Raw genomic sequence first — 57,671 nt, forward strand, 5'->3', positions numbered from 1 at the left:
TTCCAGGAGCTGTTCAGCAGCCTGGACTTCACAAGGATGTTCGCCAACTCCGTGATCGTGGCCCTGGCCGTCACCGCCGGGAACCTGATCTTCTGCTCGATGCTCGGCTACGCCCTGGCCAAGCTCGAGTTCCGCGGGCAGCGGGCCGTGTTCACCGTGGTCATCGCGACCCTCATGGTGCCGGGCCTGGTCACCTTCGTGCCGCTGTACGTGCTGGTGGCCAACATGAAGCTGACCGGCTCCCTGCTCGGACTGATCCTGCCGTTCCTCGCCACACCCTTCGGCGTGTTCCTGATGCGGCAGTTCATCTCCACCCTGCCCGACGAGCTCATCGACGCCGCCCGCGTCGACGGCTGCCGTGAGCTGGCCATCTTCTGGAAGATCATCCTCCCGCTGACCAAACCCGCCCTTGCGACCCTGGGGATCATCACCTTCCTCGGCTCCTGGAACAACTTCCTGTGGCCGCTGGTCGTGGCCCAGAACGAAAGCCAGTACACCCTCCCCGTCGGCCTCGCCCTGGCCAGCAGCGGACAGGACTTCACCCGCTTCGGCATCCTCCTTGCCGGAGCCGTCGTCGTCCTGCTCCCGGTAACCATCGTCTTCCTGCTCTTCCAGCGTCACTTCATCGCCGGCATTGCCACCACCGGCCTGAAGTGACCCCAGCTCCGGCGCTCTTACCCGGCCCCCACGCGCCGGTTCCGCACCACCCCCGTCATGCACGCGAGCCGCCGTGCATGGCCGTCATGCCCGCAAGGAGCCGCACCATGAGAAGCACCACCCGGCAATGGCGCCGGACCTCCCTGGCAGCCATCGCGACCCTGATCGCCACGCTCCCCGTCCTCCCGCCAGCCACACCGGCCTCCGCCGGCACCGCCCTCGGGAAGGCGTCGGTCTGGCTCACCAACCCGTCCGCCAAGACGTACCTGTCCCAGCAGTCCCCGGTGACCTGGAAGACCGGACCCGCACCCTCCGGCTCCTCCGGCTCGACGATCACCGTGGACACCACCCGCAAGTACCAGCCCATGACAGGCTTCGGAGCGTCCTTCACCGACTCCTCCGCCTGGCTGGTCGGCACCAAGCTCGACTCGACCCAGCGTGGCGCGCTGATGCGCGACCTGTTCAGCCGCCGCGACGGCATCGGCCTGAGCATCCTGCGCCAGCCCATGGGCGCCAGCGACTTCACCGTCAGCGGCAACTACTCCTACGACGACATGCCCGCCGGCCAGAGTGACCCCACGCTGTCGAACTTCTCGATCGACCACGACCGGGCATACACCATCCCCCTGCTGAAGCAGGCCCGAGCGCTCAATCCGAAGCTGACGGTCATGGCCACCCCCTGGAGCCCGCCGGGGTGGATGAAGACCAGCGACTCGATGAACGGCGGCAGGCTCAAGCCGAACGCCTACCAGCCGTACGCCGACTACTTCACCAAGTACCTCAAGGCGTACGAGGCGGCCGGCGTGCCGGTGCGCTACATCACCCCGCAGAACGAGCCGCTGCACGAGCCGTCCACGTACCCCGGCATGTATCTGCCCGCCGACGAGGCGAAGACCTTCATCACCCGCAACCTCGCCCCGACCCTGCGCAAACAGGGGCTGTCCACGCGCATCCTGGGCTACGACCACAACTGGGACGTCACCGGCTACCCCGAATCCTTCTACGCCGACCCGGCGGCCGCCCGGAACGTCACCGGCACCGCCTGGCACTGCTACGCCGCAGCCGAACTGGTCGTGAACCAGACCGTCGTCCACAACAACTACCCGGGCAAGCCCGCCTTCCAGACCGAGTGCTCCGGCGGCACCTGGGAGGGCGACGAGCAGGGCGGCTTCGCCGGCGCCATGGACAACGTCATCAACGGCCCCCGCAACTGGGCCCAGAGCGTCGTCCGCTGGAACATCGCCCTGGACACCGACGGCGGCCCCAGGAACAACGGATGCCAGGGCTGCCGCCCGGTCGTGGCGGTCTCGCAGAGCGCCGACGGCACATGGTCGTACACACCGACGGCCGACTACTGGGGGCTTGCCCAGGCCAGCAAGTTCGTCCAGCCCGGCGCGCGCCGGGTCGCCTCCAGCACCCTCGGCAAGGGCAATGTCGAGGACGTCGCGTTCACCAACCCCGACGGCACCACCGCCCTGGTCACCTACAACTCCGGCACCCAGGACCGCACGTTCACCGTCCGCTGGGGCAAGCGCCACTTCACCTACACCCTGGCCGCCGGAGCAGCCGCGACCTTCACCTGGAACGGCACCCAGCAGGGCAGCACCGATCCGGCTGCCATCGGCTCCGTCGACCTCCCCTTCCGCAACCCCGACGGCAGCCAGGCCCTGATCTCCTACGACAGCAGCCTGCTCACCCGGCAGCCTCAGATACGCGTCGGCGACCAGTGGCTCGGCTACACCCTGCCCACCGGCGCCTCCCTCACCCCGCCCACCGGCGAGGTGGCCCTGCCCCGCGACAGCTGGCAGGCATCGGCCTCCGCGAGCAGCTCGGACGACCCGCCCACCAAGGCCATCGACGGTGACACAGCCACCCGCTGGAGCGCCGGCCACGGCATGCAACCGGGCGACTGGTTCCAGCTCGACCTCGGCTCCGCCCAGACGTTCAACAAGATCGTCCTGGACGCCAGCGCCTCCTCCGGCGACTTCGCCCGCCAGTACGAGGTGTACACCTCCGACGACGGCACCACCTGGGGCAAGCCGATCGCCACCGGCCCCGGCAGCACCGTGACCCGGATCCTGCTGCCCACCACCACCGCCCGCTACATCCGCGTCGTCAACAAGTCCGACTCCGGCAGCTGGTGGTCCATCCACGACGTCTCCGTCCTCGCTCCCGACGGCAAGCTCACCTCGAACGCCGGTGTGACCAAGGGCGTTCAGCGCAAGAGCGCTCAGCTGCCGGACGGCACCGGGCTGTCGGTGGCGTACAACTCAGGCAGCGGCACCGCGGCGTTCGACATCCGGTGGGGCGGCACAACGTACAGCTACCGACTGCCTGCCGGCGCCGCCGTGATCTTCACCACGCGGTCGGCCTGAACCCATACCCCCCCCAAGGAGGTGGCGTTTCGATGAATCAGTACGGCGAGGCCGTGGGTGACACAGGAGTGAGGCCGGATACCTCACGCCGCAGGTCGGCCTGGGGCCGTTTCACGGCCGTGGCGGCTGCCGCGGTATCGAAGGTGACCAGCCCGGGCGACCGGGCCGGACACGGCACCCGAGGCCGCAACCGGGCCGCGCAGGACACGGTGCCGTCGGCGACCGTCCATCCGCATGCCCGCTCACGCATGACCAGGAGGACAGCGTCCGTCGGGCTGGCTATCGCCTGCCTGCTCTTGGGCACGGCGGCAGTGCCGGCGTCCCCCGCACCCGAGCCAGGTCAGGCCGGTGGCGGCGACGGCTGGGTATTGAGCACGACCGACACATCGAAGAACTACTCCCCGACGTTCATCGGCAACGGCTACCTCGCCGCGCGCGTGCCCGCGGCGGGTCACGGATACAGCAGCACACCCATCGTCACCCAGTCCCAGCTCGCCGGCTTCTACGCCCGTCTGCCCAGCAGGTTCGAGGACCGGGCCAGCCTGCCGAGCTGGGCCACGCTCGGCTTCGGCCGCGGCGGTGACCTCTACGGGATCGGGCGCTGGTCCTGCGCGTTCAACCAGCTGTGTCCGGCGATGTACGGGCAGATCTCCGGCGGCGCGTTCGTGGAGAGGTCCCATCCCGGCTCGGTCGCCGGCGGCTACCTGGCCGGCCTGAACAATGGCGGCAACCCGACGGTCGGCGGCGCCGGCGTCATCCCGATTCGTGACGCACCCGCCGGAAAGGCGACGCTGGCCGTCCGGTACGCCAACGGGAGCGGCGACCCGCAGACCATCCACCTCGGCGTCAACGGCACGCTCCAGCAACTGACCCTGCCCAGCACGGGCGGCTGGGACGACTGGGCGACGCTGACCGTGCCGGTGACGCTGACGGCGGGCGCGAACACGCTCAAGATCACCGTCGAGGAGGGTGACACGGCCCGGGTCAACGTCGACTACCTCACGGTGTACCCGGACGGCGCACAGCCACCCACCGACATGGCCTCCGCCACCATCGGCACCACCAGCAAGTACCGGCAGTCGCTGGACCTGCGTACCGGCGTGCTGAGCACGTCGTTCGACTGGACCTCCCCGGCGGGCGACACGACCAGCTTCGACTACGAGGTCAACGCCAACCGTGCGGACGGCCATCTGGGCACGGTGAGCGTGCGGGCAGTCCCGCACTGGAGCGGAACCGCCACCGTCGTGGACCAGTTCGACGGCCAGGGACTGAAATACGCCTCGACCAGGAACGCGCGCGTCGACGGCAGGACAGCGACGCTGTCACAGACCGTCGTGAGCGACGGGAACCTGGTCACCGCCGGACTGAACTCCGTACTCCGCGTCAACGACAGAGCCGTGCCGACCAAGGCGATGGCCGTACCCGACGACGGCACCGCCGGGCAGAGCGCGACCATCCCGGTCCGCGCCGGTCAGCCGCTACGGATCACCAAGTACGTGGGCGTGGCCTCCAGCGTCGACACCGACCGGTCGCTTCGGTCCGCGACCCCGCAGCAGGCCGCTGCGAAGACCGCGGCCCGAGCATCCGCGTACGGTTACCGACAAGCGCTCGCCCGCAACAGCAAGGCATGGTCCCGCCTGTGGCAGTCGAGCATCTCGATCCCCGGTGACAGCGCCATGACCGCGCAGATCCGCGCGTCCATGTTCTACCTGCTCGCAAGCACGCGCGCCGGCGTCGACTGGAGCATCAGCCCGGCCGGACTGTCCTCGGACGGCTACGGCGGCCACGTGTTCTGGGACACGGAGACCTGGATGTACCCGGCCCTGCTCGCCCAGCACCCCGACATAGCACGCGGCGCGAACACCTACCGGCAGAAACTGCTGGCCGCCGCCAGGGCCGCAGCGAAGGAACTGTCCACTCCCGCCCACCCCATCAAGGGCGCGAAGTTCCCGTGGCAGAGCGCGCTGACCGGCAAGGAGGAGACCCCGCCGCCCTGGAACGAGGGCAACACCGAGATCCACATCAACTCCGACATCGCCCTGGCCCAGTGGCAGTACTACCAGGCGAGCGGCGACGAGCGGTGGCTGCGGGACAAGGCGTGGCCGGTGCTGAAGGACATCGCCGACTACTGGGCCACGCGCGCCGAGCCCGACCCGGCCGGCGGATACGACATCAACGACGTCATGGGCCCCGACGAGTACCACGACTACGTCGACAACAGCGTGACCACCAACGCCGGCGCCCAGGCATCGCTGCGTATCGCCGTCAGCGCCGCCCGCATCCTCGGCCGGCCCGCCGACCCGGCATGGAGCAAGGTCGCCGACGGCCTGAAGATCCCGGTGGACACGACACTCAACATCCACCCCGAGTTCGAGGGCTACAACGGGCAGACCGTCAAGCAGGCCGACGTCACCCTGCTGCAATACCCCTGGGCTGTCCCGATGCCGCCCAGCCTGGCCCAGAACGACCTCGACTACTACCAGGCACGCACCGACCCGAACGGCCCGTCTATGACGGACGCGATCGCCACCATCGCCACCGCAGCCCTCGGATCTCCGGGCTGCCAGACCTACACCTACATGCGGAACAGCGTGGACCCCTACCAGGCCGCACCGTTCAACCAGTGGTACGAGACCCGCAATGGCGGAGCCTTCAACTTCACCACCGGCCAGGGAGGCTACCTACAGGAGTTCCTCTACGGCTTCACCGGGATGCGCTGGGGAACCGACACGATCACCATCGACCCCTTCCTGCCGCCGCAGCTCCCGGGCGTCGACATCACCGGGGTGAAATGGCAGGGGCGCACCTTCGACCTGTCTGTCGGCCAGCAGACCACGAAGCTGACCCTGCGCTCCGGCCCGCCGCTTCCCGTCCGAGTCGGCCTTGGCAGCGATGACGTGCGCAAGGTCAAGCCCGGCACAGCGCTGAAGGTGCCCACACGGCACCCGGCCGGCGACGCGACGAACTGCAAACCGTAAACACGCCGGGCGCCGACCGCAGTCGTCCGCGATCGTCGTAACCACGGCACGGCCTGCACGGCACAGCGGTCGGCCAGCCCGAACCGTCACTGACCGTGCCCCCCTCAGCCGGATGCATCCGCTGCTCCGGCCGAGGGTGCCCCGAACGGCCACCGCCTCCGTCACCAGCGGAGGTGGTGGCCGTGCCCCGTTCGGCTCGTTCCTGGTGGAGCTGGGCGTCTGCGAGCGTCCTGTTGTGCCGGATCACCCGGCACGCCGTCGGCGGCCCTGCAACTGCTGCACCATATCCGCGAACACGCCGCACTCCGAGACCAGCGCGGTGGCCCGTTCCAGCACGTGCCGATCCCCGCGGGAGCGGATCAGCCGGATGACTGCGGTGCGGATGGCGTCGTACTCCGAGTCCTCGACGACGTGCTCCGAGGCGGTAATGACGTCGGCCTTCACCGTCCTTCGCTCGCCCTGGTGCTCCCCGGCGACGAACACAGCGCGCTGCTGCTTGGCCTGCCGGTACGTGGCGTTGAAGGCGTCCATGCCCGTCTCATCGGGGATGAGGTAAAGGTGCAAGGGGCCGGCAGCAGCTGCATGAGGAGCGGCGCTACCGGTGGTGCGGCGGGCCGGACGGGTGTGGTGGCGGGGGCCCTTGGTTCGTCGTTATGCGCCGATGGGACCACGGAACGTGGGGGAGCGGAGTAGTAGGAGGATGGCGAGGGTGATGGCAAGAACCAGTGACATCGAGAAGGCGGCCGGTGTACTGCGCGCCGGGGGCCTGGTGGCTCTCCCGACCGAGACCGTCTACGGTCTGGGCGCCAACGCCGAGGATCCCGCCGCGGTCGCGCGCATCTTCCAGGTCAAGGGGCGCCCGCCCTCCCACCCCCTGATCGTCCACATCGGCGGCGCGGAGCACCTGGACGACTGGGCCGAGGACGTGCCCGCAACCGCGCGCCTGTTGGCCGAACGCTTCTGGCCGGGGCCCCTGACGCTGGTCCTGCGGCGCGGTTGCCGGGTGCCCCTCGAAGCGACTGGCGGGCTGGAGACTGTGGCCGTGCGGGTGCCCGACCACCCCGTGGCACTCGCGCTGCTGTCGGCCTTCGGGGGCGGTGTCGCAGCCCCGTCCGCCAACCGCTTCGGCTCGGTCAGCCCCACAACGGCCGACCACGTCCGTGCGGAGCTTGGTGCTGCCGTCGACTTCGGGCTGGACGGCGGGCCCTGCGAGGTCGGTGTCGAGTCGACCATCGTCGACGCCACGGGCGATGTTCCGAGCGTTCTTCGGCCCGGTGGGGTGACGCGCGAGGAGCTTGAAGCGGTGCTGGGTTGCCCGCTTGCGGTCCCTTCGACGAGCCGCGTTCGGGTGCCGGGTCAGCATCCGTCCCACTACGCGCCGCGGGCGCGGGTCGTCCTCGTCGAGCCCGAGAAGGTCGTCGCCGAAGCGGAGCTCACGCAGGAGCTGGGGCACCAGGTGGGAGTTTTCCCTCCCCCCTCCCTCGCCGATGCCCCGGTGAAGGCGCACGCCGTGGTGGCGGTTCCCGGTTCGATGGCCGCCTACGCGCGCGGGCTGTATGGGTTCCTGCGCGAGCTCGACCAGCGTGGGTGCGACCTCATCGTCGCCTCGTTGCCGGTGGAGGACGGGTTGGGACTGGCGATCGCAAACCGGCTCCGCCGCGCCGCTGGGCCCCGGCCCTCTTGAAATGACCAGTACCGACGCCGTTCGGTGGTCCTGCCACAGCGCCCACCGGGTGCGCGCCGACCCCGAATTGCGCACGGTCCTGCCGCACCCGCACGCCGACTTGGAGCGGTAGCCGCACCCCCCGGCGGAACCCTCGGCCTGACACCGCAGTACGCGGCCATGAGCGGGCCACGGACGCCTCGACCTACCCGGAAATCTCTTTGTTTCGCGCACGTGCTGTCGGCGCCGGGCGTCGGCTGACGAATCGTCTCGATTGACGATCGGGTTTGAACACAGGGGCCGATGTGTTGGGAGGGGCGGAAGGATAGGCGGGTGCTGTCCCGGGTCGTGGGGTCTGACTCATGATTTCTCTGACCGAGGTGTCCTGGTGTCACAGTGTCGGCCGTTGGGCCGGGGACGGTGCGTTGTCGGTGCCGGGCTGGCGGGGCGTGTCCCGATAGGGGCCTGCCGATGGTTGTGGCGTCCTCACGATTCTGACCGCCCGAGGCGGCCCGGTACCGGCAACGCGACATGACATCGGACCGGAAGGGGAACGGGCATGTCCAGATCGACCGTGCCCAGTACGTCGGCTGCTCCGAAGACCCGCCGTCGCCGCCCTTCGGGGGAGGTGGTGTTGGGAGTGGACACGCACCGTGATGCCCATATGGCTGCGGTGCTCTCCTTGACGGGGGCTGTGCTTGCCACCGACGAGTTCCCGGCCACCGCGGCTGGATACCGTGAGCTGCTGAAGTGGGCCAGGAAGTTGGGCGTGGTGGGGCGGGCCGGGGTGGAGGGGACCGGCTCCTACGGGGCGTCCCTGTCGCGCTATCTGCTGGCCCAGGGCATAGACGTGTTTGACGTGAACCGGATGGACCGCGCAGATCGCCGCCGGCGCGGCAAATCGGATCCGCTCGATGCCCAGAACGCGGCCAGGGCCGTATTGAGCGGGCGGACGTGCGCGCGGGCCAAAGCGGGCGACGGTCCGGTGCAGATCGCGAGAATGTACAAACTCACGAAGGCGTCGGCCGTCAAAGCCCGTACGCAGGCCATCAATCAGCTCAAGGCCGTCCTCGTCACTGCTGACCCCGTCTTGCGGGAAGAGCTGGCCGGACTGGGCAATGCCGAACTTTTCCGTACCTGTGCGCGGTTCACCGACGTGAGTGGTCACGGGGAGGTCGGTGAGGAGTCGGTGCTGCAGGCCACGCGGATCACGCTGGGTCCGCTGGCTGATCGGATCGGCCAGCTCTCCGAGCAGATCCGGGAGGTGGACGCTCGTATGGCCCGGCTTGTGGAAGGTCATGCCCCGCAGTTGCTCGAGGTGGTGGGGATCGGTCCGGACACGGCCGTCACTTTGCTGATCACGGTGGGGGACAACCCGGAGCGGTTGGACAGCGAGGCGTCCTTCGCCGCGCTGTGCGGCGTCAGCCCCGTCGAGCGTTCCTCGGGACGCCGGCAGTTCCGTCGCCTCAACCGCGGCGGCGACCGTCAGGCCAACGCCGCGCTCCACCGCATCGTCTTCACCCGCCTGCGGGTCGACCCGCGCACCCAGGACTACTACGAGCGCCGCATCAAGGAGGGCAAGACCCGACGCGAAATCGTCCGGTGCCTCAAACGCTACGCGGCCCGGGAGGTCTTCCACCTGGTCAAACAGCCACAACCAGCACCCCGCTCATAGGGGCTGTCGTGACAGATGAGAGGCTCAGACGGGTGAGCGAGACACCACCGAACACCCTGCAATACCGCTTTGACGGGCCAGAAGAGGCTCCCGTCCTGATCTTGGGTCCCTCACTGGGTACCACATGGCACATGTGGGACCGCCAGATCCCCGAGCTGATCAAGCAGTGGCGCGTCTTCCGGTTCGACATGCCGGGACACGGCGGCGCTCCCGCGTACCCGGCGGGCTCGGTCACCGACCTCACCACACGGCTGCTGACGACCCTCGAAGGGCTCGGCGTGCAGCGCTTCGGCTACGCGGGCTGCGCCCTCGGCGGCGCGGTCGGCATCGAGCTGGCCCTGCGCCACCCCGAGCGGCTGGCCTCCCTCGCGCTGATCGCCGCCTCGCCACGCTTCGGCACGGCCGACGAGTTCCGGCAGAGAGGCGTGATCGTCCGCACGAACGGCCTCGACCCCATCGCCCGTACCGCGCCCGAGCGCTGGTTCACCGGCGGGTTCGCCGCCGCGCAGCCCGCGATCACCGAGTGGGCCGTGCAGATGGTGCGCACCACCGATCCCGGCTGCTACATCGCCGCCTGCGAGGCGCTCGCCTCGTTCGACGTCCGGGCCGAGCTCGGGCGGGTCGGCGTGCCGACGCTGGTCCTCGTCGGATCGGACGACCAGGTCACCGGCCCGGCCGAGGCCCGCACCCTGGTCGCCGGCATCCCGGACGCCCGCCTCGCCGTCGTCCCCGGCGCCTCCCACCTGGTGCCGGTGGAGCAGCCCGCGGCCGTCACCGACCTGCTGGTGCGGCACTTCTCGACCGCCTGGCAGCCCGCCTTCGAGACCTCCACCGGCCAGACCGCCCTGCCCGCGGCCGCCGTCAAGCCGGTCCTGTCCGCCGCCCCTGCCCAGCCCGTCCAGACCGGGCCCGTCGCCGAGATCGCCTCGGTCGTACCGCCGCAGCCCCAGGGACGGCCCGACCCCTACGACGCCGGGCTCAAGGTCCGCCGCGAGGTGCTGGGCGACGCGCACGTCGACCGGGCGCTGGCGCAGGCCGACGAGTTCTCCGGGGACTTCCAGGAGTTCATCACCCGCTACGCCTGGGGCGAGATCTGGGACCGCCCCGGCCTCGACCGGCGCACCCGCAGCTGCATCACCCTCACCGCCCTGGTCGCCGGCGGCCACCTCGACGAACTGGCCTTCCACACCAGAGCCGCCCTGCGCAACGGCCTCACCCCGGGCGAGATCAAGGAGGTGCTGCTCCAGGCGGCCGTCTACTGCGGCGTACCGGCGGCGAACAGCGCGTTCAAGGTGGCCCAGCAGGTCATCCGTGAGGAGACCACGCCCCAGGAGTGAGCCCGCGGGGGAGCGCGGAGGCAGGATGGATTCATGAAGCTCACGAAGAAGTCGCACGCCTGCGTCCGCCTCGAGAAGGACGGCCGCACCCTCGTCCTCGACCCGGGCGGGTTCAGCGAGGAGGACGCCGCGCTCGGTGCGGACGCGATCCTCGTCACCCATGAGCACCCCGACCACTTCGACGAGTTCCGGCTGCGTGCCGCGATGGAGAACAACCCGGCGGCCGAGATCTGGACCCTGAAGGCGGTCGCGGAGAAGATCTCGTCCGCCTTCCCCGGCCGCGTCCACACCGTCGGCCACGGCGACACCTTCACGGCCGCCGGCTTCGACGTCCAGGTCCACGGCGAGCTCCACGCGGTGATCCACCCGGACATTCCGCGGATCACCAACGTCGGCTACCTCGTCGACGGCGGCAAGGTCTTCCACCCCGGCGACGCCTTCACCGTCCCCGGCCACCGGGTCGAGACGCTGATGCTCCCGGTGATGGCCCCCTGGAGCAAGATCTCGGAGGTCATCGACTACGTCCGCGAGGTCAGGCCGCAGCGCGCCTACGACATCCACGACGCCTACCTCACCGATCTCGCCCGCCCGATCTACGACCGCCAGATCGGGCAGCTCGGCGGCTCGGAGCACCTGCGGCTGACACCGGGAGACTCCGCCGAGGTCTGAGGCTCCAGGGGACCGGGCCGCGATGTCAGACCCGCCGGGTAGGTTGTGGGACATGCGCATCGCGACCTGGAACGTGAACTCGATCACCGCCCGCCTGCCGAGGCTCCTGGCCTGGCTGGAGAGCAGCGGCACGGACGTGCTGTGCCTCCAGGAGGCCAAGGTCACCGAGGACCAGTTCCCGACGGAGCAACTGCGCGAGCTGGGCTACGAGTCGGCGGTCCACGCGACCGGCCGGTGGAACGGCGTGGCGGTGCTCTCCCGCGTCGGCATCGAGGACGTCGTCAAGGGCCTGCCCGGCGACCCCGGCTTCGACGGCTCGGTGGAGCCCCGCGCCATCTCGGCGACGTGCGGCCCGCTCCGCGTCTGGTCGGTCTACGTGCCGAACGGCCGTGAGGTGGACCATCCCCACTACGCCTACAAGCTCCAGTGGTTCGAGGCCCTCAAGGCCGCCGTCGCCGGAGACGCGTCCGGCAGCCGCCCCTTCGCGGTGATGGGCGACTACAACGTGGCACCGACGGACGACGACGTCTTCGACCGCGCGGCCTTCGAGGGCGCCACCCACGTCACTCCCGCCGAGCGCGCCGCCCTGGCCTCCCTGCGCGAGGCGGGCCTGTCCGACGTGGTCCCGCGGCCCCTCAAGTACGAGCACCCGTTCACGTACTGGGACTACCGCCAGCTCTGTTTCCCGAAGAACCGCGGCATGCGCATCGACCTGGTGTACGCCAACCAGCCGTTCACGAAGGTGGTCAAGGACGCGTACGTGGACCGCGAGGAGCGCAAGGGCAAGGGCGCGTCGGACCACGCGCCGGTCGTGGTGGACCTGGATGTCTAGAAGCTAGAGCAGCCGCAGGTCGACCGAGTCCGCCAGGGCGGCGAGACCCGCGTCGCCCGGATGCAGATGGTCCCCGCTGTCGTACGCGGGCAGGATCCGGGACGGCCGCTGCGGATCCCGGACCACCGCGTCGAAGTCGAGCACGCCGTCGAAGACCTCGCCGTCCCGGATCCACTCGTTCACCGCGACCCGCTCGGCGTCGACGGCGGCCGTGCAGCGCGCCTCGCCCTCGCAGGGCAGGATCGTCGCCGCGAGCATCCTGACGCCCCGGGCGTGCCCGCGTGCCGCCAGCTCCCGCAGCCCCGCGATCACCTGCTCCGCCGACGTGCCCCAGCGCACGTCGTTGACGCCTTCGAAGACGACCGCCGTCCGGGCCGACGTCTGGGCGAGGACGTCGCGGTCGAACCGGTGCAGGGCGCTCACCCCGGCCGCGTCCGTGGACACCCCGTCGCCGGGATACCGGTCGGTGACCACACGGTTGCCCGAGATGCCCTGGTTCAGCACGCCGTAGCGCGGAACCGTGGTCTGCTTCAGCAGTCGGCCGGCCAGCACGTCCGGCCACCGCCGGTTCGCGTCCACCGTGGACTTGTCGCCGTCGGTGATCGAGTCCCCGAGCAGCACCACGGACCCGGGCCCGCCGCTCACGTCGACCCCGGCGAGCAGCGGCCAGCTGGTGATGACCGAGCTGTACGCGTCCGCGGAGCCGTCCGCCGCGTGGTCGCCCGGCCCGCTGACGTACGACCGCTGCTGCGCGAGCCGGTGCACGGGCGCCGCCGCCACCGTGCCGGGCAGATGGAAGCTCACCAGCAGGTTGGCGTCCGCCGGGACGGCGAAGCCCAGCGGATCGCTGTACGCCTGGGCCCCGGCCGGGATCTCCACGCTTCCCGCACCGCCGAAGGACAGCGGCACCGGTGTCCCGCGTGCCGCCGCGCCCGACGCCTGCACGGCGACCGTCGCGCTGCCGATCCGTACCGGCGCCGCCGCGAAGGTGTTGTCGAACCGCACCCGCACCCGGGGCCCGCCGGCCGACGTGTGCACCACGAGCCGCAGCGTCCGGTCCGTCCAGGGGCCCACGGCGGTGTAGCCGGAGGTCGACGTCGTCCAGCTGCCCGTCCAGCCCTGCGTCGCGGTCCGTACCGACACCGCGAAGACGTGCAGCCCGGCCGCGTGCGGCAGCCGGACCGAGGCGACCGGGCGCCCCGGCGCCAGCGGCACCGTCACGACGTACAGGCGGGCCTGCTCGGCGAGTTGTCCGCCGGGCGTGTTGATGTGGGGCAGGGCCACCGCCTTCGTCGCGAGCGGCCCGGTGCGCCAGTCGGGCGCGGTCAGCCGGTATCCGGAGCGGCTGCCGTTCCCGTACGTGATCACACCCGGGCCGCCCACCTCGGTGCCGGCGGTGCCCGCAACCAGGAAGGCGAGGGCGTCCCCGCGCCCTGTGACGCGTACGTCCTGGCCGGCCGCGCGGACGTTGTCCGGCTCGCCGGGCTGCCGCCGCGGCCAGGTCAGCCGGGCCCCCTGGACGGTGAGGCCGCGGCCGGGCGTCCAGCCCGCGGCCGCGAGGTCCCGCGCCGACAGCGAGGCACCGGCACCGTCGAAGTCGGCCTGCGTGGGCCGGCCGTCGTCGCTGACGGCGATGTTGTCGAACAGCCGCTCAAGCGGCACCGGCGCGGACCGGCGCTCCTCGACGGCCTGTGCCGGGACCGCCGGCATCAGGGACCCGCACAGGGCCAGGACGATCAGGACCCCCTGGACACATCGGCGCACGGCCGACTCCTCCCGCTCATCGACACACGACGCAACAAGACGAAACGCAGGGACGGGACAGAAGACACGGCGAAGGCCGAGACACACGACGCACGGTGAAACTAGGGAGACATCAGGGGCGCGTCAACGAGGCCTACGCGAACTCGACGTGAACGTGTCAGGAATCGGCGGGCCCGCGCGCCTGTGGTGCGTACGGCGGTGCGAATGACACGCTGGACGTATGAACATCCCTTTCCTGGGCAACCGGCGCCGGAAGCTCGGGGTTCCCGATCCGGCAGGCATCGCGGAACTCCTTGCCGAGTGTGAACTGCTCCGCTCCCAGGCGTACCGGGCGGGTGTCCGGCTGGACGACTCGGCGGCCTCGCTGGAGGCGCTGGACCAGCTCGTGCCACGCTGGCGGGACGACGAGGAGGCCCTGGCCTGGCTCGGCAACGACGCCGGGCTCTACCTGGGCACCGTCATCGTGCGTACCGTACCCGGAGCGGCCTGGGAGATCCGGTCCGACGGACAGCCCGTCGTGCGGCTCGCCTCCGGCCGGGAGTTCGACGTCGTGGACTCCGGTCACGAATGGGCCGCGAACGGCGTGCCCGAGCTGTCCCAGCTGTACGCGGAAGTCGCGGAGGCGTGAGACTGGTCCTCAGAAGCTGTGGCCCAATGGCCGCCGTAAATACGGCTAATGATCGAAAAGTGCGTGTCGCCCTTCAAGTCTGATCTTGCCTGGATACGTTGCGGCAACCACCACACAGCTGAGAGTGAGTAGGGCTGAGCATGGCCGTCGATCCGCTGATCGAGCTGCGTGACGTCAACAAGCACTTCGGGGAGCTGCATGTCCTCCAGGACATCGACCTCACCGTCGGCAGGGGGGAGGTGGTGGTGGTCATCGGCCCGTCGGGGTCGGGAAAGTCGACACTGTGCCGGGCGATCAACCGCCTGGAGACCATCGAGTCCGGGACGATCGTCCTCGACGGGCAGCCGCTGCCGGAGGAGGGCAAGCCCCTCGCGCGGCTGCGCGCCGATGTCGGGATGGTCTTCCAGGCATTCAATCTCTTCGCCCACAAGACCGTCCTGCAGAACCTCTCCCTGGGCCAGGTCAAGGTGCGCGGGCGCAAGAAGGAGGACGCCGACAGGCGCTCCCGTGAACTGCTCGACCGGGTCGGCGTCGCCGACCAGGCGGACAAGTACCCGGCGCAGCTCTCCGGCGGCCAGCAGCAGCGCGTGGCCATCGCCCGCGCCCTGGCCATGGAGCCCAAGGCGATGCTCTTCGACGAGCCGACCTCGGCCCTCGACCCGGAGATGATCAACGAGGTGCTGGAGGTCATGAAGCAACTGGCCCGCGACGGCATGACCATGATCGTCGTCACGCACGAGATGGGCTTCGCCCGCTCGGCCGCCAACCGCGTCGTCTTCATGGCCGACGGCCGGATCGTCGAGGACCGCACCCCCGACGAGTTCTTCACCAACCCCACCAGCGACCGCGCCAAGGACTTCCTCTCCAAGATCCTCAAGCACTGAACGGGCGGGCACCGGACGGCTCGTCGCATCGGACCTCGACTACGATGTGCCCTTCATCCCTGTCGGAGAGGGGGACTTCGCCGAATTCCGCCGATCCCGCCGGGGATGAGCAGACCGCCCGCCCGCTCCGCGGGCCACTCCCGCCGGGTGCGGCCCCCACGGCCCTGTCGGCCACGGGGGCGGCGGTTCACATCGGCCAGGCCCGTCCGGCGGCAGCCGGAGATCACTGCTCGCGCAGCGGAACCGACACGTACGACGGGTCGTTCGCCGGCGAGGAGAAGGTCAGCTGCGCGCCGGACGGGTTGTGCTCGATGTAGAGCGGGTCGACCGTGTCGACGACCAGGGCGAGGCGGTGCCCGGCCGGGACGTCGTAGGCCGTGGAGTACAGCTCCAGGTCGACGCCGAACGGCTTTCCGGGCGTGCGCCCGTGGAAGGTGTACGGCGCGTTGGCGACCAGCTTGCCGAGGCCGAGCGGCCCCACGTCGTACAGGTAGGCGACGAGGGTGCCGCTCTCCTTGGTCGGGGTGACGGTCGTGTGCAACTTGGCCGTCCCGCGTACCTGTTGGGCCGTGGCGTACTTCTCCGACTGCCACACGGCGGCCCAACGGCGGGGGAGCAGCGGGATGGAGGCGACCGGGGGCAACTGGGCCACCTGGTCGAGGATGCTGGACAGGAAGACGACTCCGCCGTCGGCCCCCGAGTTCACGTTCGTACGGATGGTGGTCGTGCCCGCGAGGCCGATCTTCCGGTTCGTCGCGGCGACCGACTTCCAGTCCGGGTAGCCCTCGTAGCCGCCCGTGGAGCGGGACTTGAGTTGGACGGGCTGTTCCCGGTCGATGCCGTTGTCCTCGCCCCTGAGGTAGTGGTCGAACCAGCGCTCGGTGTCCTTCCACACGTCGTTGGGCAGCCCGAACAGGCCGGTCAGCTCGGCGGTGGCGTGGTCGCCTGGGCGCATTTCCAGCCGCTTCGGGCCGGTCAGCTTCTCGTAGAAGTCGGCGTACTGGTTGGGCGGGAAGATCGTGTCGCCCCAGGCGTTGGCGAGCATGATCGCCGCGCCGTTCTTGTTGATCTGGTCGACGTAGGTCGCAGCGGAACGTTTCTTCCCCCAGGCGATGAGGTCCGGCTCCTTCGCCAGGTTGGAGGCGTAGAAGTCGTCGAAGACCTGCCGGAGTTCGGCGCTCTGCCGGCCCGTTACCAGGCTCGCTCCGTCCAGCAGGGCGGCGGCCTGGACGTGCTGGGTGCGCTCGGAGTAGATCGAGTCGATCAGGTCGGCCCAGCCGCTCAGCGAGGCGACCGCGCGGACCCGTTTGTCGTGCGCGGCGGTGAGGAGGCTGATGCCGGCGCCGTAGGAGACGCCCGCCATGCCGATGTGCCCGGCGTCCGAGGGTGTGTTGGCGAGCGCCCAGTCGATGACTTTCGAGGCGTCGGCTATGTCGGGCGGGCCCGCGACTTCTATCTCGCCGCCCGACTGCCAGAAGCCGCGCACGTTGTAGGTGACCACGACGTACCCGGAGTCGGCGAGCTTCTGAGCCTGGGCCAGGTACTCGACCTGGGGCAGACCCCAGCTCGTGGGCATGACGAGCAGCGGGTAGCGGTGCGTGCCGTCGGCGCCGGCCGGGGTGACGACGTTGGCCTTGAGGACGGTGCCGCCGTCGCCGGTGATGTCGACGAACCGGATCGGGCTCGGCGCCGCCTGTGCGGTGGGGGTGAGTCCGAGGGCTGTGCCGGCGACCAGGGTCGCCGAGACGGCGCCTACGGCGGTGGTGCGCAGGGCCTTGCGGTGATGTCCCACGGGTCACTCCTCACTCGTGTCAGTGCAAAGTGACCAGACGGTAACCTCGCCTCCTTACCGCTGGTAACCCGTCGGTAAGTTACGTGCCAGTAACGATTGTTGAGAAGTGGAGGACTTCAGGAGGCCCGGTGGCTGTTGCGTGGAGCCGGGGCGGGCAGTGGCGTCTGTGCCGCGCGTGTCACGTCCTCCACCAGTTCGACGACGTCCGGGCCGTACGCATGCGAATTGATCACCTTCAGCAGCAGCACGAAGGAGTCGCCGTGTTTGCGGGCCAGCCGCTCGTGGTTGCGGGCGAGGTAGCGGGTGGCGGCCTGGTTGGTGATGGCCCGCTGGCCGCAGAAGAGGAACACGGGACGCGCCTCGCGGCGGTCACCGGCGGTGAGCCGGGCCAGCAGGACGTACTCCGTGATGCCCGGATCCATGCGGTAGCGCTCGTCGCCTATCTGGAAAGCGCCCCGGTCCGGCCCCGGTTCGGCGTCGATGTTGACACGCACGCCGGGCAGCATGGCCGCCATGTGCGCCATCATGCGCCGGTTGGACCCCGGGCCCCCCACGCAGAACTCGGTGCGCTCACCGAAGCCCTGATGGGCCGTGTCCTGGGTGACCACATGGAGGTGCGCTCCGCAGCCCTTGATCAGCGCGGAGAGTTCCAGGAGCGCGTACACGTCGAAGCGGTGCACCGCCGGCTCGGTGGCGGCCGGATCGCGGTTGACGACAAGCAGGGACTCGGAGTTCTCCGGCAGCCCGAAGAAGGCCTGCTTGCGCCGGAGTTTCCGCTTCCACAGGAACGTACGGGCAAGCCAGCCGAGCGCGGCGCTGATTCCCGCCGCGACCACGCCCAGGACGATGTTGCGCACGTCGTCATTCATGGGCGCGCATGGTAGCGGGCTCGACGCACCGGTGTTCGACGCCTTCCTGACGCGGCCATGGCGATGAATTAAGCTGCGCGAACGGCCTTTGACTGGAGGTGCGGATGCGTCGCCCTGTCGCACGTAATCTGACGGTCCTGGCGGTTTCGGCCGCCGTGGTGGTGTCGGCGGGAGCGGCGCCGCCCACCGCGCGGAGCAGCGGCGGTGAGAAGACTCCCGTGGCCGCCGGCTACGGCGGCGCCGTCTCCAGTGTCGACCGGGACGCCTCCGCCGCCGGGATCGAGGTCCTGCGCAAGGGCGGCAACGCCGTCGACGCGGCCGTCGCCACGGCCGCCGCGCTCGGCGTCACCGAGCCCTACTCGGCCGGCGTGGGCGGAGGCGGCTACTTCGTCTACTACGACGCCAAGTCCCGCACGGTCCGCACCATCGACGGCCGCGAGGCCGCCCCGCTGACCGCCGACAAGAACCTGTTCGTCGAGAACGGCAAGCCCATCCCCTTCGCCGGGGCCGTCAGCAGCGGCCTGAGCGTCGGCACCCCGGGCACGCCCGCCACCTGGCAGACGGCGCTCGACCGGTGGGGCAGCAAGCGGCTCGCGAGCGTCCTGAAGCCGGCCGAGCGGCTCGCCCGTGACGGCTTCACGGTCGACGAGACCTTCCGCTCGCAGACGGCGTCCAACGAGACCCGCTTCCGCTACTTCCCGGACACCGCCAAACTTTTCCTGCCCGGCGGGCGGCTCCCCGTCGTCGGCTCCACCTTCAAGAACCCCGACCTCGCCCGCACCTACGCGGAGCTGGCCCGCAAGGGCGTCGGCGCGCTCTACCGCGGTGACATCGGCCGGGACGTCGTCGACACGGTCAACAAGCCGCCCGTGGACCCGGCATCCGGCTGGAACGCCCGCCCCGGCGACCTGTCCGAGCGGGACCTGACCGCCTACCGCACCAAGCTCCAGGCACCCACCAAATCCTCGTACCGCGGCCTCGGCGTCTACTCCATGGCGCCGTCCTCCTCCGGCGGTACCACGGTCGGCGAGGCGCTCAACATCCTGGAGCGGACCGACCTGTCGAAGGCGAGCCAGGCGAAGTATCTGCACCGCTACATCGAGGCCAGCCGGATCGCCTTCGCGGACCGGGGCCGCTGGGTGGGCGACCCGGCCTTCGAGGACGTACCGACGAAGGAGCTGCTGTCCCAGCGGTTCGCCGACTCGCGCGAGTGTCTGATCAAGGACGACGCGGTGCTGAAGAGTCCGCTGGCGCCGGGCGATCCGCGCAACCCCGCGCGGTGTGGCTCCGGCGGTACGGCCGCTCCGACGACGTACGAGGGCGACAGCACGACGCATCTGACGGTGGCCGACAAGTGGGGGAACGTCGTCGCCTACACGCTCTCCATCGAGCAGACGGGTGGCAGCGGGATCACCGTGCCGGGGCGGGGCTTCCTGCTCAACAACGAGCTGACGGACTTCTCCTTCACCCCGGCGAATCCCGCCGTGCACGACCCGAACCTGCCGGGGCCGGGGAAGCGGCCGCGGTCGTCCATGTCGCCGACGATCGTGCTCGACCGGCATGACAGGCCCGTGGTGGCGCTGGGGTCGCCCGGTGGAGCGACCATCATCACGACCGTTCTGCAGACGCTGGTCGGGTTCCTCGACCGGGGGTTGCCGCTGGTCGACGCGATTGCGGCGCCGCGGGCCAGTCAGCGGAACGCCGCGCAGACCGAGCTGGAACCGGGGCTCTACGACAGTGGCGTGAGGAAGCAGCTCGAAGCGATCGGGCACTCCTTCAAGGCCAACCCGGAGATCGGGGCGGCCACGGGGGTTCAGCGTTTGCCGGGTGGGAAGTGGCTGGCGGCGGCTGAGACTGCGCGGCGTGGTGGGGGATCGGCGATGGTGGTGCGGCCTGAGCGTTGAGTGCCGGGTGCGGGGGCGTGGGGGCTGGCCGCACCCACGCGGCGGAGCCGCGACCGGCACAGCCCCGCGCCCCTGAGAAGGCAGGACGCGTCACAACTCGGCGGGTGGCGTCTCCTGGGTGCGGAACGCCAGGTGGCCGTCCTCCGTGTCCACCGTTACCTGGCCGCCCTCCGACACTCGGCCGTCCAGCAGCAGCCGGGACAGCTCGTTGTCGACCTCGCGCTGGATCGTGCGGCGCAGCGGGCGGGCGCCGTACTCCGGCTGGTAGCCGTGTTCGGCCAGCCATTCCACCGCTCGGTCGGTGAAGGTCACCGAGACGCCCTTGTCGTGCAGCAGGGAACGGGTGCGGTCCAGCAGGAGGTTGGTGATCCGGCGCAGTTGTTCCGTGCTGAGCTGGCGGAAGACGACGATCTCGTCGATGCGGTTGAGGAACTCGGGCCGGAAGTGCTCGCGCAGCGGACGCAGGATCTGTTCGCGCCGGGCTTCCTCGTCCGCGTCGGCGCCGCCCGACGCGAAGCCCACGGAGGCGCCGCGGCGGGTGATGGCCTCGGAGCCGAGGTTGCTGGTCATGACGATGACGGTGTTGGTGAAGTCGACCGTGCGGCCCTGGGAGTCGGTGAGGCGGCCGTCGTCGAGCACCTGGAGCAGGATGTTGAAGACGTCCGGGTGGGCCTTCTCCACCTCGTCCAGCAGGAGCAGCGAGTACGGGTGCCGACGGACGACCTCGGTGAGCTGGCCGGCCTCCTCGTGGCCGACGTAGCCGGGCGGGGCGCCGACCAGGCGGCTGACGGTGTGCCGCTCCTGGTACTCGCTCATGTCGAGGCGGACCATGCGGTCCTCGCTGCCGAACAGGGCCTCGGCGAGCGCCCGGGCCAGCTCGGTCTTGCCGACGCCGGTCGGGCCGAGGAAAAGGAAGCTGCCGATCGGCCGGTCGGGGCTGGCCAGCCCGGCGCGGGAGCGCAGCACCGCGTCCGAGACGACCCGCACGGCCTCGTCCTGGCCGACCACCCGCTCGTGCAGATGCTCCTCCAGGCGCAGCAGGCGGTCCTTCTCCTCCTGGGTGAGGCTGCTGACCGGGATGCCGGTCTGCCGGGACACCACCTCGGCGATCGCCTCGGCCTCGACCACCAGGTCCTGGCCCTCGTCGATCTCGTGGTCGCCGCCCGCCTGGGTGATCCGCAGCTTCAGGTCCACGATCCGGTCGCGCAACTGGGTGGCCTGTTCGTACTGCTCGTCCGCGACCGCCTGGTCCTTGTCCCGGGTCAGCTGCTCCAGCTCCCGCTCCATGGCCCGTACGTCGGTGCCCTTGGTGCGGGCGCGCAGCCGGACCCGGGCACCGGCCTGGTCGATCAGGTCGATCGCCTTGTCCGGCAGCCGGCGGTCGGTAAGGTAGCGGTCGGACATTTCCACGGCGGCGACCAGGGCCTCGTCGGTGTAGCGGACCTGGTGGTGGGCCTCGTAGCGGTCCTGGAGGCCGCGCAGGATCTCGATCGCGTCCGCCGCGGTCGGTTCCGGCACCATGATCGGCTGGAAGCGGCGGGCCAGCGCCGCGTCCTTCTCGATCCGGCGGTACTCCTCCAGCGTGGTGGCGCCCACGATGTGCAGCTCGCCGCGGGCGAGGGCCGGCTTGAGGATGTTGCCGGCGTCCATGGAGCTGCCGTCGCCGCCACCGGCACCGGCGCCCACGACCGTGTGCAGCTCGTCGATGAAGATGATCAACTGGTCGGAGTGGGCGCGGATCTCGCCGACGATGTTGTTCATCCGCTCCTCGAAGTCACCCCGGTAGCGGGTGCCCGCGACCACGCCCGTCAGGTCCAGAGCGACCACGCGGCGCTCGGTCAGCACATCCGGCACGTCCCCCTCGGAGATGCGCTGCGCCAGCCCCTCCACGATCGCGGTCTTGCCGACGCCCGCGTCACCGATCAGCACCGGGTTGTTCTTGCCGCGACGGGAGAGGACCTCGACGGTCTGCTCGATCTCCTCGTCCCGGCCGATCACCGGGTCGATACGGCCCTGCCGGGCCAGTTCGGTGAGGTCACGGCCGTACTTGTCGAGGGTCGGCGTGTTCGTCGGGCGCGGTCGCTCGGCCTGCGGGGCCTCCGGCGCCTCGGGCGGGCTCGAGGGGGCGAAGCGGGCCGCGTTCAGGATGTGCCCGGCGGCCGAGTCCGGGTTCGAGGCCAGGGCGCTGAGCACGTGCTCCGGCCCGATGTAGCCGTAGCCGCGAGCCCGGGCCATGTCGTGCGCGTCCAGCAGGGCGCGCTTGGCGGCCGGTGTGAGGGAGAGGGCGGTCGGCGGCGGTGCGTCGGCCGGGGTGTGCTGGGCCGGGCCCGACCGCTCGTCGATCTGCGATGCCAGAGAGTCGGGGTTCGCGCCGGCCTTGCTGAGCAGGGTCCGGGTGGGCTCGGTGGCCAGAGCCGCCCGCAGCAGGTGTTCCGTGTCGAGGTCCCGGCTGCCGTGCTCGGCGGCGTACTGGGCGGCGCCCCGCACGAGCTCACGGGCCGGCTGGCTGAGCAGCCGGCCGATGTCGATCTGCCGGGGACCCGGACGCGGTCCGCCGAAGAAGCGTGCGAGGAATTCTCCGAAGGGGTCCGAGCCGTAGCCCTCCGGGCTGGTGAAGCCGCTGCTCATGGGCCTTCCGTTCCCGGCGTCCCCGGCGCGCGGGCGGGGGACGCCCTCGCTGGTCGACGTGCCGGGGTCGGGTAACCCGGGTGGCAGCCCGTTACACCTGGGGCGCGCTCGTAGAACACCTTCGCACGATCGTCGACGAGGGGCACCTTCGGGGCATACCCGGGTAATCCTGGCGTGCTTCAGCGCGCGGTCAGGATCCTCGGTCCCGACTCCATGATCGCCACCGTGTGCTCCGCGTGGGCCGCGCGGGAGCCGTCGTCCGTCTTCAGGGTCCAGCCGTCGGGGGCCGCGTGGAAGGTGTCCGTGCCGCCCGCGACGACCATGGGTTCGATCGCCAGCACCATGCCGTGCCGGAGCCGCATCCCGCGCCCCTGGCGGCCCTCGTTCGGCACCGACGGGTCCTCGTGCATACGGCGGCCGATGCCGTGGCCGCCGAAACCGTCGGGGATGCCGTAGCCCGCGGCACGGCAGACGGTGCCGATCGCGTGGGCGATGTCGCCGATGCGGTTGCCGACGACGGCGGCCTCGATGCCGGCCGCGAGGGCCCGCTCGGCGGTCTCGATCAGGCGCAGGTCGGCCTCGCGCGGGGTGCCCACGACGAAGCTGAGCGCCGAGTCGCCGACCCAGCCGCCCAGTTCGGCGCCGAAGTCGATGGAGACCAGGTCGCGGTCGCGCAGCCGGTAGCGGGTCGGGATGCCGTGCACGATCGCGTCGTTGACCGAGACGCAGAGGACGGCGGGGAAGGGGGTCGGTGCGAAGGACGGCCGGTAGCCGAGGAAGGGCGAGGTCGCTCCCGCCTCGCGCAGCACGTCGTGCGCCACCTCGTCCAGCTCCAGCAGGGAGACGCCCACGTCAGCGGCCTTCTTTACGGCCGTCAGGGCGCGGGCGACGACCTGGCCCGCCTCGTACATCGCATCGATGGAGGTATCGGTCTTCAGCTCAACCATGCCAATTACTATACCGGTATTAGAATGGGGGCATGGTGCGCACCCCTCTCACCCCCGAAGAGCGCGAACGCGGCGAGCGGCTCGGCCGACTCCTGCGCGAGGCGCGTGGCGACCGGAGCATGACGGAGGTCGCGACGAGCGCGGGCATCTCCCCGGAGACACTCCGGAAGATCGAGACCGGGCGGGCTCCGACCCCGGCCTTCTTCACGGTGGCAGCGCTGGCGGGCACGCTCGGGTTGTCGATGGACGAGCTGGCCGCGCGGTGCGTGCTGGTGCCGGTCTGACGGCGCGGCACTGAGGCTCCTGCGCCCTGTGTGAAAACTCCGCGTAGCACGGCTGTAACACGACTGGTGTTGCCTACTGACCGGAGTGCTCCGGTCTAGCGGGAGTTGAGCGATGGCGGCGGATCGGCTCCCGGATGACGTACGGGAGTTCGCGCATTACCTGGACGGTCTGCTGGCACGCCTGGACCCGTCCGGGGGTTGGTGTGCGGTCTTCTGGCAGCGTGACCCCGAGGGCATGCGGGCCTGTCTCGACGGGCGTGAGATGCCGCCCTGGGACGTGGTCCAGGCCCTGTTGCAGGACCTCGCCGGGCAGTACGGCCCCGGGGGCGCGGGCCCGGAGACGGAGCGTGCCCGGTCCCTGCATGCCTCCGCGCTCGCCGCGTACGACGCCCGGCCCGGCGGCCGCGACGCCCTCGGCGACCGGCTCGACGTCATGCTCCGAGAACAGAAATACGCAGCCGAACGCCATACGGAACTGAGCCGGCTCCTGGCCACCGCCGCCACCCGTGAAGAGGCCGACGCCCTCCGCCTCGACCTCGCCTGGGCCCACGACGACCATGAACGCGCGACAGCGCGCTGCGCGGAACTCCGGGCTCGGATGGCCGACTTGGACCGCCGCGAGCGGGACGTGTCGCGCACGGCGTGGGGTGCCGGGGACGGGCGGGGCGGTGGCGTGCCGGGGGCTGCCGCGGGTGTCTCCGGCGGCGCGGGTGCGGCGGAGGACGCGGCCTCAGACGGGCGGCGCGGCCCGCGCGGCGGTGGGTCCCCGGACGACGACGGTACCTGGTCGGGCGCGTGGCACAGGCCGAACGAGGGAGGCTTCGCGGCGGCGGAGGTGGACGGGGGTACGCGAGCAGGAGCCGGCACGGGGGCGTGGCCCGGTGCGGCGGCGGAGAGTGGTCAGTCGGCAGGGGGCCGCGGGTATACCGGTGACGGTCCGGCATCCGACAGCGGCCGTATGCAATCAGCCCTTGGCGGGCCGCACGACCCCGGGACGCCTGCCACGCCCTGGCACCGCGACGAGCAGGCGTCAGCCGTGACCGGTGCCGCCGGCCGTGACGCCCCCCGGCATGCGGACGCCGACGCGGAGGCGGAGCACCGGGCCGATGCCCGGGGCGGCGAGTATTCGATGGACGGGGCGGCCTCTGGGGAAGCGGCGGCCGGCGGCATGCCTGGTGCGTCTGCGTCTGCGTCTGCGGCTTCGGGCGGCCGGGCCGATGCCCGGGGCGGCGAGTATTCGGCGGGCGGGGCGGCCTCCCGGGAAGCCGCAGCCGGCGGTACGTCCGGCGCCTTCGCCGCGCCTGCCCCTGCCGCCCCCGAGCCCACGGCGCCCCAGCCCCCCGCCACCCCCAAACAGCGCAAGCGCCGCCGCGGCAGTGCCCGCTTCGCCGGGATGGTCGAGGAGGAAGCCACACCCCTCGTCGTGCCGCCCGCTGCCGTGCCTCTGCTCCCTGACCCCGCCCCCGTGACCGGCCGCCGTACCCGGCGTGGCGCGCGGTTCGCCGGGGCCGCCGAAGAGGTGGGGGAGGAGCGGGCGGCGCCGCGGGTCGTGGCCGTCGGTGTGGCGGAGCGGAGGGATGTCGTGCGGACCGTCGACGCGCTCGCGCGGCTGCGGAAGGACGGGCGCAGCGGGGAGGCGCATGCCCTGCTGGTCGAGGCCGCGTCCTGGGCCCCGGCGCGGTTTCCGCTGCTCGCGGACGAGCTGGAGCGGGCCGGGCTGGGGGCGGACTGGCAGACCCTGCTCTGGGAGGCCGCCTCGCTGCCCGCCGCGCGGCTGGTCGCCGCGGCGGACGCGCTGGGCGCGGCCGGGCGCGCGGGCGACGCGCAGCAGATCTTGCGGCAGGGGGTCGCCCGGCCCCCGGGCGAGGTCGGAGAGGCCGTCCTCGGACTCGTCGCCGAGGGACGTCACCGCGAGGTACGTGCGCTCCTCCACGCATACGTCAGAGCCCGCACCCCCGAGGAGGCGGCCCGCAGCGCGGAGGCCGGTCCGCAGACCCTCGTACCGCTCCTGCTGGAGGCCGCCCGGGGCGTGTCGGAAGAGCGCCGCTGGGATCTCGTGCACGCCCTCCGGGTCGCCGGATTCACCGCCTGACCGGTGACGTCGTGCTCCCGGCGGCTCACCCACAGGAGTGCGAATCGCGCCCGGCCCAGCGGGTTGGCGACGATGGTCTTGGCAAGCCCGGGCCGGAGGCTTACGTTCGTGGCTCTACGGCCCGCTTCTACGGGCGTAGAGGCGCTGACGTCGCGTCGAAGGAGCAGCTCATGGCCAACGTCGTACGTGCCGCCCTGGTCCAGGCCACCTGGACCGGCGACACCGAGTCCATGGTGGCGAAACACGAGGAGCACGCCCGCGAGGCGGCCCGCAGGGGCGCGAAGATCATCGGTTTCCAGGAAGTCTTCAACAGCCCCTACTTCTGTCAGGTCGAGGAGCCGGAGCACTACCGCTGGGCCGAGCCGGTGCCCGACGGGCCGACCGTGCGGCGCATGCGGGCCCTCGCGCGCGAGACCGGCATGGTGATCGTCGCGCCGGTGTTCGAGGCGGAACAGCCCGGCTTCTACTACAACACCGCGGCCGTGATCGACGCCGACGGCACCTACCTCGGCAAGTACCGCAAGCACCACATCCCGCAGCTCAAGGGTTTCCGCGAGAAGTTCTACTTCAAGCCCGGCAACCTCGGCTGGCCCGTCTTCGACACGGCGGCCGGAAAGGTCGGCGTCTACATCTGCTACGACCGCCACTTCCCGGAGGGCTGGCGGCAGCTCGGCCTGGCAGGCGCCCAGCTGGTCTACAACCCCTCCGCCACCCACCGGAGCCTGTCGTCCCACCTGTGGCGGCTGGAGCAGCCCGCGGCGGCCGTCGCCAATTCGTACTACATCGCCGCGATCAACCGGGTCGGGGTCGAGGAGTACGGCGACAACGACTTCTACGGGACGAGCTACTTCGTCGACCCCCGCGGGCAGTTCGTGGGAGACGTCGCCAGCGACAGCCAGGAGGAGCTCGTGATCCGGGACCTGGACCTCGACCTCATCGAAGAAGTGCGGCAGACGTGGGCCTTCTACCGCGACCGCCGCCCCGACGCCTACGAAGGACTGGTGCAGCCGTGACCGACGACCTGCTGGGCCGCCACCGGGCCGTGCTCCCCGACTGGCTCGCCCTGTACTACGAGGACCCCCTGGAGATCACCCACGGCGAGGGGCGCCACGTCTGGGACGCCCGGGGCAACCGGTACCTCGACTTCTTCGGCGGCATCCTCACCACGATGACCGCGCACGCGCTGCCCGAGGTGACCAAGGCGGTGAGCGAGCAGGCCGGGCGGATCATCCACTCCTCGACCCTCTACCTGAACCGGCCGATGGTGGAGCTCGCCGAGCGCATCGCCCAGTTGAGCGGCATCCCGGACGCCCGGGTCTTCTTCACCACGTCCGGCACCGAGGCCAACGACACCGCCCTGCTGCTGGCCACGACGTACCGCCGCAGCAACACGATCATGGCCATGCGCAACAGCTACCACGGCCGGTCCTTCAGCTCGGTCGGCATCACAGGCAACCGCGGCTGGTCCCCGACCTCGCTGTCCCCGTTGCAGACGCTGTACGTCCACGGAGGCGTGCGCACGCGCGGCCCGTACGCCTCCCTCAGCGACGACGACTTCATCGCGGCCTGCGTCGACGACCTGGTGGACCTGCTCGGGCACACCCGCGCGCCGGCCGCGCTGATCGCCGAACCCATCCAGGGCGTCGGCGGCTTCACCTCACCGCCGGACGGGCTGTACGCCGCCTTCCGCGAGGTGCTGCAGGAGCGCGGCATCCTCTGGATCGCCGACGAGGTACAGACCGGCTGGGGCCGCACCGGCGAGCACTTCTGGGGCTGGCAGGCCCACGGGCAGAACGGGCCGCCCGACATCATGACCTTCGCCAAGGGCATCGGCAACGGCATGTCCATCGGCGGTGTCGTCGCCCGCTCAGAGATCATGAACTGCCTGGACTCCAACAGCATCTCCACGTTCGGCGGCACTCAGATCACCATGGCGGCGGGCCTCGCCAACCTCAACTACCTGCTGGAACACGACCTCCAGGGCAACGCCCGGCGGGTCGGCGGCCTGCTCATCGAGCGGCTGCGGGCCGCCGCCGCGCAGGTCCCGGCCGTACGGGAGGTGCGCGGCCGCGGGCTGATGATCGGCATCGAGGTCACCAAGCCGGGGACCGACGAGGCCGACCCGCAGGCCGCGGCGGCCGTCCTGGAGGCGGCCCGCGAGGGCGGCCTGCTGATCGGCAAGGGCGGTGGCCACAACACCAGCTCCCTGCGCGTCGCCCCGCCGCTGTCCCTCAACGTCGCGGAGGCCGAGGAAGGCGCCGCGATCCTCGAGAACGCTCTGAGGAGCATCCAGTAGCAGTGAACTGAGGCAAGGGAAGTCCGCCATGACCACCACCCCGGACATCTGGGAGCCCCTGGAACCGGCCCTGTCCGTCCGTCAGGTCCTCACCCTGGAGCGGGTGCTCGCCGGGGAGCCCGAGGTGGTGGCCGGCGCGAGTCATCTCGACCGGCCGGTGCGCTGGGTGCACGTCGCCGAGGCGGCCGACGTCGGCGTGATGCTCAGCGGCGGCGAGATGGTCCTCACCACCGGCGTGCTGCTCGCCGGCGACGAGGAGAAGCAGGCCGAGTACGTCCGGTCGCTGCACCGCGCGGAGGCAGCCGCCGTCGTCCTCGGACTCGGCCGCGCCTTCCCCGCCGCACCGGACGTGATGCGCCGGGCGGCCGAGCGGTGCGGGCTGCCGATGGTCGTCCTGCACCGGCCCTTCCCCTTCGCCGAGCTGACCGAGGAGGTCCAGTCACGGCTCGTGCGGCGCAAGTTCGCCGCCGTCAGCCTCTCCGAGGCCGTCCGCACCGAACTCACCGCCCTCACCATCGCGGGCGCCCCGCTGCAACGCCTGCTCGACGAGGTCGCCCGGCACAGCGCCTGCCCGGTCGTCGTCACCAACCTCGCCCACCGCGTCCTCGGCACGGCGGGGGAGCGGCCCGCGGTGGACGACGTACTGCGCGACTGGGAGCGCATCGCCCGCCAGGCCGGCGGCACCGAGGGCGACGGCTGGATCCGGGCCGAACTGGGCGGACGCGGGGAGCGGTGGGGCCGGATCGTGCTGTGCGGCTACCGGGGCGACACGGCCACCGGACGACTGCTGGCCGACCGCGCCGCCGAGGCCCTCGTCCTGCACCGCATGCTCGGCGGCGGCGCCGCCTGCTCCTGGGAGGAGCAGTCCGCACAGAGCCTGCTGACCGACCTGGTCAGCGGCGTCGTACCGGCACGGCAGCTGCTGCCCCGGGCGCGCGCGGCCGGGCTGCCGGTCAACCGGCGGACGTTCGTGCCGCTGGTCGTCCGCGGCGGCGACACCCCCCGACTCGACCGGCTGCTCCGTCTGCTGGGCCTGCCCGGGCTGGTCGCCGAACTGGCCGACGGAGCCACCGCCGTGCTGCTCAGCCTCGCCCGTGACCAGGACGCGGACGCCCTCGCCGCGCACTTCGCGACCCGGCTGCGCACCGAGTCCGGCCCGGCCCGCACGGTCGTCGCCGCGGCCGACCCCCGGGCCGGCTGGGACGACGTACCCGCTGGACTGCGCGAGGCCCAGCACGTGGCGGACGCCGTCGCCGACTCCGCCGCCGCCCTCGACCTCCCGCCGGTCGTCCGCCTGCGGGACGTCCACCTGCGGGGCCTGATCCGTCTGCTGCGCGACGACCCGCATGTGCAGTCCTTCGCCGAGCGGGAGCTGGACGGGCTGCTGCGCGAGACCGACGAGGACCTGCTCTCCGTCCTGCGCACCTACCTCGCCACCGGCCGCAACAAGTCCCGGACCGCCCAGCTCCACCACGTCTCCCGGCCCGCCCTCTATCGCCGCCTGGAAGCCATACAGGTCCGCCTCAGGGTGGACCTCGACGACTTCGAGCAGGCCGCCTCGGTGCACATCGCACTCCTCGCGCACGACGCGCAACAGCAGTGAAACACCCGACCACCTGGGAAAACGGCGGTGAAACATGAGCTCACGGCAGAGTGACACGGTGACACGCCGCACGCCCGCAGACGTGACACGGTGCAACTCAAAGAGGACTTCACGACTTCCTAGGCTCACGGCACACCGAGCGACCGGAGGTCCCGATGAGCCGAGTGATCCGTGCCGCCGTCTTCCAGACCGCATGGACGGGCGACAAGGAGTCGATGATCCAGGTACACGAGCAGGCGGCCCGCGACGCGGCCGCGCAGGGTGCTCAAGTCCTGTGCTTCCAGGAGCTGTTCTACGGACCGTACTTCTGCCAGGTCCAGGACCCGGCCTTCTACGAGTACGCCGAGCAGATCCCCGAGGGCCCGATCGTCCGCCGCTTCCAGGCACTCGCCAAGGAACTGGGCATCGTCCTGGTCCTGCCGATGTACGAGGAGGAACAGCCCGGCGTCCTCTACAACACCGCCGCCGTGATCGACGCGGACGGCTCCTACCTCGGCAAGTACCGAAAGACGCACATCCCGCAGGTCAGGGGCTTCTGGGAGAAGTTCTACTTCCGCCCGGGCAACAGCGGCTGGCCGATCTTCGAGACCGCCGTGGGCAAGATCGGCGTCTACATCTGCTACGACCGCCACTTCCCCGAGGGCTGGCGGGCGCTCGGCCTCGCGGGCGCCGAGATCGTCTTCAACCCCTCGGCCACCTCGCGCGGCCTGTCCGCCTACCTGTGGCAGCTGGAACAGCCGGCGGCGGCCGTCGCCAACGAGTACTTCGTGGGCGCGATCAACCGGGTCGGGGTCGAGGAGTACGGCGACAACGACTTCTACGGGACGTCGTACTTCGTCGACCCGGAGGCCCAGTTCGTCGGCGAGGTGGCGAGCGACAAGGAGCCCGAACTGGTCGTCCGCGACCTCGACATGGCGAAACTCCGAGAGGTCCGCGACCGCTGGCAGTTCTACAGGGACAGGGCGCCCGGGGCGTACGGCCCCCTGACGGCTCCCTGAAAGGGCGCCCGGGCTGGATCGTCCTGAAGGGGCGCGGGGCTGTGTTCGATATGCGGCTACCGCCGCGCGGGCGCGAGCAGCCACCGACCACCCGCACCAACCCACAGCGAGGAGCGACCACGACATGAGCAGCCGTACAGTCATCCGCGGTGGCCTGGTCATCACCGCCTCCGACGAACTGCACGCCGACGTCCTGATCGAGGACGGCCGAATCGCCGCCCTCGCAGCCTCCGGCACCCCCGCCGCCGAGGCCTTCACCGCGGACCGGACGATCGACGCCACCGGAAAGTACGTCATCCCCGGCGGCGTCGACGCCCACACCCACATGGAACTGCCCTTCGGCGGCACCTTCGCCTCCGACACCTTCGAGACCGGCACCCGCGCCGCCGCCTGGGGCGGCACGACCACGATCATCGACTTCGCCGTGCAGAGCGTCGGGCACAGCCTGCGCGAGGGCCTGGACGCCTGGCACGCCAAGGCCGAGGGCAACTGCGCCGTCGACTACGGCTTCCACATGATCGTCTCCGACGTGAACCAGGAGACGCTCAAGGAGATGGACCTGCTGATCGAGGAGGGCGTCACCTCCTTCAAGCAGTTCATGGCCTACCCGGGCGTCTTCTACAGCGACGACGGCCAGATCCTGCGCGCCATGCAGCGCTCCGCCGAGAACGGCGGCCTGATCATGATGCACGCCGAGAACGGCATCGCGATCGACGTCCTGGTCGAGCAGGCGCTGGCCCGCGGCGAGACCGATCCGCGCTACCACGGCGAGGTCCGCAAGGCCCTGCTGGAGGCCGAGGCCACCCACCGCGCCATCAAGCTCGCGCAGGTCGCCGGCGCGCCTCTGTACGTCGTGCACGTCTCGGCGACGGAGGCGGTCGCCGAGCTGGCCCGGGCCCGCGACGAGGGGCTGAACGTCTTCGGCGAGACCTGCCCGCAGTACCTTTTCCTGTCCACCGACAACCTCGCCGAGCCGGACTTCGAGGGCGCGAAGTACGTGTGCTCCACCCCGCTCAGGCCGAAGGAGCACCAGGCCGCGCTGTGGCGGGGCCTGCGCACCAACGACCTCCAGGTGGTCTCCACCGACCACTGCCCCTTCTGCTTCGTCGGCCAGAAGGAACTCGGCCGCGGCGACTTCTCCAAGATCCCCAACGGCCTCCCGGGCGTCGAGAACCGTATGGACCTGCTCCACCAGGCGGTCCTCGACGGGCACATCTCCCGCCGCCGCTGGATCGAGATCGCCTGCGCCACCCCGGCCCGGATGTTCGGCCTCTACCCGAAGAAGGGCACCATCGCGCCGGGCGCCGACGCCGACGTCGTCATCTACGACCCGCACGCCGAGCAGGTCATGTCGGCGCAGACGCACCACATGAACGTCGACTACTCGGCGTACGAGGGCAAGCACGTCACCGGCCGGGTCGAGACGGTCCTCTCGCGCGGCGAACCCGTCATCACCGAGCGGGAGTACACCGGGCACGCCGGGCACGGCGTCTACACCCCGCGTTCCACCTGTCAGTACCTCAACTAGGAGTGGTGCGGATGGACTTCGGACTCGTCCTGCAGACGGACCCGCCGGCCTCGCGGGTGATCAGCCTGATGAAACGCGCGGAACGGAACGGATTCTCGTACGGCTGGACCTTCGACTCCGCCGTGCTGTGGCAGGAGCCGTTCGTGATCTACAGCCAGATCCTGGCCAACACCACGAAGCTGAAGGTCGGGCCGATGGTGACCAACCCGGGCACCCGCACATGGGAGGTCACCGCCTCCACCTTCGCCACCCTCAACGACATGTACGGCAACCGCACGGTCTGCGGCATCGGCCGCGGCGACTCCGCGATGCGCGTGGCCGGCCGCAAGCCCAACACGCTGGCCCGGATCAGCGAGGCCATGAAGGTCATCCGGGCCCTCGGCAGCGGCCAGGAGGCCGACCTCGGCGGCGGCACGGTCGTCCGGTTCCCGTGGATCCGGCCGGGCGCGGAACTCCCCGTGTGGATGGCCGCGTACGGCCCCAAGGCCCTGAAGATGACCGGCGAGGAGGCCGACGGGTTCATCCTCCAGCTGGCCGACCTGTATCTGACCGAGTACATGGTCAAGGCCGTGAAGGACGCGGCCGTCGCCGCCGGCCGGGACCCCTCGGCGGTGGCCGTCTGCGTGGCCGCCCCTGCCTACGTCACCGAGGACGACTCGCCCGAGGCGCTCGCCCACGCGCGGGACCAGTGCCGGTGGTTCGGCGGGATGGTCGGCAACCACGTCGCCGACCTGGTGTCCAAGTACGGCGAGCACTCCGCCGCCGTCCCCGACGAACTCACCGACTACATCAAGGCGCGGGAGGGCTACGACTACTCCCACCACGGCCGGGCCGACAACCCCGACACCCAGTTCGTGCCCGATGAGATCGTCGACCGGTTCTGCCTGATCGGACCGGTCGAGAAGCACGTCGAGAAGCTGAACGCGCTGCGCGCGCTCGGCGTGGACCAGTTCGCCGTCTACGACATGCACGACGCGCAGGAAGCCGTCGTCGACGCCTACGGATCACGGGTGATCCCGGCCGTCAACGGCTGACCCCTTTCGCAGGAACCCCTCCATCTCCCCCTTCCCGTCGGCCCGGGAAGGGGGCCAGGACGCTCTCGAGCGCACCCCCCATCGGCATCACCCGCATGGCCTTTCCCGTCCCACCTCCCCTGATTGGCCTGGCCCATGACCGATACCGCTCCCACGGCCCCACTGCCGCCCACCCAAGTCACCCTCGCCGACGGCCGGGTGGAGATCGCCCCGGGCGCTCCCGCGCCGAGCGGTCCCTACGCCAACGAGGACCTGTTGCCGGTCCCCGTCGAGAAGCGCACCTGGACCACGTACAGCTTCTCCGCGTTGTGGGTCGGCATGGCCCACAACACGGCCTCCTGGACCCTGGCCTCCGGTCTCATCGCCGTCGGCATGGACTGGAAGCAGGCGGTGCTCACCATCGCCCTGGCCAATGTGATCGTGCTGATACCGATGCTGCTCACCGGGCACGCCGGACCCAAGTACGGCATACCCTTCCCGGTCTTCGCCCGTGCCTCCTTCGGCATCCGCGGGGCCAACCTGCCCGCCGTCGTACGGGCGCTGGTGGCGTGCGGCTGGTTCGGCATCCAGACCTGGATCGGCGGCGAGGCCATCTACTTCCTGGCCGGCAAGCTCATCGGCAGCGGCTGGACGGACGCGGCGAAGGTCGGCGGCTACGCCTGGACCATGTGGCTGTCGTTCGCGATCTTCTGGGCGCTCCAGGTCGTCATCATCTACCGCGGCATGGAGACCATCCGCCGCTTCGAGAACTGGGCGGCGCCCTTCGTGCTCGTCGGCGCGTTCGTGATGCTGTGGTGGATGAGCGACAAGGCGGGCGGCTTCGGCCCGCTGCTCGACCAGCCGTCCAAGCTCGGCTGGGGCGCCGACTTCTGGACGCTGTTCGCGCCCGCGCTCATGGGCATGATCGGCTTCTGGTCCACGCTGTCTCTGAACATCCCCGACTTCACGCGCTACGGCAGGAGCCAGAAGGCGCAGACGTGGGGTCAGGCCCTCGGCCTGCCGACGACGATGACGCTGTTCGCGTTCCTGTCCGTGATGGTCACCTCGGGCTCGCAGGCGGTCTACGGCGAGGCGATCTGGGACCCGGTACAGCTCGCGGCCAAGACCGACAACACGGTGGGCCTGCTGTTCGCCCTGGTCACGGTTCTGGTGGCGACGCTGTCCGTCAACGTCGCGGCCAACCTGGTCTCGCCCGCGTTCGACTTCTCCAACATCGCGCCCCGGAAGATCAGCTTCCGCGCCGGCGCCCTCGCCACCTGCGTCCTTGGCGTACTGATCTTCCCGTGGAAGCTGTACTCCGACCCCCAGGGCTACATCTTCACCTGGCTCGGCCTGGTCGGCGGCCTGCTCGGCACCGTCGCGGGCATCCTCATCGCCGACTACTGGATCCTGCGCCGCGCCCGGCTCGACCTGGCCGACCTGTACCGCACGGGCGGGCGCTACTGGTACGAGGGCGGCTGGAACTGGCGGGCCGTCGTCGCCTTCGTGGCCGGAGGCGTCCTCGCCGTCGGCGGCGCCAGCTTCAAGCCGCTGGTCGACGGCCGCCCCATCCCGGCACTGGCCGGCCTGGCCGACTACGGCTGGGCGGTGGGCCTGGGCACGTCGATGGTGCTGTACCTGGTGCTGATGGCGGCGCGGGGCCGGAACCGGACCGTCGTCTGACCGCGGACGCGGGCGCTGGAGGTCGGTCAGCCCTTGCCGCCCTCCAGCGCGGCCACCGCTTCCTTCGCGGCCTTGATGGCGCCCTTGTTGATCGTGTCCGTGCTCGGCGCCTTCTTCGACTCGAAGTCACTGCCGTTGTACGTGATGACCACCAGCGCGTTGGAGGCGCGGACGAACACCTGGCCCTCGCGCGTCTCCTGCTTGTCCTCGGTGGTGAGGTTGACGATGGAGTACGCGGTGTCACCCAGACCGGGGACGGCACCTCCGCCGCTCTTCTCCTCGGTGCGCCCCTTGTAGGCCTTCTCCGCCGCCTCGTCCGACTCCATCACCTCGAAGGACACGTCGAGCCAGCGGTAGTTGTACCCCTTGAGCGCATTCCAGGAGCAGGTGCGGCGCAACCCAGAGTCCGTGGACGGGATCTCCTTGCCGGCCGTCTTGGCACCCGGCACCAGCGACTCGATCGTCTTCTTGGCGACGCTCTCGCACGGCGCCGGCGCGGCCGAGTAGGTCTTCGACACCGTCGACGTCGACGGGGCGGACGCGGACTGGGTCTCGGTCTTCCCGTCGGCCGGCTTGTGCTCGGCGGCCTGTGGCGCGGCGAGCGGGCCGGACGACAGTGCCCAGCCCGCCGCGGCGAGCACGGCCACCGGGGACAGGCGTGCGGTCAGGGCCAGGGGCAGAGGTAGGGAACGCACGGCGCCCTTCTCGTGGGGGACGGACGGTGCGGATCAGGTCCGCACGGCGGACGGGACGACAGTTTCACATGACTCCCTGTGGTGCGGAAGAGCGGTCCGACACACAGGCTGCGGGAATACCGTTTGCATTGGCGCGGTCGCGCTCTGCAGCGTCACGGGCCGCTGCACCACCTGCCGGAGCGGGCGGACCGACTCCGTCTCCGAGCAGGGCCGGCGCCCCCTCCTGAACCGGAGAAGACAATGCGCGGACCAAGTTGTTTCTATTTCGGGTAATTGGCGTGCACACGCGGTAGCATGCGCCTCTGGCAGTCCAGACAGAAGAGAGCATTGTGAAGAAAGCGCGCATATGTCTCCTGGTGGTGGCGTGCACTCTTATGGCCGCCTCATGCAGTGGAAGTGACACGCCTGTCGACACGTCCCGCCTGACGGACCGGGAAAAGGAATGGGTCGAGTTTTCCTACGCGCACGAGAAGAACGACGAGATCAAACGGGCGTGGGAAGAACTGACCGCTGCAGGCGTCAAGTCCTACCTTGACAAGCAGCGTCCCCGCCTGTGCGGCGACACGGCGTCACTGATGCAGGGCCTGAAGGAATCCGGCTACGAGGCGGGCGAAATGCAGGAGTACAAGGAAAAGACCGAAGAACTCATCTGCTCGCCCCTGTAGAGAATTTCCTACGCCTGCAGGGGCGAAGGTCCCTGCCGGCGACAGCAGGGACCTTCGCTCCGCAGGCTCGGCTAGTTGCTCTGCGCCACCGCGCCTCCGAGGATCCTCAGCGAGTACCTGTCGTACGCCCGGTGCAGAACCATCGTCACCGGTCCCGAGGCGAACACCCCGCTGACCACGTACTCCTTCTTGTTGCCCGTCTCGGCAACCTGCTTCCCATACAGGGAGTCGGTCTCCTTCTTCGCCCGCTTGAGCCACGAAGAGGCCTTGTTGTGGTCGACTCCCGCCACGTCGAGTCCGGTGCAGGCGGCGAGGAAGTCGAGACCGCCCGGTTGGTCCGTGCTGGTTCTGCACAGAAGGGATGACATGTTCTCGTGATCGGCGTACCCGGCCGAAACCGTCACCCCGTTCCCCCCGCGCCCGTGGACATAGGTTCTCTTCTTGCCGTCGGGCATCTCCTGCTCAACGGGCTTGTCCAGCTTCAGTTTCCAGTCTTTCGAGAGCCCGGTGAGGAAGTCCTTGCCGGTGTATCCGGTGGCCATCGTGTCCGCCGCGCCGAAGCTGGGGCGCTTGTCGCCGGTTACCGGCTGCTTCGGCAGATCGGCGGCACGCGGCGCAGTCCGTGTCTTGGACGGCTCAGGGTGGGGCGCTGCGGCCTTCGAACGGTCGGGCGCTGCCGTTTCGGAGCTGTTCCGGCTACAGGAGGCGGCCCCCGCCGCGCCGATGACGACAGTCATCAGCACGGCGGGAACGCGGATGGCGGCGCGCATCACACGCCACCGTCGTTGAGGTTGCACGGACCGGGTTCGGAGTAGTTGAACGGAACGAAGGCGATCGCGTCGAACACCACGTTGTCGTCTCCCGTGCCGGCGTCGTGGAGGTTGTCCGCCTCGATCCGGCCGCCCTTCCAGAAGGAGAAGGTGCCCATCTCGAACCAGGTGTCCTTGCCCGCGCTGCGGGTTCCCTGATTGACCCGGCAGTAGTCGGGCTTGGCGCCGATCGTGTTGTCGCCCGGGATGAAGTTGTACCGGACGACCGCTTCCGCGCCGTGGCTGGGCAGGTGGAGATAGACCTTGTAGCGCTTGCCGGGCTGGTCTCCGGAGGGGAGCTTGGCCTGGTTGACCTCCCACCGGCCGGTGACCTTGTGGAAGTAGTCGGTGTCCGGGTAGCTGTGCGTGAAGTAGACGTGGTGGTCGTACCCGGCGCCGAGCTGGTGAAGGTCGATGGGGGCGAGGTAGGGGGTCGCGCGGAACGTGCCGTCGTCCCTCAGCGTGGTGATGTTGTCACCGGCCTGGAGGGTGAACTTGCCGTCGTCGGCTGCCTCGAAGTCCCCGCATCCGTAGGTGTCCTCGTGCTGGCCGAGGTCATCGACGATGATGGCGTTGGGGTAGACGCTCGGATGGTCGATGCACGGGCCGTGACCGTACTTGCTCTTCAGCTCGGGCTCTCCCGAGCCGAGCGAGTAGTTGAGCTTCTCGGTGCTGGAGTTGGCGGTGCTCTGCGAGCCCATCCAGTTCACGCTGCCGTCCCAGTAGCACTTCGCGTCCCAGCTGGGGCACGGGTCGGCCGCGTCCGGGTTGCACGCGTTGATGGACGGGTTGCAGAACAGGGTCCGCGGGGCTGCCGTGATGCCGCCGAGCGGCATGTTCGGCTCGGAGTACGACTCTTCTCCGTTCCAGGTCATCTGCGGGACTTCCGCCCAGCCGAAGATCTTTTCCGGGTAGTTCCAGTCGCCGGGGTGGGAGGCGTCGTCGTAGCTGTGGCGCAGGAACGGCTGCCGGTCGGCGGGGTAGCGCGGGTTGATCGGGTTGTTGAAGAAGCCCAGGCCGACGGAGCCGGAGGTGTAGACACCGGAGTTGTAGCCCCACAGCGCCGTGTACCAGTTCTCGATGTAGGCCGGGCTGCCGTTGTTGGTGTTCATGCCCAGCGCCTTGAGCTGGTTCCACTTCTCGGCCAGGATGCCCAGACCGGCGGCGATGTTCGCCGCGTAGTCGGTGGTGACGGCGCCGGCGCGCAAGGTGTCGAACTGCTCGGCGTGCTCCTCGGACATGCCGGTCGTCACCTGGGCGATGCCGTAGCCGCAGTCGGCCTTGGCCCGCTTGGGGTAGCCGTGGATGCCGTTCTCGTTGCCGTACCAGTCGGACTTGGTGACGTTGCCCGAGTCGCCGTTCATGGAGTGCCAGGACGCCTGCTTGAAGTTGGACTCCTGGGCGAGGATGCCCAGCATGACCTGCGCGGGAATCTCGCCTCCGCCGGTCAGCGCCGGCTTGGGGAACAGGCCCTGCGGGGTGTAGGCGTCAAGGCCGGTGTCGTGCCAGTTCTTCGGGCGGGAGACCGTCAGGGTGCCGTGGACAGCCTGGTCGACCGCCCACTCGACCATGTTCGCGCTGGCCTGGAGCGCCTGGCGCTTGGGGTCGTTGCGCTTGACGATGCAGGGGGACTCCATCTCCCCGACCTTGCCGTAGACGGCCGCGCCGGATCCGGACAGGCACTGCGATTCCGGCATGCCCTCACCGCAGGTGAGAGGGTCCTGGTCATCGGGTCCGGCCTCGGCGAACGCGGCCGGGTCCATCGGCAGCGAGGAATCCGGCTTCGGCCGCTCGCGGTCGGCGTCCACCAGCGTGGTGGCCTTCGCACCGGTCTTGAGCGCGGTCGCCTTGACGGTCAGCGCTCCGGCGCCCTTGTCCGAGGGCGAGCCGACCCGGGTGGTGATGCCCTTCATCTGCTCGGAGAACACCGAGTTGGTCACCAGGTGACCGTGGCGGGAGATCCCGGCCACGCGGCCGTCCACCGCGTGCTTGGAAAGCCCCGGGGCGTCGCTGGTGTCGATTCCCTTCACGTCGCCGACGACCGCATCGCCGTCCGCCACGGGGAGGAGCTTGACCTTCCCCTTCGGGGCGCGGCCCAGTTCGGTGAAGTCCTTGCCGTTGTAGCGGGAGATGACGCTGCTCTTGCCGTCGACCGTGCCGACGTCCACGGTGCCGTTCTTCGAGGCGGTCAGCGCGAACATCGGGCCGGGCACCGCGGCGAGCTTGCGGGCGGACAGCTTCTTGCCGTCGCCCTTCAGGTCGACGAGGTTGCCGTCGAGCACGCCGACGGTGCCCTTCCGGGTGGGCGTGACGTGCGTCAGATAGCCGTTGACCGTGCGGCGGGAGGAGACCGATCCCGTGGCCGCGTCGACCGATAAGACCGTCGTCGAGCCGGCGGACTTGTCGGTGGCCGAGCTGGATGTGAACGCCACCTCGTCGCCCGTTCCGCAGCCCGGTGTGAAGTACGCCAGTTGTACCCGCTCGGGAACTTCGGTGACCTTGCCGTCGGAGAGACGGATCACCGCGGCGAACGCGCCGTTCTCGTACGCGCCGGGCTCGTTGGACCAGGCCGACGGGGCGTAGACCGCTGCCGCGTAGTTCCCTGATCCCGTGGTGCAGACGTAGCCCGTCCACGGGCCGACGCCGGACAGTTCCTTGCGGTTGAGGCGGGCGATCTCGTAGAAGGAGAACCCGTCGTTCTCCCTCGCCGAGAGGATGTGCAGTCCCTCGGCGTCGCCGGTGGCCTGCACGATCGCATCCGGTGACGAGGCGTAGCCCGACCCCAGGTCCTTGCCGGGTGCGGAGAACAGGCGGGGCGTCGCCTCGTCCGCGGCGGTAGGGGCCGTCTGCGCCGTGGTGTCCGGGGAAGCCAGGGGGACCAGAGCGGCGGATGCCGCCACCACGCTCATGACCAGCAGCGGGTTCGCGGAGAAGTATCTCCTGAGACGTCTTGTGCGCATCGTCTTCCTCACAGCCAGTCCGTACACAGGCCATGCACGAGCGGGAGGCTCGCGTTGTTGTTGTTCTTGATGTACTTCAGAGGCGCGGGGTCGTACTGAGCGTGGACGTCGTTCCAGCACGCCTTCGCGGTCGTGGTCTTCCAGTTCTGCATCTCGGTGTAGGCGCCTGCCACGCCGTCGGAGAGAAGACCCGTGGTGTCGTACTCCTGGATGCCGCCGTCGGAAGCGCGTGTCGTCCACAGCGTTCCGTACACGTAGTCAGGGGAGGTGTCGAGATCACGTGAGATCTTCGCCCAGACCCCTTGGCACTTCGGCGACCACATCAGCCGCACCACGACCGACTCATCCGGCTCGGTGACCTGTTGAAGAATCTCGGCGTCGTCGTCACACCCCATCTGGATGGGGTCCTTGCCCGAACAGGTGGCTCGCCAGCAGTCGGCTGCGGCTGCCGGGGCGGCCTGAAGCCCCTGTAAGGCTCCGGCCAGCAGCGTCAGGACAGCCGCTGCCGGGCCCCATCTACGTATGCCGTGCACACGCATCACCTCAGATCTTTCTACTCCGTGATGCATCAAGCGCAGCACGTATGACCGTTTTCATCCCTGATGCCCTGTGTAACATCGGCGTCAGAAGAACCCGCGCAGCTTACGCGAACACATGCGCGACACGGTGGAGTTGAACTGCTCTTTACCTGCTTTGATTTCGAAGCCGGGGAGGCCGGGCCAGGGTGTCGCAGTGCGTCGATAGCCTGATGGGGGAGCGGACGGAGGGGAACTCTGGCCTGAACTCGCCAGGTTCTCCCCCCGGACCGGTCCTGAGCGCCCATCGGTCCGGCGATGCGCGGAAACAGCGAGGTGAGAGGTCATATGTTCACCACCCGCCCCACCCTCCAGGGCACCTTCGGCATGGTGTCCTCCACCCACTGGCTCGCCTCGCAGTCGGCGATGGCCGTCCTGGAGGACGGCGGCAACGCCTACGACGCGGCCGTGGCGGGCGCCTTCGTGCTGCATGTCGTCGAGCCGCACCTCAACGGGCCGGCCGGCGAGGTGCCGATCCTGCTCGCCCCGGCCGGCGGCGAGGTACGGGTGCTCTGCGGGCAGGGCGTCGCGCCGGCGGGGGCGACGGTCGCGCACTACCGGGGTCTCGGACTGGACCTCGTCCCCGGCACGGGGCCGCTCGCCGCCGCCGTGCCGGGTGCGTTCGACGCGTGGCTGGTGCTCCTGCGCGACCACGGGACCAAGTCCCTCGACGACGTCCTGAAGTACGCCATCGGGTACGCCGAACACGGGCACGCACCCGTGGAGCGCGTCGGCGAGACCGTCGAGACCGTGCGCCGGCTGTTCGAGACGGAGTGGACCTCGTCGGCGGAGGTCTACCTGCCCGGCGGGAAGGCACCGCGCCCCGGCGAGCTGTTCCGCAACCCCGCGCTCGCCGCCACCTGGAAGCGCCTGCTCGCCGAGACCGCGGGGGCGGGCGACCGGGAGGCCCGGATCGAGGCCGCGCGGGAGGTGTGGCGCTCCGGCTTCATAGCCGAGGCCCTGGTACGGCAGGCCCGGCAGCCCACCATGGACACCAGCGGCGAACGCCACACAGGCACCCTCACGGCCGCCGACCTCGCCGCGTGGTCCGCGACCTACGAGGCACCGGTGTCGTACGACTGGAACGGCTGGACCGTGTGCAAGCCGGGCCCCTGGAGCCAGGGCCCGGTCCTCCTCCAGCAGCTGGCCCTCCTCCCGCCCGAGCTGCCCCGGTACGGCTCGGCCGACTACGTCCACCTGCTGGTCGAGGGCTGCAAACTCGCCATGGCCGACCGGGAGGCCTGGTACGGGGACGCCGCCGCCGTGCCGCTCGACGACCTGCTGTCCGCCGAGTACAACAGGGCCCGCCGCGCCCTCGTCGGTGAGAAGGCGAGCCACGACCTGCGGCCGGGCAGCCCCGGCGGACGCACCCCGCGACTGTGCGCGCACGCGCGCGTGGCGGCCGCCGCCCAGGAGGGCTTCGACGCCCTGGGCATCGGCGAGCCGACGGTCGCCAAGAGCCCCGCGTCCCCCGTGCCGGGCGAACCGGAGGTCGCCGCCGACGGGACCACCCGCGGCGACACCTGCCACCTCGACGTCGTCGACCGCTGGGGCAACATGGTCTCGGCCACGCCCAGCGGCGGCTGGCTCCAGTCCAACCCCGTCGTGCCCGGACTCGGCTTCCCGCTGGGCACTCGGCTCCAGATGGCCTGGCTGGAGGAGGGCCTGCCGAACTCCCTCGCCCCGGGGCGCCGCCCCCGCACCACGCTGACACCCTCGATCGCCCTGCGCGAGGGCGTGCCCGTCATGGCGTTCGGCACCCCGGGCGGGGACCAGCAGGACCAGTGGCAGCTGCACTTCCTCCTGGCGGTCGCGCTGCGCGCCCCGGTGCGCGGCGGCCTGGACCTGCAGGGCGCGATCGACGCGCCGAACTGGCACAACGACAGCTTCCCCGGCTCCTTCTACCCGCGCGGCATGCGCCCGGGGAGCGTCACCGTGGAGTCCCGCACGGACCCGGCCGTCGTCGAGGAGCTGCGGCGCCGCGGCCACCAGGTGACCGTCGGCGGCCCCTGGTCGGAGGGCCGGCTGTGCGCCGTCGCGCGGGACCCGGGGACGGGCGTCCTGTCGGCGGCGGCGAACCCGCGCGGCATGCAGGGCTACGCGGTCGGGCGGTGATCCCACCGGGTCTCCCCGGCCGTGGGCTCCGCTGTTCATCGTGATGCCACCCGGAGTGCACCGGGCGGGTGGGGATTGTCAGTGCCGCGTGTTGTGATGGAGGGGTGATCGACAGCACCGAAACCATCGAAGAGTTTCTCGCACAGCACGCCTCCGACGTCGAGGGGGAGATCCGCAGGGCGGCCGCCGCCGAGATCATGCCGCGCTGGCGCCGGCTCGCCGCACACGAGGTGGACCAGAAGGCCGGCCCGCACGACCTGGTCACGGACGCCGACCGCAAGGCCGAGCTGTACCTGACCGAGGCACTGGCCGCCCTGCTGCCCGGCTCGGCCGTGGTCGGCGAGGAGGCGGTCCACGCCAACCCGGCTTCATACGAGGCGCTGCGCGGCGACGCCCCGGTCTGGATCATCGACCCGGTCGACGGGACCCGGCAGTTCGTGCGCGGCGAACCGGGCTTCTGCACTCTGGTCGCGCTGGCCCACGGCGGCACCCTGCTCGCGTCCTGGACCTACGCCCCCGCCCGCGACCGGCTCGCCACCGCCCAGCGCGGCAAGGGCGCCTACCTCGACGGAGAGCGGCTGTTCGCCGGCGTGCCCGAGCCCGGCCGGGACCTGCGCGTGGCAACCTCCCACCCGGACTACACGACGGACGAGCAGAAGCACGCCCTGCTCGGCCTGCGCACCGACGGTGTGGCACCGCGCGCGTGCGGCTCGGCCGGGCTGGAGTACCTCGCCATCGCACGGGGCGAGTCGGACGCCACGGCCTTCTCCTGGGAAGCCGCCTGGGATCACGCGGCCGGTCTGCTCCTGGTCGAGGAGGCGGGCGGCGCCCACCTGACCGTCGCGGGCGAGCCGTTCCGCATCACGGGCGGCAACGCCCTCCCCTTCACCGCGGCCCGCGACGCGGCCACGGCCCGCCGGGTGGTGGCACTGCTGGCGGGCGGAGCCCGACCGTAACGGACCGTGCACGTCCTGTTGCTCAAGCGGCATTCCGGGCGTCCTTCCGGCGCGAATCCACCCGCGGCCGGTGACTGTCAGTCCCCGGGCCTATCCTGATCCTCAGTGGCCGTCGGCTGACGAAGGGGTCCGAAGGTGCCGTCGATGCTCGATGTCGTCGTTGTGGGTGCGGGGCCGAACGGACTGACCGCGGCCGTGGAGCTGGCCCGCCGCGGCTTCTCCGTCGCCGTCTTCGAGGCCCGGGGCACCGTGGGCGGCGGCGCCCGCACCGAGGAGCTCACGCTGCCCGGCTTCCGGCACGATCCGTGCTCCGCTGCGCACCCGCTCGCGATCAACTCACCCGCGTTCCGCGCCCTGCCGCTCCAGCGCTACGGCCTGGAATGGCTGCACGCCGAGCTTCCCATGGCGCACCCCTTCCCGGACGGCTCGGCGGCCGTACTGGCCCGGTCGGTGGGCGAGACGGCCGCCTCCTTCGGGCCGCGCGACGCCGGGGCGTACCGCAGGCTCATCGAGCCCTTCCTGCCCAAGTGGGACGCGCTGGCCCGCGACTTCATGTCCCTGCCGCTCACCGCGCTGCCCCGCGACCCGGTCACCCTCGCCCGTTTCGGCCTGGTCGGCCTGCCCCCGTCGACCCTGCTCATGCGCCGCTTCCGCGACGAACCGGCCAGGACGCTGTTCGCCGGGCTCGTCGCGCATGTCATGGCACCGCTCGGCGGCTTCGCCACCAGCGCCATCGGCCTGGTCTTCGCCCTCGCGGCACACGCCCGCGGCTGGCCCGTCGCCCGCGGCGGCTCCCAGGCCATCTCCGACGCCCTCGCCGGCTACCTGCGTGACCTCGGCGGCAGCGTCCACACCGACTACGAGGTCAAGCGTCTCGACGACCTGCCGCCGGCCCGCGCGTACGTCTTCGACACCTCACCCACCGCCCTGGCCCGCATCGCCGGCTTCGGCAACCACTACGCGGGCTACCGCTACGGGCCGGGCGTCTTCAAGATCGACTACGCGCTGGACGGCCCCGTGCCGTGGACCGCGAAGGAGGCCCGCGTCGCCGGCACGGTGCAGATCGGCGCGAACCGCGCGGAGATCGGCACGGCCCTGCGCGCGGCGTCCCGGGAGGGCCGGGCCCCCGACAAACCGTTCCTGATCACGGTCCAGCCGAGCGTCGCCGACCCCACCCGGGCCCCGGCGGGCAAGCACGTCTTCTGGGCCTACGGCCACGTCCCGCACGGCTGGACCGGTGACCTCACCGACGCCGTCGAGCGCCAGCTGGAGCGGTTCGCCCCGGGATTCCGCGACCGCGTCCTGGCCCGCGCCACCGCGGGCCCGCCCGAACTCGCCGCCCGCAACGCCAACTACGTCGGGGGTGACATCGCCTCCGGAGCGGTATCCGGCCTACAGATCCTGCTGCGCCCCAAACCGACCCTGTTCCCCTACCACACCCCCCACCCGGCCGTCTTCATCTGCTCGTCGGCGACCCCGCCGGGCCCCGGCGTGCACGGCATGTCGGGCCACAACGCGGCGAAGGCCGTCTGGAAGCGGCTGAGGCGGACATGACCACCATCGAACTGGTCCAGGGCGACATCACACGCGAGAGCGTCGACGCCATCGTCAACGCGGCCAACTCCTCGCTGCTGGGCGGGGGAGGGGGCGACGGAGCGATCCACCGGCGCGGCGGCCCCGCGATCCTGGAGGAGTGCCGGAAGCTGCGCGCCTCCCACTACGGCAAGAGCCTGCCCACCGGCCAGGCGGTCGCCACCACAGCGGGCGACCTGGACGCCCGGTGGGTCATCCACACGGTCGGCCCGGTGTATCAGGTTTCAGGCGGCGATCCTGCGCTGCTTCCGATGCCGGCGTGACCACGGCCTGGTCCGGGAGTTCCACGACTCGGCGTTTCGCCTTCGACCGCAGGGCCTCCACAGCCTTGAAGATTGCCGGAGAGCGGCGACACGACAGGCCATTCGGAACGACAACAGCTTCTCACGCGTAGGACACGGTCTCAGTCAATGTCAAGTGCGCCTGACTTCGCCAGACGATAGCTGAGTTCGGCCCGGCTGTGGCAATCGAAGATTTCAGACGCCCGTTTGATGTGTGTGCCGATCGTCCGTACGCTCAGTCCGATCCGCTTCGATATGGCCGCATCCGTCTGACCTCTCACCATGAGCTCCAGGATGGTCCGTTGGACGGCGTCCGTAAGTTGATTGGTCCGATGCGGGTGAGCGTCGACAACGAGTGGTTCTGCTCGCTCCCACAGTGCCTCGAACGTGTCCGTCAGGTATGCGATCAGTCCGGGTTCTCGTATGGCGAGGGCACGTGGATGAAGCCCCTCACGCGTCGGCACCGGAATGAACGCGACGGCTCGATCGCATACGATCAGCGGCTCGAAAGGGGCACCGACGGTACGGATCTTGGCTCCTGCCCTGCTCAGCTGTTCCGCGTGGGACAGTGTCGGGCCGTGCGAGCGCATGGTGTGGCTGAACAGGGCACGGTGCCGTACACCTTGTTGCGACAGGGCGGGTGGGTTCGGCAGCGCGTCCTGGTGCGGTTGGGCGGACAGCAGCTCATGCTTGCAGGTGTCAACGGCCAGCTTGATCGCGCCGTTGACGATGTCCTCCCCGATCAGGTGCTGGATGTGAGTCTCACGTTCTCGCTCCTCGCGTTGGTAGACGGCCTCCAGGGGGGAGAGCATTTCCGTCAGTGCGGTGAGCCGTGACCGCTGTGTCTCGATGGCTTCCTCTATCGGGCGCGACAGGTTCCTTGCGGCTATGGCCGGTGGCACAGGCACGTACACGGCGCCAGTCGATTCCTGGGCGCCGACTTCCAGCCTGTGTAAAAGCCTGAGGTTGATGAGGCACTGAGGGACGTTCCCAGCGATTTCGCCGCTGCGCAGTGCCGCCCGGTAGTGATCCAGTCCGTGGCCGCAAACCTTGCGACAGCCGCTTATGTCCGCTTCTGGGCTGCTGGTGCTCATGTATCCCCGTTTCTTGTTTCGGCAGTGCAAGATCATGATGCCTTCAGCCCTTGATGGCGCGGTAGGGGTGGGCCAGGATCAATTCGCAGTGCTGAGTGCAAATTTGCCAACATCATCGGCTGCCCGGAGTGGCGAGTCATGACACGAATCATTCGTTCACGACGAAGGGTTCTGGGTGTGACATTGCGTGGTACGGAAGCTGATCCGCCGCCATCGCTGCAGGAAGTGCTCGGATTGTTGACTCAGGCTCGCGAGATCCTGGGCAAGGAAAGTCCTCAGGTCGGCCCCATCACGCGCGTCGCGCTGCATCTGATCGATTGCGCGACCGACGTCTCGCACTTGTTGGCCGAAAATGAGGGTCTGGAAACCGCACGTGAGGCGCTGGGGTCGGCCCGGTCCGCAGTGGTTGCCGCGACGTGCGCGGTACGCCACACGCATGACCGTGAGAAGGCCCCGTCGGCGTGAACTCGACTTCGAGACGTGGAGGGACAGGCATGATAACGGCGGGACTGAAGCTCACTCAGAGTGGCGGGATCGCGCTGCTCGACGGCGACAAACTGGTGTTCAACGTCGAGATGCAGAAACTGAACAACGGCCGTCGATACAGCAACGTCGACGAACTCGACGACATCGTCAAGATCCTCGACACATACGGCTACGGCGTAGGGGACATCGGCCAGTTGGTCGTCGACGGGTGGGACGGTGCCCTCAACGGCCACGTCTCGACGCTGTCCGGCGGCACGCCGTTGGACCTCCTGGTCGCGCCCTACCGGGAGACCGACAAGGTGCCCGACCCGGCCCTGCCTGGTCACGCCGGGCGCCTGACCATCGGGGGGCGCAACCTCGAGTACCAGAGCTATGTGCACGTGGCCAGCCATATGGCCGCCGCGTACTGCACGAGTCCGTTCGCCCGCCGGGGCGAGCCTGCCATGGTGATGGTCTGGGACGGAGGTTGCTTTCCCAGGCTGTACTGCGTGGACGCGCAGGGCCGGGTGGAGCCCGGCGGCGAGGTCTTCCGCCTGATCGGGCACACCTACTCCATGGCCTCGCAGCACTGGGGCCCGTACGCGCGCAAGAACAAGTCCACCAACGTGGACGATCTCGCGGTGGCCGGGAAGATGATGGCCTACATCGCCCTCGGAACCCCGAGGCCCGAAATCGAGGCCGTTTTCAGGGAGTTGTTCCACGAGCACTTCGAGGCGGACACCCCGAGGGTGCGGGAGTACCGCGAGAAGATCATCGGCTGCGGATCCACGGGCGAGCCCTCGCATGGATACGTCCACGCCTTCCTCCAGGACGTCGCTGCGCGCGTGAAGGAGTTCGAGGTCAGTGACGAGGACGTACTGGCGAGTGTGCACACGTTCATCGAGGGCCTGCTGCTGGAGCGTGTCGCAGCCAAAATCCGGGCGTGGAAGGGCGATGAGCCCTGGAACCTGTGCTTCGCGGGCGGTTGTGCGCTGAACATCAAGTGGAACAGCGCGCTGCGCGCCCATCGGATGATCAAGGAGATGTGGGTGCCGCCGTTCCCCGACGACTCGGGTTCGGCGATCGGCACCGCGTGCCTGCGTGCCGCCGACGGCAGGGGACTTCGGCCCTTGGAGTGGGGTGTCCGTCAGGGGCCCGGCCTCGTACGGACCCCGCATGTGCCGCAGGGCTGGACGGTGGTGCCGTGTCGTCCGGAGGAACTGGCCCGCACCATCCACCGGACCGGCGAGCCGGTCGTCGTGCTCCACGGCCCGGCCGAACTCGGCCCCCGGGCTCTCGGCGGACGCAGCATCATCGCGCCGGCCACCGACCCGGCGATGAAGGACCGGCTCAACGACGCCAAGAAGCGCGAGCACTTCCGTCCGGTAGCGCCGATCTGTCTGGTCGAGCACGCGGCGGAAATCTTCGATCCCGGCACCCCCGACCCGTACATGCTCTTCGAGCACCGTCTGCGCCCCGAGTGGGTCGACCGGGTCCCCGCGATCATGCACCTCGACGGCACCGCCCGGCTGCAGACGGTAAGCCCTGAGGACGACCCGACGCTGTATCAGATCCTGCGTGAGTACTACAAGTGGAGCGGTGTTCCCGTGCTCTGCAACACCAGTGCCAACTACAACGGCCGCAGCTTCTTCCCGGACGTCGCCTCCGCGGTCGAGTGGGGCCAGGTCGACATGGTGTGGTCCGAGGGCGTCCTGTACCGCCGGGCGCTTGGCAACGAGCAGCAGCAGCAGTAGGAGGAGGAGAGGCATGCCCCAGGCACCCCGCACCATGGTGATATCCCTGCAGAAGGCCGGCACTCATCTCATGCAGGGACTGATGGTCAAGCTCGGCTACAAGATGGCCGGCGTGCCCCGTCCCGCCCCCGACAACGTCCCTGAGTTCGATGACGCCCAGCTGCTCGACATCGCCGCGATCACCCGGTCCAGCGCGGAGTACGAGGAGCTGCTCGCGCTGTCCCCGCAGCAGCTGCGCAAGGCGACCCGCGACGACTGGGCGGCCCTGGGCTGGCACTGGCAGCGCAGATTGGGGCAGCGGGTCGTCAACCGCTACGGCCAGACTCGTTTCGACTTCGCCGAGGGCGTCATCAGCAACGAGCACATCTCGTACTCGAAATTCGCCGACACGCCGCGCGGACTGTGCTGGATCTTCCACGAGCTCGACATCGACAAGGTGGACGGCTCGTTCCTGAGTGAGTGGGTCGGCACCGGCACCCCACCGCTCGTCTTCAACTACCGCGACCCGCGTGACACCATCGTCTCGATGATCAACTTCCTGGAAGGGCGCACCGCCGCCGGGTACGGGAATTTCTACGAGTTCGACATCTTCCACAAAATCCTCAAGTCCCTGCCGACGTGGGAGGAGAAGATCGACTACGCCCTGCGGGACCCCTCGTTCCTGGGCCGCGACCAGTTCGAGCGGTCGATGTGGCTGCTGCGGCACCCGGACGTGTGCAAGGTGCGTTTCGAGGACCTGATCGGACCGAAGGGCGGCGGTTCCCGGGAGAGGCAGGTGGAGAGCCTGGCCCGGTTGTTCACCCACATCGGCTCGCCGGAGGATCCCGAAGAGGTCGCGGACAAGATCTACAACGAGAACTCGTGGAGCTTCTTCAAGGGGCGGTCGGGCTCTTGGCGCGAACACTTCACCGACAGGAACATCGCCCGATTCGATGAGCAGTTCGGCGACATCCTCGAGCAGTACGGATACGAGTGATGACAGCCACTCTTCGCGGCCCTCACGGGCCGCGCGGATCCGACCGGCCCCGCGCCTTCGTACTGCTCGGCGGCCTCAAGGTCATCCTGCGCAACTGGCGGTACCTGAGCGAGCTGGAGGAGCGAGGCATCGTCCCTCTCGTCGTCACGTCTCAGCAGTGGCGTGAGGAATGTCTGCGGCAGATGACGTCCGCCATGCGCCCCGGCTCGCTCATCGCCGAGGCCCGGTTCGTCTCCGGCACCGTGGGAACGGAAGGCGGTTTCACCGCCGGTGTCATCGCCGCGGTCATGGAGTGGCGGGAACGCTACGACATCCTCGGCGTCTTCGCGGCAGGGGAGATGCTGGTCGAGCAGACGGGAATCGTGGCGGACATGCTCGGCCTCCCGGCGCCCGGTCTGCGGGCCACCCGGGTCTGCCGCAACAAGTACCTCCAGCGCGCCTACCTCGCCGAATGGAGCCCGCGTGCCGTGATCGTCCCTCCTGACGGGCGGGACACTCTGCCGTACGACGAAGTCACCTTCCCCGCGGTCCTGAAGCCCTCGGGGCGCCGGGAGAGCTCGGGTGTCCGGGTGATCGAGGACCGCGCGCAGCTCGCGGAACTGGTCTCCTCGGACGCGTATCTGCCGGGTGAGACATTGCTCGTCGAGGAACAGGTGCGGGGCCAGGAGTACTCGGTCGAGGCCCTGGTGCAGGACGGAAAGATCGTTTTCGACTCGGTGACGCACAAACGCACCAACGAGGAGTCGGGCGCCTACTTCGTGGAACTGGCGCACACCGTCCCCGCCGCTCCGTCCCCGGACAACGACCTGCTCCTGGCCGCCAACCGGGACATCGTCGAGCGGCTGGCGGTGGAAAACGCCATCGTCCACACCGAACTGCGCCTGCCCACCGGCGGCAGCCCGGTGCTGATGGAGGTGGCCGTGCGCACGCCAGGCGACGGTCTGCTTCCGCTCTACCACCTCACCACCGGCCGCCCCATGGAACCGGACATCCTGCGTATCGCTCTGGGCGAGCCGGTGACCCCGCCCGAGCCGGTGCGCTGTGCCCGGCAGGTGTACCTCCAGACGGAGCATGGTGTCCTGCGCGATGTCGTCGTGCGCCATCCGCAGGCACCAGCTGTCACCTGGACGGCGAACGGCGAACCGTGGCCGGAGATCAGGCCGGGCACTCCGGGCGAGCCGGCAGCGGTGCGCGCGGTCCTCGTGCTCAAGCCGCACGGCGCCCGGATCGGCCCGCTCACCGAGTCCGCGGACAGAGCGGTCACGTTCCTGATCGACGCACCGTCACCGGCCGAACTCGACCGGCTGGAAGCAGAGATGACCGCGGCCATCGAGGTATCGATCACGCCGGACTAGAAGCCAGTCGGTCACTCTGCTCTACGAAAGGAACAGCCACCCATGTGGATCGTCGAACTCTCCTTCACCGACGCACCCGAGAGGCTCGCCGCGCGCCCCGCGCACCGGGAGAAGCTGACGGACCTGCGCGAGAAGGGAATTGTCCGGATGGCCGGGCCGCTCGCCGACGACTCGGGCGCGGTACTCGTCTTCGACGTCCCCGACCGGGCCGCCCTCGACCAGCTGCTGGCCGAGGATCCGTACTTCAGCACCACGGGCGTGCGGGTCGAGCGGCTGCGCGAGTGGCAGCCGTTCATCCACTGATGAAAGATCCGACGACGAACCCGGACGACGGGACAGCCAAGGAGGGCACCATGGGCCGGCGTCCGCAGGACGCGGCGAGACCCGGCGCCGACCCGGCGCGTACGCTGATGCGGCTGGGCGTCTTCCGCCGCCTGTGGGTCGGCGACGCCTTCTCACGCCTCGCCTACCAGGTCGCGCTGTTCCTGTTTCCGCTGCTGGCCGTGGTCGAACTGGACAGCAGCGGGGCGCAGGCGGGACTGGTGTCGGCCACACAGTTCCTCCCCGTGGTCGCCCTGTCCCTCGTCGCCGGAATCCTCGCCGACCGCTCTCCGGCCCGCACAGTCATCGTGGTCTGCGCGGTGATACGCGGTGCGGCCCTCGCCTTGCTCGGCGTGGGGTATGCGCTCCTCGGCCTCAGCCTGTGGATGCTGCTCGTGATCGCCTTCGTGGTCGGGTCGGCGACGGTCTTCTACGACATCGGCTACCAGTCGGCCGTCCCCAAAGTGCTGCGGCCCGAGGAACTGACCGAGGGCAACGGGATCCTGCAAGCGAGCAACTCGGCGACACAGATGGCCGGTCCCGCGCTGGCGGGCATCTTCGTCCAGCTGGCCGGGCTGCCGTTCGCCGTGACCGTGACGTTCGCGCTGTTCGCGGGCGCGGCTATCGCCTTCTGGTCGCTGAAGATCCCCGAGGACGCAACCGTCGTGCCGAGCGGTCCCGGGGGCCCTGCGCTGCTCGATGGCCTGAAGTTCACCTGGACCTGCCGGCCGATACGGGATCTGTGCGTCCAGTCGGGTCTCTTCAACTTTCACGAACAGGCCTTCATCACCGCCTTCATGATCTACGGGGTCCGGGAGGCCGGTCTGTCGTCCGGCACCGTCGGCCTGCTCATCGGCGTGGCGAGTGTCGGCGCGCTGGTCGGCTCGGTGGGCGTGGGGCGGCTCGCCGCCAGGCTGCCCGCCGGCCCTGTCCTGACGGCCGGGCTCCTGATCGCCTCGGGCTCCCTGCTCCTCGGCCCGCTGATCGCCCTGCTGGTGAACCCGCTCGTGGCGTACGGACTGGCGTTCCTGTTCAACGGTCTGGCCCTGGGCGCGTACAACGTCTACGTCATGAGCTTGCGGCAGACCATTCCGCCGCGCGAGTTCCTCGGCTCCGTGACCGCCAGCTACCGGCTGGTCGCCCTCGGCCCCAATCCACTGGGCGCGCTGATCGGCGGTGCACTCGCCGACGTGCTCGGCGCCAAGGAAGCGCTCCTGCTGGTCGGAGCATCCCTGACGGTCTCGGCCCTGCCGCTGCTCGCCTCACCGGTCAAGCGCGTACGCCGCGTCGAGAACGCGGACGACGATCTGCGCGCCTACCTCCCGGTCGGGCGGCTTCCGGCATCGCGCGAAGAAGGCGAGGCCTGAGCGGTGGACACCTGCCTGCACTCCGACGCCCTGGCCCTCACGGCCGGGCAGTGGGAGGAACTGTACGGCGCCGACCGCGCCGACCTGAGTCCTGGGTACGCGCGGTTCCGGGAATACATGGAGCCCGGTGATCCGGTACTGCTGACCGCGGCGGACGACAGTGGCGTCTGCGCGGCACTGCACGGTGCGCTGACCACGCCGGCCTCCGGGTTGTTCAGCCACCCGTGGAAGCTGCTCACCTCCGAACAGTTGCGCCGCCCCGAGGAGGGCGACGCCGAGCGGGCCGCCGAGAACCACGCCGATGCACTGAGCACGGTCACGGGCCAGACCGACGGGTCGGTACCCGACGCTGCCGCGCTGACCGCCGTACTCGGTGAGGCAGTGGTGTTCCGGAGTTTTGACTCCAGCGAAGCCGGACTGCGGGCCGACCTCGACGGCCCGAAGCGGCAGCACGCCCTGCGTGCCCTGCTCGCGCACGCCCAGCAAGCCGTTCGCGACGGTGCGGCCGGTGCCGTCTGTGTGCCTTTCGTACGCGCCGACGACGAGGTCCTGCGCACCGCCCTGGCCCACTGCGGCTTCCGAGGCGCGGTTCTGACCGCCGTCACCGAGTTCGACCTGCGGGGGGTCTCCTCCTACGAGGAATACCTGGCCGCGCTCCCCAGTCGTCGCCGCCGCCTGCACCGCAAGGAGGAACAGGCCCTGACCAACTCGGGACTGAGGCTGGACTCCTGGTCGCTGGCCGACCATGTGGAAAGGATCGCGGCGCTGGAGGCCCGCAACATCGCCAAGCACGGCGGACAGCCCGACCCACCAGCGCTGGTCGCGGCGCGCACTGCCATGGCCGCCCTCCTCGGCGACCGCATCCGTGTCCCCGTGGCACTCGACGAAACAGGGGAACCGGCGGCGTGCGGCATCCACATGACCGACACCCAGGGCTACTGCATTCTCATGTACGGCGCGGACGCGTCCGTCTCTGACGGAGCACCCGTCTACCCCTGCCTGACCTTCTACGAACCGCTGCGCCACGCGGCGCGGCACGGACTGCGCACCGTACGCCTCGGCTTCGAGGCGTACAGCGCCAAACTGCGGCGTGGCGCCAGGCCCCACCCACGGGAGACCTGGTTGTGGACCCCCGACCCCGGCCGGCTTTCCGCCCTGCACCGGGTGATGGAGTTCCTGGCCGCCCGTACGTCGACACATCTGGAACGTCTCACCGGTGAGCAGCACTGACCGAGAAAGAGGTTGACCGACCATGGTCGTTCGCCCTGGACCGTGTGACTGCGGCGTGACCGTCCTGCTGTCCGGCCTTCCGAGCGCGGGAAAGTCGACGATCGCGGGCTTACTCGCCGAGCGGCTGCGCGATGACGGATACCGCGTCGAGGTGCTGGACGGTGACGCGATGAGGGAGACGCTGTCGGCGGGTCTCGCTTTCAGCCGCGAAGACCGGCACGAGAATGTGCAGCGGATCGGCTTGATGGCCGAAATCCTCGCCCGCAACGGCGTGATCGTCCTTATGCCGGTCATCGCGCCCTACGCCGACAGCCGCAACGCCGTGCGCCAACGGCACATCAAGAGCGGTACGACCTTCCTCGAAGTCCACGTGGCGACCCCTCTCGAGGTCTGCGCGCAACGGGATGTGAAGGGCCTTTACGCTCGGCATCGGGCCGGCGAGCTCAAGGGACTCACCGGGGTGGACGACCCGTACGAGACACCCGAGGAACCGGACCTCGTCATCCCGGCGGACCGCCAGTCGGCCGCCGAATCGGCTTCGATGCTGATGGGCCTGCTCATAGAGAAACAGTTCGTTGCATGACCGCCACGGAACCGCGGCGGTTCACCGGCCTCAGCCACGTGGGCGCGCTGGAGTCCGAGGCGGTGCACATCTTCCGTGAGGTGGCGGGTGAGTTCGAGCGGCCGGTGATTCTGTTCTCCGGCGGTAAGGACTCCATTGTCATGCTGCACCTGGCGCTGAAGGCCTTCGCTCCGGCGCCGGTGCCCTTCCCGCTGCTGCACGTGGACACCGGGCACAACTTCCCCGAGGTCATCGACTACCGCGACCGTACGGTGGCGAAGCACGGCCTGCGGCTGTATGTCGCGTCCGTGCAGGACTACATCGACCAGGGTGTGCTCAAGGAGCGTCCGGACGGCACGCGGAACCCGCTGCAGACGTTGCCGCTGACCGAGAAGATCCGGTCCGAGAAGTTCGACGCCGTCTTCGGCGGCGGGCGCCGGGACGAGGAGAAGGCCCGGGCGAAGGAGCGGGTGTTCTCCCTGCGGGACGAGTTCTCGCAGTGGGACCCGCGACGCCAGCGCCCGGAGCTGTGGAACCTCTACAACGGGCGGCACGTTCCCGGTGAGCACGTGCGGGTGTTTCCGCTGTCCAACTGGACCGAGCTGGACGTGTGGCAGTACATCGCCCGCGAGGGCATCGAGTTGCCGGAGATCTACTTCGCGCACGAGCGTGAGGTGTTCCAGCGCGGCGGCATGTGGCTGACCGCCGGTGAGTGGGGCGGGCCGAAGGACGGCGAGACGGTCGAGAAGCGGGTTGTCCGTTACCGGACGGTGGGCGACATGTCCTGCACCGGTGCCGTCGATTCGGACGCGGTGACGCTGGATCAGGTCATCGTGGAGATCGCCGCGTCGCGTCTGACGGAGCGCGGTGCGACGCGTGCCGACGACAAGCTGTCCGAGGCCGCGATGGAAGACCGCAAGCGCGAGGGGTACTTCTAGGATGAAGAAGGGTGATGTGGTGTTGTCCGACGACCACACTTATGCGGCCGACCTCGCTCGGCGTGCCGGCGAGGTGCTGCTGGACGTGCGGGAGCGGAAGGGCTTCGCGGACGCGGCCGCTCTGCGCGCGGCGGGAGACCGCGCTTCGCAGGAATTCCTGGCCGCGCAACTCGCCACCTGCCGTCCCGGGGATGCCGTGCTCTCGGAGGAGGCGGCCGATTCACCCGCCCGACTCGACGCCACGCGGGTGTGGATCATCGACCCACTGGACGGGACGCGTGAGTACGCCGAGGAGGGCCGGGACGACTGGGCCGTCCACGTGGCCTTGTGGGAGCAGGGCAGCCTGACGGCCGGGGCGGTGGCCCTGCCTGCCCGCGGTCAGGTGTTCGCCACCCGGCCCTCGCCCGCGATGCCCCTGGCGAGCCACACCGGAGCCCCTCTCCGGATCGCGGTCAGCCGCACCAGGCCGCCGGCTTCGATCGCGAAGCTCAGTGCCGCCCTGGGGGCGGAGACGGTTCCGATGGGCTCGGCAGGGGTGAAGATCCTGGCGGTGGTCTGCGGCACGGTTGACGCCTACGTGCACGGAGGCGGCCAGTATGAATGGGACTCCGCGGCTCCCGTGGCCGTGGCGCTGTCCTCAGGCGCCCACGCGTCCCGACTGGATGGCTCGCCCTTGCTCTACAACCGGCATGACCCCCTCCTGCCGGACCTTGTGGTCTGCCGCCCGGACCTGGCGGAGCCGTTGCTGCGTGAGACAGCTCGCTTGGAGTGGTGAGCCCGGGCCTCCGATCAGGGCGGGGGGAGGACAACACCGGCGGCGCCGGTCAACGGATCGTCATCCCACTGGGACGCAGCGGCTACATCGGCCCGGGGACCGGTAGTCACCTTGAGGGATGCCGACGGCGCCGTGCGCAAGCACGATCTACACATGCTTCGGTGGCAGCACCTGCGCCGCAGACAGTCCTGTCGATGCCTGTCGATGCCTGTCGATGCCTGAGGAGGAAAAATGACTGTTGCAGCACTCGTCGCAACGCACAACAGGCGTGAACTTCTGAGGACCTGCCTCTCCGCACTGCTCGCGCAGACCTGGTCGTTGGACGAAATCCTGGTTGTCGACAACAACTCCTCCGATGGCACCGTGGACATGATCCGCCGCGAGTTTCCCTCTGTCAGCTTGGTGCGGAGTCCGACGAACGTCGGCGGCGCCGGTGGCTTTTCGATCGGGGTCGAGGTCCTGGCCGAGCGGGGACACAGCTTCGCATGGCTGATGGACGATGACGCCGTTCCCCGCCCTGATGCGCTGGATCCGTTGATGACGGCCATGGAGGAAGCAGAGGGCAGGCCCGGGTTCGTGGCATCGCGGGTCCTGTCGCCGGACGGAAACAGGCTTCGCACCCATGTCCCGCGCGAGATCCCCGCAGAGGAGAACGGCGGGCTGGTGACGCCCGCCAACACGTATCCAGCGGCACATTCGACCTTCGTGAGTGTTCTCGTCAATCTGGAAACAGCCCGGAGGACGTTTCTCCCCGTCTCTGATTTCTTCATCTGGTGGGACGACATCGAATACACAAGTCGCCTCCAGTCACTTGCCGGTGGCTTGGCGAGCGAGACCAGTGTCGTCGTTCATCCGGACAAGCTGGTATGTAAGGATCTCGGACCTCGGTTGCGCTACGATCTCCGCAACAGGATATGGATTCGTAAGTGCCATGAACTCAGCTCGTCCTGGGGGCGGGAGTTCGCGGCTCGCAATTTCTGGAGCGATATCTGGGAGCAGGCGGTGGTCGCGCGCCGGAAGGATCTCTTCCTCTGGCACATGACCCGAGGATTGCTCGAGGGCGTGCTCACGAGGCCACGCACGGCG

At 69.9% G+C, this 57,671-nt stretch carries 46 protein-coding genes and 1 pseudogene (2 of these 47 only partly in view); 36 read left to right on the forward strand and 11 right to left on the reverse strand.

The window, feature by feature from the left end:
* The 3 genes from ACZ6TU_RS16265 to ACZ6TU_RS16275 all read left to right on the forward strand — a co-directional run.
* Positions 1–657, forward strand: partial view of a carbohydrate ABC transporter permease gene (locus ACZ6TU_RS16265; protein ID WP_467670049.1) — the 3' portion only. 207 nt of this gene lie to the left of the window's left edge; 657 of the gene's 864 nt are visible here — the last part of the coding sequence; the start codon falls outside the window, past its left edge; it ends in the stop codon at positions 655–657.
* 107 nt (positions 658–764) lie between these two features.
* The gene (locus ACZ6TU_RS16270) at positions 765–3,032 is read left to right on the forward strand and encodes a discoidin domain-containing protein (protein ID WP_469548924.1); all 2,268 of its coding nucleotides are present in this window, start codon (positions 765–767) and stop codon (positions 3,030–3,032) included.
* A gap of 32 nt (positions 3,033–3,064) precedes the next feature.
* Positions 3,065–6,010 (forward strand): glycosyl hydrolase family 65 domain-containing protein, encoded by a 2,946-nt coding sequence (locus tag ACZ6TU_RS16275; RefSeq protein WP_469548927.1) that lies wholly within the window; start codon positions 3,065–3,067, stop codon positions 6,008–6,010.
* A gap of 243 nt (positions 6,011–6,253) precedes the next feature.
* On the opposite strand, the gene ACZ6TU_RS16280 is transcribed toward ACZ6TU_RS16275, so the two are convergent.
* Positions 6,254–6,541 (reverse strand): hypothetical protein, encoded by a 288-nt coding sequence (locus tag ACZ6TU_RS16280; protein WP_467670055.1) that lies wholly within the window; start codon positions 6,539–6,541, stop codon positions 6,254–6,256.
* Positions 6,542–6,722: 181 nt separating this feature from the next.
* On the opposite strand from ACZ6TU_RS16280, the gene ACZ6TU_RS16285 reads away from it, so the two are divergent.
* The 5 genes from ACZ6TU_RS16285 to ACZ6TU_RS16305 all read left to right on the forward strand — a co-directional run bounded on the left by ACZ6TU_RS16285 (position 6,723) and on the right by ACZ6TU_RS16305 (position 12,186).
* Positions 6,723–7,694, forward strand: a complete 972-nt coding sequence (locus tag ACZ6TU_RS16285; protein WP_469548930.1) for an L-threonylcarbamoyladenylate synthase — start codon at positions 6,723–6,725, stop codon at positions 7,692–7,694.
* Positions 7,695–8,232: 538 nt separating this feature from the next.
* Positions 8,233–9,348: an IS110 family RNA-guided transposase gene (locus tag ACZ6TU_RS16290; RefSeq protein ID WP_467670059.1), complete on the forward strand. Its 1,116-nt coding sequence runs from the start codon at positions 8,233–8,235 to the stop codon at positions 9,346–9,348.
* A gap of 32 nt (positions 9,349–9,380) precedes the next feature.
* Complete coding sequence (gene pcaDC, locus ACZ6TU_RS16295) at positions 9,381–10,685, forward strand: bifunctional 3-oxoadipate enol-lactonase/4-carboxymuconolactone decarboxylase PcaDC (protein WP_467670061.1); 1,305 nt, start codon at positions 9,381–9,383, stop codon at positions 10,683–10,685.
* A 33-nt stretch (positions 10,686–10,718) separates the two neighbouring features.
* Entirely contained in the window at positions 10,719–11,354 is a 636-nt protein-coding gene (locus ACZ6TU_RS16300; RefSeq protein WP_469548933.1) for an MBL fold metallo-hydrolase, read from the forward strand.
* A 52-nt stretch (positions 11,355–11,406) separates the two neighbouring features.
* Positions 11,407–12,186, forward strand: a complete 780-nt coding sequence (locus ACZ6TU_RS16305; RefSeq protein ID WP_467670065.1) for an exodeoxyribonuclease III — start codon at positions 11,407–11,409, stop codon at positions 12,184–12,186.
* A 3-nt stretch (positions 12,187–12,189) separates the two neighbouring features.
* Here ACZ6TU_RS16305 and ACZ6TU_RS16310 read toward each other — a convergent pair whose 3' ends face one another.
* The gene (locus tag ACZ6TU_RS16310) at positions 12,190–13,896 is read right to left on the reverse strand and encodes an SGNH/GDSL hydrolase family protein (protein ID WP_469549208.1); all 1,707 of its coding nucleotides are present in this window, start codon (positions 13,894–13,896) and stop codon (positions 12,190–12,192) included.
* Between the two features lie 274 nt (positions 13,897–14,170).
* On the opposite strand from ACZ6TU_RS16310, the gene ACZ6TU_RS16315 reads away from it, so the two are divergent.
* The gene (locus ACZ6TU_RS16315; protein ID WP_467670067.1) at positions 14,171–14,578 is read left to right on the forward strand and encodes a DUF6278 family protein; all 408 of its coding nucleotides are present in this window, start codon (positions 14,171–14,173) and stop codon (positions 14,576–14,578) included.
* Between the two features lie 140 nt (positions 14,579–14,718).
* Positions 14,719–15,462, forward strand: coding sequence for an amino acid ABC transporter ATP-binding protein (locus tag ACZ6TU_RS16320; RefSeq protein ID WP_467670069.1), 744 nt, complete (start codon positions 14,719–14,721; stop codon positions 15,460–15,462).
* A gap of 223 nt (positions 15,463–15,685) precedes the next feature.
* On the opposite strand, the gene ACZ6TU_RS16325 is transcribed toward ACZ6TU_RS16320, so the two are convergent.
* Together ACZ6TU_RS16325 and ACZ6TU_RS16330 are read right to left on the reverse strand one after the other, a co-directional pair.
* Positions 15,686–17,254, reverse strand: coding sequence for a CocE/NonD family hydrolase (locus ACZ6TU_RS16325; RefSeq protein ID WP_467670071.1), 1,569 nt, complete (start codon positions 17,252–17,254; stop codon positions 15,686–15,688).
* A gap of 116 nt (positions 17,255–17,370) precedes the next feature.
* The gene (locus ACZ6TU_RS16330) at positions 17,371–18,123 is read right to left on the reverse strand and encodes a hypothetical protein (RefSeq protein ID WP_467670073.1); all 753 of its coding nucleotides are present in this window, start codon (positions 18,121–18,123) and stop codon (positions 17,371–17,373) included.
* A gap of 104 nt (positions 18,124–18,227) precedes the next feature.
* Between ACZ6TU_RS16330 and ggt the strand changes: the two genes are divergently transcribed.
* A complete protein-coding gene (gene ggt, locus ACZ6TU_RS16335) occupies positions 18,228–20,027 on the forward strand; it encodes a gamma-glutamyltransferase (RefSeq protein WP_467670075.1) in 1,800 nt (599 codons plus the stop codon).
* A gap of 90 nt (positions 20,028–20,117) precedes the next feature.
* On the opposite strand, the gene ACZ6TU_RS16340 is transcribed toward ggt, so the two are convergent.
* Together ACZ6TU_RS16340 and map are read right to left on the reverse strand one after the other, a co-directional pair.
* Positions 20,118–22,655, reverse strand: a complete 2,538-nt coding sequence (locus ACZ6TU_RS16340; RefSeq protein WP_467670077.1) for an ATP-dependent Clp protease ATP-binding subunit — start codon at positions 22,653–22,655, stop codon at positions 20,118–20,120.
* Positions 22,656–22,834: 179 nt separating this feature from the next.
* On the reverse strand, positions 22,835–23,602 hold the full coding sequence (gene map / locus ACZ6TU_RS16345) for a type I methionyl aminopeptidase (RefSeq protein ID WP_469548939.1): 768 nt from the start codon (positions 23,600–23,602) through the stop codon (positions 22,835–22,837).
* A gap of 32 nt (positions 23,603–23,634) precedes the next feature.
* Here map and ACZ6TU_RS16350 point away from each other — a divergent pair, with 32 nt between their 5' ends.
* From ACZ6TU_RS16350 to ACZ6TU_RS16390, 9 genes are all read left to right on the forward strand, one after another.
* Positions 23,635–23,886, forward strand: a complete 252-nt coding sequence (locus tag ACZ6TU_RS16350) for a helix-turn-helix domain-containing protein (protein ID WP_467670081.1) — start codon at positions 23,635–23,637, stop codon at positions 23,884–23,886.
* 112 nt (positions 23,887–23,998) lie between these two features.
* Entirely contained in the window at positions 23,999–25,978 is a 1,980-nt protein-coding gene (locus ACZ6TU_RS16355; protein WP_469548941.1) for a hypothetical protein, read from the forward strand.
* A gap of 170 nt (positions 25,979–26,148) precedes the next feature.
* The gene (locus ACZ6TU_RS16360) at positions 26,149–26,991 is read left to right on the forward strand and encodes a nitrilase-related carbon-nitrogen hydrolase (RefSeq protein ID WP_467670084.1); all 843 of its coding nucleotides are present in this window, start codon (positions 26,149–26,151) and stop codon (positions 26,989–26,991) included.
* Positions 26,988–28,274, forward strand: coding sequence for an aspartate aminotransferase family protein (locus ACZ6TU_RS16365; protein WP_469548945.1), 1,287 nt, complete (start codon positions 26,988–26,990; stop codon positions 28,272–28,274). The genes ACZ6TU_RS16360 and ACZ6TU_RS16365 overlap by 4 nt, the downstream gene beginning before the upstream one ends.
* A 28-nt stretch (positions 28,275–28,302) precedes the next feature.
* Positions 28,303–29,877 carry a PucR family transcriptional regulator gene (locus ACZ6TU_RS16370; protein WP_469548948.1) on the forward strand — a complete coding sequence of 525 codons (1,575 nt, stop codon included), beginning with the start codon at positions 28,303–28,305 and terminating at the stop codon, positions 29,875–29,877.
* 155 nt (positions 29,878–30,032) lie between these two features.
* The gene (locus tag ACZ6TU_RS16375; RefSeq protein WP_467670090.1) at positions 30,033–30,875 is read left to right on the forward strand and encodes a nitrilase-related carbon-nitrogen hydrolase; all 843 of its coding nucleotides are present in this window, start codon (positions 30,033–30,035) and stop codon (positions 30,873–30,875) included.
* A gap of 124 nt (positions 30,876–30,999) precedes the next feature.
* On the forward strand, positions 31,000–32,403 hold the full coding sequence (hydA, locus tag ACZ6TU_RS16380) for a dihydropyrimidinase (RefSeq protein WP_469548952.1): 1,404 nt from the start codon (positions 31,000–31,002) through the stop codon (positions 32,401–32,403).
* Positions 32,404–32,414: 11 nt separating this feature from the next.
* The gene (locus ACZ6TU_RS16385) at positions 32,415–33,437 is read left to right on the forward strand and encodes a TIGR03842 family LLM class F420-dependent oxidoreductase (protein WP_467670094.1); all 1,023 of its coding nucleotides are present in this window, start codon (positions 32,415–32,417) and stop codon (positions 33,435–33,437) included.
* A gap of 135 nt (positions 33,438–33,572) precedes the next feature.
* Entirely contained in the window at positions 33,573–35,099 is a 1,527-nt protein-coding gene (locus ACZ6TU_RS16390; RefSeq protein ID WP_469548954.1) for an NCS1 family nucleobase:cation symporter-1, read from the forward strand.
* Between the two features lie 26 nt (positions 35,100–35,125).
* Here the strand turns inward: ACZ6TU_RS16390 and ACZ6TU_RS16395 are convergent, their stop codons facing one another.
* Positions 35,126–35,794: a hypothetical protein gene (locus ACZ6TU_RS16395; protein ID WP_467670098.1), complete on the reverse strand. Its 669-nt coding sequence runs from the start codon at positions 35,792–35,794 to the stop codon at positions 35,126–35,128.
* A 329-nt stretch (positions 35,795–36,123) separates the two neighbouring features.
* Here ACZ6TU_RS16395 and ACZ6TU_RS16400 point away from each other — a divergent pair, with 329 nt between their 5' ends.
* A complete protein-coding gene (locus ACZ6TU_RS16400; protein WP_467670100.1) occupies positions 36,124–36,459 on the forward strand; it encodes a hypothetical protein in 336 nt (111 codons plus the stop codon).
* A 71-nt stretch (positions 36,460–36,530) separates the two neighbouring features.
* Here the strand turns inward: ACZ6TU_RS16400 and ACZ6TU_RS16405 are convergent, their stop codons facing one another.
* Genes ACZ6TU_RS16405 through ACZ6TU_RS16415 form a run of 3 tightly spaced genes read right to left on the reverse strand, consistent with a single transcriptional unit; the run spans position 36,531 to position 40,797 of the window.
* A complete protein-coding gene (locus ACZ6TU_RS16405; protein WP_469548959.1) occupies positions 36,531–37,229 on the reverse strand; it encodes a hypothetical protein in 699 nt (232 codons plus the stop codon).
* Positions 37,229–40,228 (reverse strand): hypothetical protein, encoded by a 3,000-nt coding sequence (locus ACZ6TU_RS16410; protein WP_467670104.1) that lies wholly within the window; start codon positions 40,226–40,228, stop codon positions 37,229–37,231. The genes ACZ6TU_RS16405 and ACZ6TU_RS16410 overlap by 1 nt, the downstream gene beginning before the upstream one ends.
* Before the next feature lie 8 nt (positions 40,229–40,236).
* Positions 40,237–40,797, reverse strand: a complete 561-nt coding sequence (locus ACZ6TU_RS16415; RefSeq protein WP_467670322.1) for a DUF2690 domain-containing protein — start codon at positions 40,795–40,797, stop codon at positions 40,237–40,239.
* Positions 40,798–41,091: 294 nt separating this feature from the next.
* On the opposite strand from ACZ6TU_RS16415, the gene ACZ6TU_RS16420 reads away from it, so the two are divergent.
* The 4 genes and pseudogenes from ACZ6TU_RS16420 to ACZ6TU_RS16435 all read left to right on the forward strand — a co-directional run.
* Entirely contained in the window at positions 41,092–42,918 is a 1,827-nt protein-coding gene (locus ACZ6TU_RS16420) for a gamma-glutamyltransferase family protein (RefSeq protein WP_469548961.1), read from the forward strand.
* 104 nt (positions 42,919–43,022) lie between these two features.
* Positions 43,023–43,874: an inositol monophosphatase family protein gene (locus ACZ6TU_RS16425; RefSeq protein WP_469548963.1), complete on the forward strand. Its 852-nt coding sequence runs from the start codon at positions 43,023–43,025 to the stop codon at positions 43,872–43,874.
* 144 nt (positions 43,875–44,018) lie between these two features.
* The gene (locus ACZ6TU_RS16430) at positions 44,019–45,428 is read left to right on the forward strand and encodes a phytoene desaturase family protein (RefSeq protein ID WP_467670109.1); all 1,410 of its coding nucleotides are present in this window, start codon (positions 44,019–44,021) and stop codon (positions 45,426–45,428) included.
* Positions 45,425–45,715 (forward strand): annotated as a pseudogene (locus ACZ6TU_RS16435) (macro domain-containing protein); the annotation flags it as partial. The gene ACZ6TU_RS16430 and the pseudogene ACZ6TU_RS16435, both read left to right, overlap by 4 nt.
* Before the next feature lie 155 nt (positions 45,716–45,870).
* Here ACZ6TU_RS16435 and ACZ6TU_RS16440 read toward each other — a convergent pair.
* Positions 45,871–46,842: a helix-turn-helix transcriptional regulator gene (locus ACZ6TU_RS16440; RefSeq protein WP_467670111.1), complete on the reverse strand. Its 972-nt coding sequence runs from the start codon at positions 46,840–46,842 to the stop codon at positions 45,871–45,873.
* A 138-nt stretch (positions 46,843–46,980) separates the two neighbouring features.
* Here ACZ6TU_RS16440 and ACZ6TU_RS16445 point away from each other — a divergent pair, with 138 nt between their 5' ends.
* The 11 genes from ACZ6TU_RS16445 to ACZ6TU_RS16495 all read left to right on the forward strand — a co-directional run.
* Positions 46,981–47,307, forward strand: a complete 327-nt coding sequence (locus ACZ6TU_RS16445; RefSeq protein ID WP_467670113.1) for a hypothetical protein — start codon at positions 46,981–46,983, stop codon at positions 47,305–47,307.
* 29 nt (positions 47,308–47,336) lie between these two features.
* Positions 47,337–49,061, forward strand: a complete 1,725-nt coding sequence (locus ACZ6TU_RS16450; protein WP_469548969.1) for a carbamoyltransferase N-terminal domain-containing protein — start codon at positions 47,337–47,339, stop codon at positions 49,059–49,061.
* A 13-nt stretch (positions 49,062–49,074) separates the two neighbouring features.
* Complete coding sequence (locus ACZ6TU_RS16455) at positions 49,075–50,037, forward strand: sulfotransferase family protein (RefSeq protein WP_467670116.1); 963 nt, start codon at positions 49,075–49,077, stop codon at positions 50,035–50,037.
* The gene (locus ACZ6TU_RS16460; RefSeq protein WP_469548971.1) at positions 50,037–51,392 is read left to right on the forward strand and encodes an ATP-grasp domain-containing protein; all 1,356 of its coding nucleotides are present in this window, start codon (positions 50,037–50,039) and stop codon (positions 51,390–51,392) included. Before ACZ6TU_RS16455 ends, ACZ6TU_RS16460 begins: the two co-directional genes overlap by 1 nt.
* Positions 51,393–51,434: 42 nt before the next feature.
* On the forward strand, positions 51,435–51,695 hold the full coding sequence (locus ACZ6TU_RS16465) for a YciI family protein (protein WP_467670120.1): 261 nt from the start codon (positions 51,435–51,437) through the stop codon (positions 51,693–51,695).
* Positions 51,695–53,080 carry an MFS transporter gene (locus ACZ6TU_RS16470; RefSeq protein ID WP_469548974.1) on the forward strand — a complete coding sequence of 462 codons (1,386 nt, stop codon included), beginning with the start codon at positions 51,695–51,697 and terminating at the stop codon, positions 53,078–53,080. The genes ACZ6TU_RS16465 and ACZ6TU_RS16470 overlap by 1 nt, the downstream gene beginning before the upstream one ends.
* Before the next feature lie 3 nt (positions 53,081–53,083).
* Positions 53,084–54,310, forward strand: coding sequence for a GNAT family N-acetyltransferase (locus tag ACZ6TU_RS16475; protein WP_467670124.1), 1,227 nt, complete (start codon positions 53,084–53,086; stop codon positions 54,308–54,310).
* Between the two features lie 22 nt (positions 54,311–54,332).
* On the forward strand, positions 54,333–54,893 hold the full coding sequence (cysC, locus tag ACZ6TU_RS16480; RefSeq protein WP_467670126.1) for an adenylyl-sulfate kinase: 561 nt from the start codon (positions 54,333–54,335) through the stop codon (positions 54,891–54,893).
* Positions 54,890–55,810 (forward strand): sulfate adenylyltransferase subunit CysD, encoded by a 921-nt coding sequence (gene cysD, locus ACZ6TU_RS16485; RefSeq protein WP_467670128.1) that lies wholly within the window; start codon positions 54,890–54,892, stop codon positions 55,808–55,810. Before cysC ends, cysD begins: the two co-directional genes overlap by 4 nt.
* Position 55,811: 1 nt before the next feature.
* Positions 55,812–56,585, forward strand: coding sequence for a 3'(2'),5'-bisphosphate nucleotidase CysQ (locus ACZ6TU_RS16490; RefSeq protein WP_467670130.1), 774 nt, complete (start codon positions 55,812–55,814; stop codon positions 56,583–56,585).
* A gap of 231 nt (positions 56,586–56,816) precedes the next feature.
* Positions 56,817–57,671, forward strand: the 5' portion of a protein-coding gene (locus tag ACZ6TU_RS16495; RefSeq protein ID WP_469548977.1) for a glycosyltransferase family 2 protein. 42 nt of this gene lie beyond the right edge of the window; the window shows 855 of its 897 coding nt (coding positions 1–855); the start codon lies at positions 56,817–56,819; the stop codon falls past the right edge of the window.

The organism is Streptomyces sp. NPDC052064 (assembly GCF_055585925.1).

Coding starts and splice junctions, on each gene's coding strand:
- ACZ6TU_RS16270 (WP_469548924.1), top strand. CDS start 765: ATGAGAAGCACCACCCGGCAATGGCGCCGGACCTCCCTGGCAGCCATC.
- ACZ6TU_RS16450 (WP_469548969.1), top strand. CDS start 47,337: ATGATAACGGCGGGACTGAAGCTCACTCAGAGTGGCGGGATCGCGCTG.
- ACZ6TU_RS16490 (WP_467670130.1), top strand. CDS start 55,812: ATGAAGAAGGGTGATGTGGTGTTGTCCGACGACCACACTTATGCGGCC.
- ACZ6TU_RS16465 (WP_467670120.1), top strand. CDS start 51,435: ATGTGGATCGTCGAACTCTCCTTCACCGACGCACCCGAGAGGCTCGCC.
- ACZ6TU_RS16350 (WP_467670081.1), top strand. CDS start 23,635: ATGGTGCGCACCCCTCTCACCCCCGAAGAGCGCGAACGCGGCGAGCGG.
- ACZ6TU_RS16280 (WP_467670055.1), bottom strand. CDS start 6,541: ATGGACGCCTTCAACGCCACGTACCGGCAGGCCAAGCAGCAGCGCGCT.
- ACZ6TU_RS16315 (WP_467670067.1), top strand. CDS start 14,171: ATGAACATCCCTTTCCTGGGCAACCGGCGCCGGAAGCTCGGGGTTCCC.
- cysC (WP_467670126.1), top strand. CDS start 54,333: ATGGTCGTTCGCCCTGGACCGTGTGACTGCGGCGTGACCGTCCTGCTG.
- ACZ6TU_RS16340 (WP_467670077.1), bottom strand. CDS start 22,655: ATGAGCAGCGGCTTCACCAGCCCGGAGGGCTACGGCTCGGACCCCTTC.
- ACZ6TU_RS16290 (WP_467670059.1), top strand. CDS start 8,233: ATGTCCAGATCGACCGTGCCCAGTACGTCGGCTGCTCCGAAGACCCGC.
- ACZ6TU_RS16310 (WP_469549208.1), bottom strand. CDS start 13,896: ATGCCGGCGGTCCCGGCACAGGCCGTCGAGGAGCGCCGGTCCGCGCCG.
- ACZ6TU_RS16300 (WP_469548933.1), top strand. CDS start 10,719: ATGAAGCTCACGAAGAAGTCGCACGCCTGCGTCCGCCTCGAGAAGGAC.
- ACZ6TU_RS16285 (WP_469548930.1), top strand. CDS start 6,723: ATGGCAAGAACCAGTGACATCGAGAAGGCGGCCGGTGTACTGCGCGCC.
- ACZ6TU_RS16440 (WP_467670111.1), bottom strand. CDS start 46,842: ATGAGCACCAGCAGCCCAGAAGCGGACATAAGCGGCTGTCGCAAGGTT.
- ACZ6TU_RS16360 (WP_467670084.1), top strand. CDS start 26,149: ATGGCCAACGTCGTACGTGCCGCCCTGGTCCAGGCCACCTGGACCGGC.
- ACZ6TU_RS16385 (WP_467670094.1), top strand. CDS start 32,415: ATGGACTTCGGACTCGTCCTGCAGACGGACCCGCCGGCCTCGCGGGTG.
- ggt (WP_467670075.1), top strand. CDS start 18,228: ATGCGTCGCCCTGTCGCACGTAATCTGACGGTCCTGGCGGTTTCGGCC.
- ACZ6TU_RS16445 (WP_467670113.1), top strand. CDS start 46,981: ATGACACGAATCATTCGTTCACGACGAAGGGTTCTGGGTGTGACATTG.
- ACZ6TU_RS16415 (WP_467670322.1), bottom strand. CDS start 40,797: ATGCATCACGGAGTAGAAAGATCTGAGGTGATGCGTGTGCACGGCATA.
- ACZ6TU_RS16375 (WP_467670090.1), top strand. CDS start 30,033: ATGAGCCGAGTGATCCGTGCCGCCGTCTTCCAGACCGCATGGACGGGC.
- ACZ6TU_RS16470 (WP_469548974.1), top strand. CDS start 51,695: ATGAAAGATCCGACGACGAACCCGGACGACGGGACAGCCAAGGAGGGC.
- ACZ6TU_RS16275 (WP_469548927.1), top strand. CDS start 3,065: ATGAATCAGTACGGCGAGGCCGTGGGTGACACAGGAGTGAGGCCGGAT.
- map (WP_469548939.1), bottom strand. CDS start 23,602: ATGGTTGAGCTGAAGACCGATACCTCCATCGATGCGATGTACGAGGCG.
- ACZ6TU_RS16305 (WP_467670065.1), top strand. CDS start 11,407: ATGCGCATCGCGACCTGGAACGTGAACTCGATCACCGCCCGCCTGCCG.
- ACZ6TU_RS16370 (WP_469548948.1), top strand. CDS start 28,303: ATGACCACCACCCCGGACATCTGGGAGCCCCTGGAACCGGCCCTGTCC.
- ACZ6TU_RS16410 (WP_467670104.1), bottom strand. CDS start 40,228: ATGCGCACAAGACGTCTCAGGAGATACTTCTCCGCGAACCCGCTGCTG.
- ACZ6TU_RS16355 (WP_469548941.1), top strand. CDS start 23,999: ATGGCGGCGGATCGGCTCCCGGATGACGTACGGGAGTTCGCGCATTAC.
- ACZ6TU_RS16460 (WP_469548971.1), top strand. CDS start 50,037: ATGACAGCCACTCTTCGCGGCCCTCACGGGCCGCGCGGATCCGACCGG.
- hydA (WP_469548952.1), top strand. CDS start 31,000: ATGAGCAGCCGTACAGTCATCCGCGGTGGCCTGGTCATCACCGCCTCC.
- ACZ6TU_RS16405 (WP_469548959.1), bottom strand. CDS start 37,229: ATGCGCGCCGCCATCCGCGTTCCCGCCGTGCTGATGACTGTCGTCATC.
- ACZ6TU_RS16390 (WP_469548954.1), top strand. CDS start 33,573: ATGACCGATACCGCTCCCACGGCCCCACTGCCGCCCACCCAAGTCACC.
- ACZ6TU_RS16455 (WP_467670116.1), top strand. CDS start 49,075: ATGCCCCAGGCACCCCGCACCATGGTGATATCCCTGCAGAAGGCCGGC.
- ACZ6TU_RS16330 (WP_467670073.1), bottom strand. CDS start 18,123: ATGAATGACGACGTGCGCAACATCGTCCTGGGCGTGGTCGCGGCGGGA.
- ACZ6TU_RS16430 (WP_467670109.1), top strand. CDS start 44,019: ATGCTCGATGTCGTCGTTGTGGGTGCGGGGCCGAACGGACTGACCGCG.
- cysD (WP_467670128.1), top strand. CDS start 54,890: ATGACCGCCACGGAACCGCGGCGGTTCACCGGCCTCAGCCACGTGGGC.
- ACZ6TU_RS16420 (WP_469548961.1), top strand. CDS start 41,092: ATGTTCACCACCCGCCCCACCCTCCAGGGCACCTTCGGCATGGTGTCC.
- ACZ6TU_RS16320 (WP_467670069.1), top strand. CDS start 14,719: ATGGCCGTCGATCCGCTGATCGAGCTGCGTGACGTCAACAAGCACTTC.